This is a genomic window from Tepidiforma sp., assembly GCF_026419595.1.
GTDB lineage: Bacteria > Chloroflexota > Dehalococcoidia > Tepidiformales > Tepidiformaceae > Tepidiforma.
In genome coordinates, this window is record NZ_JANZZD010000020.1 from 1 (window position 1) to 49,712 (window position 49,712).

Below are 49,712 nucleotides of genomic sequence, written 5' to 3' on the forward strand. Positions count from 1 at the left end.
CCCGCCTCCGCCGCCGCCGCGGAGCGGCGGCATCCCGCGGCGAGGCCGCCGAAGGCGGCCAGCCATCCCCCGCCGCGGCACCCCGCTTCCACTACACTCCCCGCGTGACCCGCGAATCCCCCGCCCGCCGCACGCCGGTCCTCGAAGGCGAAGGCCTCGTCCTCCGGCCGTGGGACGCGGAGCTCGTGGCCGCGATGGCCCGCTGGGGCGAGTACGGCTTCCCCTACCACGCCTTCGACCTCGGCTACCTCCGCGACCCCGCGCGCGCGGCCGCCGAGCTCCGCGAGCGGACCGCCCCCGGGCGCCACCGCCACTACGTCGCGGTCGAAGCCGGCCAGCCGGTCGGCCGCTGCTCCGTCAACCTCGAAGACGACGCGGGCCTCTACCTCTGGGCCGTCCACGTCCCGCCCGAACACCAGGGCCGCGGCGTCGCCCGCCGCATGCTCGCCGTCCTGATGCGCGCCCTCGAGGCCGAGTTCCCCGGCCGCGACTTCGTCCTCACCTCGAACACCTTCGCCGTGCGCGCCCACCGCGCCTACCTGGCGCTCGGCTTCCGCATCACCGAAACCCGCTGGCAGGTCGACCGCGAAATCGCCGAGCGCCTCTGGCGCGTCACCGATGCCGAACGCGCGCCGCTCGCCCGCCACATCCGCTTCCACGACGGCCGCTGGCAGGTCCGCGCCTACGTCTTCCGCCGGGTCCCCGGTGCGCCGATGGACCTCGCCGTCGCTCAGCCCGGCGGCGAAAGCGGGCAGCGGCCGCAGGCGCCCTTCGCGCAGTAGTCCGCCTGGAGCAGGAGCCCGCCCTGCAGCAGCCCCGCCGAGGCGAACAGCGCCGCGTCCTTCCCGCCGAGCCATCGTTCGAGCGGCCGCAGCTTCCCGTACGTCCCCGGCGATGGCAGGGCCGCCCACGCGGCCTCCGCCTCCGCTTCGCTCCACGCGCCGGTCGCCAGCGCCGCGGGGATGACGGCGTTCACGAACACCTCGATCGCCGCGCCTCGCCCGATCCCTGCTCCAGCCGCCGCCCGCCACCCGGCCCCTGCCGCGAGCGCGGCCGGCCAGCCCGGGCTGGAGCCCGGCGGCCACCAGCGGTCGATGAGCTGCGCGAGGCCCTCCAGCCGCTTCGCCGGGGCAGCCGCCGGCCGCCACCGCCCCGCAGCAGCGCTGGCCGCCCCGGTCGGCAGGAGGCGCCGCAGCTTGCCCGCCAGCGCCAGCCGCCGCGCCTCACCGGTCAGTCCATCGGCCTCCTCCAGCAGCGCGGCGAGCCGGAGCTTCGCCGCCGCAGCGTCCGCTGCCGCCCGGTGCGCCGGCCCGAGCAGCGCCGCGGCCGCCAGCGCCAGCAGGACGTCGCCCGGCGCGCGCCCGGCCGCGAAGAGCGCCGCCCGGTTCGCCTTCATCCGCAGCCGCCGCTGGCCCATCCCGCGGAGCCGCCCCGCGACATCGACCCCCGCAGCGCGCGCGAAGGCGCAGGGCGGCACGAACCCCGCGCCCGGCTCCGGCGGCGGCCCGAGCACGAGGAGGGGCACCCGCCGCCCGCTGGCGTGCGGCGTCGCAGCGAGCGGCAGGTCGTTCGCCGCGACGACGTGGAGCGCGACGCCCGCGTAGGCCGGGTCCCGGTCGTGCCCGTGCGCGAACCAGCCCGAATGCCGCAGGTGGACCTCCACGTCGCCCCGCACGAGGTCGCCCTCGAGGTCGAGCATCGCGTCCCGGAAATCCGGGCCGGTCCCATCGCCCGGCACCCCCGGGAAGATGACGCGCAGCGCGCGCCCGTCCGCCAGCCGCAGGGTGCCCGCCGGCGCTGCCGCCCACGCCGCCGCCAGCGCTGCCTCATCTGTGAACCCGGGTGCCGCCCTGCCGCCGCGGCGCGCCCGGGCACCTGCCGCCGGCCCGTCGCTCACGGCCCATCCCCGGCGTCGTACGGCGCCCGCTCCTCGGCCAGCAGCCGCAGCAGCCGGGCGCTCGCCCCCCGCGGCCGGTGGAGCCCCGTTTCCCACTCCGAAATCGTCTGCTGCCGGACGCCGAGCCGCCGCGCCATCGCCGCCTGCGACAGCCCGAGCCGCCGCCGGAGCGCCAGCACCTCCTCGGCTGTCCAGCCCTCGCGCGAACCGTACCCCGCGCGCTCGTCCACGTGCGGGATGGTACACGGTTCCGTGTAACCCCGGAAGGGGGGCGCGGGATGCCGCGGGCTGTTCGCCCGCGGCGCGGGATGGCTCGCCGCCTGCCGGCGGCATTGCCGCGGGATGCCGGCGCTGCGCGCCGGCGTTGGAGGTTGGAGGTTGGAGGTTGGAGGTTGGAGGTTGGAGGTTGGAGGTTGATACTCCCTCCCCGTTCCCCGCTCGCGACTCCCAACTCCCAACTCCCAACTCCGTAGTCGCGGGCCTCCGTGCCCGCGGAGGGCCGGCGAGGCCCACCCGGCCGTTCGCATCCACCCTCCCCCCGCCTCCCGCCTCCCGGTTCCCGGGACATCCGTTGGGCGCATGGCGCCCCGCGGGGACGGAGCCCCGCGACTACGGTCGGAGGTCATCCGCTCCCCGCCTCCCGCTTCCCGCCTCCCGCCTCCCGGCTCCCGGCCTCCACCGCCGCCGCGGAGCGGCGGCATCCCGCGGCGCCGCCGGCGAAGCCGGCCAGCCATCCCCCGCGGCGCCAGCCGCGCCACCTCCCCGCTTCCCGCTGCCCGCCTGCCTCCCTACACTCCACCCGATGGCCGGCCCCGCACCCGTCCCCAGCCTCAGGTTCGAGCGCGAAGCCTGGGAGGCCGGCGCCGAGTGGGTCGCCGGCGTCGATGAGGTCGGCGTCGGGCCGCTCGCCGGCCCCGTCGCGGCCGCCGTCGTCGCCCTCCCCCGCGGCCGCCGCTTCCGCTGGTACGCCGAGGTTCGCGATTCCAAGGTCCTCACCGAAGCCGCCCGCGACCGTCTCGCCGCTGCCATCCGCGAATCGGTCCCGTGGGCCATCGGCTGGGCGACCGTCGAGGAGATCGACCGCATCGGCATCCTCCCCGCCCGCCGCCTCTGCATGCTCCGCGCCTTCGAACAGCTCGCCGTCCGCCCCGGCGCCGTCATCAGCGACGCGCTCGACCTCCCCCTGCCGAACGTCCGCCCGGTCATCGATGGCGATGCCCTCTCCGTGGCCGTCGCGGCGGCCTCGATCGTCGCCAAGGTCGCCCGCGATGCCGTGATGGTCGACCTCTGCGCGCGCTACCCCGGCTACGGCTTCTGCCGCAACAAGGGCTACCCGACGGCCGAGCACCGCCAGCGGCTCGCCGAGCGCGGCCCGAGCCCCGTCCATCGGAAGAGCTACGCCCCCGTCGCGCAGGCCGTCCTGCCGTGGTGACCGAGCGCCGCCGCCTCGGCGACTTCGGCGAGCGGGTCGCTGCCCATCGTCTCGAAGCCGCCGGCATGGCCATCCTCGGCCGCAACCTCCGCATCGGCGGCGGCGAAATCGACCTCCTCGCCCGCGACGGCGGCACCCTCGTTTTCGTCGAAGTCCGCACCCGCCGCGGCGCGCCCGGCCTCGCCGCCGAATCCGTCGATGCCGCCAAGGTGGCGAAGCTCCTCGCCGCAGCCCGCGCCTACTGCGAGCGGGAAGGGCTCGACCCCGAGGCCACCCGGCTCGACGTCGTCGCCGTCGACCTCGATGCCGCCGGCCGCGCCCGCGCTGTCCGCCACTTCCGCGGCATCGAAGCGCCGGGCCTTTGACCCGTTCACGAACCGGCGCGTATGTTCCCACCCGCGACATCCCCCGCGGAGCCCCTCCCGATGGCCATCACGCCCGCCGACGACTTCCTCATCCACCAGACGCCCTACACCTTCGACCGCGTCGCCACCAGCGACCGCAACTTCTACGACCGCTACTTCTTCAACGGCTACAGCCCGGACGGCGCCCTCTACTTCGGCGTCGCGATGGGCCAGTACCCGAACCTCGGCATCACCGACGCCGCCTTCAGCATCGTCGTCGACGGCCGCCAGCGCGTCGTCCGCGCCTCGAAGCGGCTCGGCCCGGACCGCATGGCCAGCGCCGTCGGCCCCATCGCCGTCGAGGTCGTCCGGCCCCTCCACGAACTCCGCGTCCGCGTCGAACCCAACGCCTACGGCATCGAAGCCGACCTCCGCTTCATCGCCCGCTCGCTCCCGGTCGAAGAGCCGCACTTCTTCCGCATGGCCGGCAACGTACCCGTCATGGACTACACGCGGATGACCCAGCACGGCGGCTGGTCCGGCACCATCCGCGTCGACGGCCGCGAATTCACCCTCGACGCCGCCAGCTGGTGGGGCTCGCGCGACCACTCGTGGGGCATCCGCACCGTCGGCGGCCGCGACCCCCGCGGCGCGCCGCCCCAGCAGGCGCCGCAATTCTTCTGGAACTGGGCCCCGCTCAACTTCCCCGACCTCTGCACCCTCTACACCGTCTCCGAGAACGCCGACGGCACCCGCTGGCACCAGTCCGGCGTCATCCTCACCCCCTACCCCGATGCCACGATGACCGAGGCCGCCGTCGACTACCGGCTGACGTTCAAGTCCGGCACCCGCTGGCTCGAATCCGCCGTCATCACCCTCACGCCCGGGCACGGCGAACCCCTCGAAATCACCTTCGAACCGCTCTACGCCTTCCTCATGAAAGGCCTCGGCTACGGCGAACCGAAGTGGGGCCACGGCATGTGGGTCGGCGAAGACGTCGTCGACGGCACCGAATACGTCCTCAGCGAGGAGCAGCCCCTTCAGAACCTCCACGTCCAGCAGGTCTCCCGCGTCCGCGCCGGCAGCCGCGAAGGGCTCGGCGTCTTCGAAATCATCGTCTTCGGTCCGCACGCGCCGACCGGCTTCAAGGAGATGCTCGACCCGGCGCCCTGAGCCCCCGGGCCGTGGACACCGCACCCGCCGCTTTCGACAATAGAGCCATGCCGATCTACGAATTCCGCTGCGCCGACTGCAAGAAGGTGACCAACTACTTCACCCGGAAGATCGACACCGAGGTGCGGCCCCCCTGCGAACACTGCGGCAGCGCCAACACCTCCCGCATGATGTCGAAGTTCGGCCGCACCTACACCCGGCAGGACATCCTCGAGAAGTACGGCGACCCCTCGAGCGGCCGCGGCGGCCCGGAGGACTACCGCGACCCGCGCCAGATCGGCACGTGGGTCGAAAAGAAATTCGAAGAGTACGGCATGGACCTCCCCGAAGAGGCCCGCACCATGATCGACGCCGCCCGCGAGGGCGAATTCCCCGAGCCCGTCAAAGACCTGTGAGCGACACCGGCCCGCTCGAGCGCATCGTCCCCGAAATCCTCGAGCGGTTCGCCGCGAAGAACGCCGCCCGCGAACAGGCCCTCGCCGCCAGCCGCGTCATCATCCGCACGAGCGCCAACGCCATCCGCGCCGTCCACCGCGGCGAATTCGAGGCCGCCCGCCGGCTCATCGCCGAGGCGCGCGCCACCCACGAGGCCGCCGTCCGCGCCCTCGAGGGCCACGCCGACATCTACCACGCCGGCTTCCTCCACGATGCCCAGAAGGAGTACGCCGAGGCCGTCACGACCTTCGAACTCTGCTCCGGCGGCGCCATCCCCGGCCCGGCCGAGCTCGGCGTCGAAGACGCCGCCTACCTCAACGGCATCGGCGAAGCCGTCGGCGAACTCCGCCGCGTCATCCTCGACCGCCTGCGCGCCGGCTCCTTCGAGGGCTGCGAAGCCCTCCTCGCCGCCATGGACGACATCTACGGCGTCCTCGTCACCATCGACTACCCGGACGCCATGACCGGCGGCCTCCGCCGCACCACCGACCAGGTCCGCGGCATCCTCGAAAAGACCCGCGGCGACCTCACCCTCGCCATCCTCACCCGCCGCGCCGCGGGGTGAGCCCCGGCCTCACGCCGGCACGACCCGCCGGATGACCGCCTCCGTGAACGCCATCGTTCCCAGCGTCCCGCCGAGGTCACGCGTCTTCTCGCCCTCCGCGATCGTGTCGTGCACCGCATCCACCAGCTGCCGGCCGAGCGCGCCGTACCCGCAGAACTGCAGCAGGTAGCCGAACGCCTCGATCGCGCCGGAAGGGTTCGCGATGCCCTGCCCGGCGATGTCGGGCGCTGTCCCGCCGGCCGGGTCGAACACCCCGATGACCGGCTGGTGGCTCTTCGAAAACGCGTACGAGGCGCTCGCCCCGAGCCCGATGGAGCCGATCAGCCCGTACACCATGTCGCTCAGGAAGTCGCCGTACTCGTTCGGGCAGACGATGACGTCGTACCGCTCCGGGTTGATGATGAGCTTCGCGAGGAGCGCATCGAACAGCTCCCGCGTGTGGCGCACGTTCCGGTACTCGGTCGCCACCTCGGCCACCACCTCCTCGAACAGCCCGTCCGTCGCCCGCTGAATCGTGTACTTGCTCGTCGAGGTGACCGCCTGCCGGTGCTGGTCGGCCAGGCGGAAGGCGAAGTGGGCCGCGTGCTCCACCGGCGTCCGCTCCATCACGCGCACGCTCACCGCCGAGTAGTAGCCGATCCGCATGCCCGCGTCTTCGTACGTGCCGCCGGTGGCGATGCGCACCACGTGGAGGTCCACCTTGCCGGTGTAGTTGCGGCTCACGCCGGGGTAGCTGCGGCACGGCCGGTGGATGACGGCCAGCCCCAGCCGGTCGCGCAGCACCTGGTTCGGGCTCACCGTCTCGGTCACCGTGGGGTACTTCATCGCAGCGCCGAGCGCGCGGGTCGCCTCGATGCCCTCCTCCAGCGCAGCCGGCGAGGCCTCCCGCCGCTCGAGCGACCAGTCGACCGGCCGGAAGACGACCGGCGAGCCGAGCGCCTCGTTCACCGCGTGGATCGCCTGGCGCAGCTCCGCTGCGATGCCGTCGCCGTTCAGTTCAGCCACTTCGCGCATGTCTGAGAACCCTCCCCGGGCCAGTCTCCCCAGAGTGTGCACCCGAAACGGTCTACGGTGGACGAACGAAATTCCCCGTAACGTTCCCCGTTGGTAGGATTCGGCCGGCTTCCGTGCACCGGCGCGCACGTGTCGCGCCGCACAGCCGGACCACACTCTACCGGGGGACGACATGAACAACTTGCTCGTGGCGCTCGGGGCAGGCGTCATCGCCCTGCTCTTCGCAGCGTGGATGGCCCGCCGCGTCCTCGCCGAAGACGAAGGCACCGAGACGATGAAGCAAATCGCCCGGGCCATCCAGGAAGGCGCCGCCGCCTTCCTCCGGCGCGAATACACCTTCCTCGCCGTCTTCGTCGTCATCGTCGCCGTCGCGCTCGCCGTCTTCGTCGACTACGACGTGCTCGACCGCTTCGGCCCGCAGCACGGCGAACTGACCGACTTCCCGCGGACGGCCGCCGCCTACGTGCTCGGCGCGATCAGCTCGGCGCTCACCGGCTACATCGGCATGTACATCGCCGTGCGCGCCAACGTCCGCACCGCCGCGAAGGCGCGCGTGGGCCTCAACCCCGGCCTCCGGGTCGCCTTCAGCTCCGGCGCCGTCATGGGCATCACCGTCACGGGCATCAGCGTCATCGGCCTCGCCCTCGTCTACCTCATCACGCAGGACGTCCAGCCGCTGACCGGCTACGCCTTCGGCGCCTCCTCCATCGCCCTCTTCGCCCGCGTCGGCGGCGGCATCTACACCAAGGCCGCCGACGTCGGCGCCGACCTCGTCGGCAAGGTCGAAGCCGGCATCCCCGAGGACGACCCGCGCAACCCGGCCACCATCGCCGACAACGTGGGCGATAACGTCGGCGACGTCGCCGGCATGGGCGCCGACCTGTTCGAGTCCTACACCGGCTCCATCGTCGCCGCCATGGCGCTCACCACCGCCGCCGTCGTCGGCGCCGACAAGGGCGTCTTCGATTCTGCCGACGTGAACGCCTGGGACGCCAAGGCGTTCGCCCTCCCGCTGCTCATCATGGGCATCGGCATCATCTCCGCCATCATCGGCACCTTCCTCGTCCGCACGAGCGAGAACGCAACCATGGGCCGCCTGCTCTGGGCGCTCCGCACCGGCATCTTCTCGGCCAGCGGCCTCGTGCTCGCCGGCACGGCCGTCCTCCTCGTCGCGATGGACCTGCCGTTCGAACTCTTCTGGGCCGTCCTCATCGGCCTGGTCGCCGGCCAGGTCATCGGCACCGCGACCGAGTACTACACGGCCTACGAATTCCGGCCCACGCAGAACCTCGCGAAGACCGCCGAGACCGGCCCCGCGACCGTCATCATCGGCGGTCTCGGCCTCGGCATGCTCTCCACGGCCGTCCCCCTCATCGCCATCGTCATCGCCATCTGGAGCACCTACCAGATCGCCGGCCTCTACGGCATCGCCCTCGCCGCCGTCGGCATGCTCTCGCCGCTCGGCATCACCCTCGCGACCGACGCCTACGGCCCCGTCGCCGACAACGCCGGCGGCATCGCCGAGCAGGCCCACCTCGACCCCTCCGTCCGCGAGCGCACCGACGCCCTCGACAGCCTCGGCAACACCACCGCGGCGACCGGCAAGGGCTTCGCCATCGGCTCCGCCGTCCTCACCTCGCTCGCCCTCATGGTCACCTACTCGCAGGTCGTCGGCATCAACGACATCGACATCCTCGACGTCGATACGATGCTCGGCCTGCTCATCGGCGGCCTGATGCCGTTCGTCTTCGCCGCCCTCGCGATGGGCGCCGTCGGCCGGGCCGCCATGGCGATGGTGAACGAAGTGCGCCGCCAGTTCCGCGAAATCCCGGGCATCATGGAAGGCACCGGCAAGCCCGATTACGCCCGCGCCGTCGCCATCTCCACCGACGGCGCCATCAAGGAGATGATCCTCCCCGGCCTGCTCGCCGTCGTCGTGCCGATCCTCATCGGCGCGATCATCGGCGCCGAGGCGCTCGGCGGCCTCCTCATCGGCTCGATCGCCTCCGGCGCCGTCCTCGCCCTCATGATGGCGAACGCCGGCGGCGCCTGGGACAACGCGAAGAAGTACATCGAAGCCGGCCACCTCGGCGGCAAGGGCTCCGAACCCCACAAGGCGGCTGTCGTCGGCGACACCGTCGGCGACCCCTTCAAGGACACCGCCGGCCCGGCCCTCAACATCCTCCTCAAGCTCATGTCGATCGTCGCGGTCGTCTTCGGCCCGCTGTTCGTCGGCTGAGCGTTTCCGCGGTCCGGCCGCAGGGCATGAACGGCCGCCGGTTGAGCACCGGCGGCCGTTTTCTCTATCCTGCGGCCTCCGGGCAACCCGCCCGGGGAGTCCACCGCGCATGCTGCTGGCCCAGGCCCTCGTCCCCATCGCCGTCGTCGTCGCCCTCGCCGCTGCCTTCGTGAGCCGCGCCGCCGCGCGCGATGCCGCCGCTCCCGCTCCGCCGCCGCGGGGCGGCAGCCTCGTCGAGCTCGCCCTCCTGCTGCTGCCCGCCGGCCTGCTCGGGACGGCCGCGCTCGCCGTCTTCACCGGCGGCTACGCGGGCTCGCTCGAGCGCGCCGCGTGGGCCGGGGGCAGCTTCCTCGCCGGCTTTACCGCCGCGGCTGTCGCCGCGCTGCTCGCGCTCGCGCTCGACGCCGATGAGGGCCGCCCTGCCGCGGCCGGACCCCTCACCGGCGCCGCGCTGGCCTTCGGCGCCGCTGCCGGGGTGTTCGCCCTCGCTGCCGGCCCCGCCGGCGAAGGCCCGTGGGCCGCAGCGTCGCTCGCCGTCCCGGCGGCCGCCGGCGCCGGGCTCGCGGCGCTCGTCGCCGTCCTCGCCGGCCCCCGGGAGCCGGGCCGGCCGGCCGGGGCCGCCTGGGCGGCTGCCGCTCTGCCCGCCGCCGCCCTCGCCGGGCTCCTCGCCGGCGGCGAAGCCGCTGCCCTCGCCCGCGATGCCGCCTGGGCCGCGTTCCCGCTCGCCGTGCTCGCCTGCGCGCTCGCCGGCGCGGCGGTCGGCGTCATCCCCGGCACCGTCATGGCGGCTGCCGGCCGCCGGGCTGCCGGCCTTGCCGCTGCGTGGGTCGCGGCCGCCGTCACCGCGCTCGCGGCCGCCGGCGCGGCCGTCGTCCTCCTCCCCGGCGGCGAAGGGTGGGCTGCCGGCGCGGCCGCTGCCGGCGCGCTCGCGGGGCTCGCGCTCGCCCACCCGGGCGTCCTCCCGCGCACGGCGTCCGCCGGCGTGCTGCTCGCGTGGGCCTTCGCCGCCGCGGTGGCGCTCGCCGCGTGGCTCCTCGGCCGCGAACTGACCGCCGAAGGCTTCGGACCGGCTGCCGCCGGCGGCTACGGCCTCGCCCTCGCCGCGGCTGCGGCCCTCGGACCCGCCATCGCCCGCGCCTCGCTCGTCCCGCTCGTCCCCGCCGCTGCGGCCGCGCCCGGGCCGGGGGAGGTCAGCATCACCCTCTGGGCCCGCCCCGGGGAGGGCGCCGGCCTCGCCCTCGAAGCCCGTCCCGCCGCACCGCCTGCCGCCCCTCCCGCTGCCGCTGCCGCGTTCGGCGCGGCGATCCTCGCCGGGCTCGCGCTCGCGCTCGCCTTCGGCGCGCACGGCCGCCACGAACTCCTCCGCACCGCCGCATCCGATCCGGTCGCCTACGCCGAAGCCGTCCAGGCGCTCGGGCTCATCCCGCCCGGCGCGCCGGACCGCTACGCCCTCGCCAACGAGGTGCGCGCCCACCGCGAGACGCTCGACGACCTCCGCGCGGCCATCGGCGACGACGCCGACTTCGGCCCCGCCGACATCCGCCTCCTCCTCGGCGCCGATGCCGCGTCCCGCGACGCGTTCGTCGCCTCGCGGCTCGCCGCCGGCGACCTCATCGAAGGCGAGGCTGCCGCCATCCGGGCCGCGCGCTGGCCGCTCCCGTCGCTGCGCCCGCTTCCCGCGGCCAGCGCCGGCGGTGCGCTCGGCCTCCTGCTCGGCTTCGCCGCCCTCGCGGTCTCCGGCACCGTCCTCGAGCGCCGCCCCCGGCCGTGGCTCGCCTTCGCGGCCGCCCTCGCCGCGCCGGCCGTCCTCCTCGCCGCCGCGCCGGCGCTCCGCTTCTTCGGCCCCGGCCCGGCCGATGCCTACGCGCTGCTCGCAGCCTTCGCCCTCGCCGCCGGGCCCGGCGCGGGGCTGCTGGCCGGCCGTGCGAACGACCCCCGCGCGGCCGCGCTCGGCCCGGCCTTCGCCGCGCTCGCGCTCGCCCTCGCCGCCGGCGCCCTCGCCTCGACGTAGCCCGCTGCCGGGTGCATCCTGCCGTCATGGACGAGCCCGCTCCCCCGAGTCCCTTCGAAGGCCGCCTCATCCGGCTCCGCGCCCGCGAGCCGCGCGACGCTGACCAGCTCCACCGCTGGTTCAACGACCCGGAGGTCACCCGCTACCTCAGCCTCCGCTACCCCGTCTCCCACCGGACGGAGGAGGAGTTCCTCGCCGCCCACTCCCGGCCGGCCTACGCGAACGCCAGCTTCGCCATCGAAGCCCTGCTCGACAGCCAGCTCATCGGCGGCGCCGATCTCCGCACGTCCAGCCCCGAGGACCGCTGCGCCGAACTCGGCATCGCCATCGGCGACCGCACCCGCTGGCACGGCGGCTACGGCACCGACGCCGTCGCGACCCTCTGCCGCTTCGGCTTCGAGATGATGAACCTCCACCGCATCGAACTCTGGGTCTTCGCGGAGAACGAGCGCGCCATCCGCCTCTACGAGCGGCTCGGCTTCCAGCGCGAAGGCACCCGGCGGCAGGCGGTGTGGAAATACGGCCGCTGGCACGACCTCCACCTCATGGCGCTCCTCGAAGGCGAGCTGCGCGAACCTCCCGCCGGGGCGTAGGGCGCTTCCCGGACCACCCGGTAAATTTGTGACGAAAAGCGCAAAGACCTATTGACAGCCCCCGGCGCATTGGGTAGCTTGCGCCGAGTGAACGGCGTTCGTCGTCGTTCGCATGCGCGTTCGGTTCAGTGCACCACCTGCCTAGTGCGCCACAGCGGCGCAGCGGGGGACCCATCACCCCGGGGCGAACGCGGCCACCCGGCCGCCAGGGCGCCTTCCGCCCGAGCCCGTCAGCTAACCCCGTCGGCAGTCTGGAAGGCCTGGCGAGCAGGTAGCTCGTTTCGAGGTCTTTTTTTCTGTCCTCGAAGGTCACCATAACGGCTCTTTATCGAAAGGAAGAGGAGGGAATCGTCATGCCAGCTCTGCAGGAAGCACCGCCGAAGTCCTGCCCCAAGTGCCGCGGCTCCATCATCGTCGAGCGCGACTGGCACGGCACCTACGGCAGCTGCATCATGTGCGGCTACGTCCACGAAGTGCTCACCAGCCCGCCCGTCGACCTCGCCGCCGAGGAAGCGGCCCTGCCCCAGCGCCAGCGCCGCCGCCAGCCCTCGCACGGCAAGCTCCGGCTCTGATCCGCGGCCGAACCAGCGCCCTGGAACCGGGACCCCCGCAACCGCGGGGGTCCCGCCTTTTCGTCAGCACCGCCGCGCCCTAGAATTCGCGCTCCGGAGGTAGCAGAGCACACCCATGCCGTACATTCGCCTGTCCATCATGAAGCCCCGCCGCGGCGAAGAAGCCCGCTGCGAAGAACTCCTGCGCAAACTCGATGCCGCCGCTGCCGCCCACGCCGGCTGCCAGGTCCACTACCTGATGCGTCCCCACGACGACAGCGGCGAAATCGCCCGCCTCGCCATCTACGATTCCGAAGAATCCGCCGAGCGCACCGCCAACGACACCCACATCATGGCCCTCCGCTCCGAAATCCATCTGCTCGTCGAGCCCGGCCACACCGAGCGCGCCTTCTTCACCATCTGATGCGGGCCGCGGCCCCCGCAGCGGGGCCGCGGGATTCCCCCGATCTCGCCGCGCGGCGCCCCTCACCACCGGGAGTTCGCCGCCGAGGATCAGGGTTTTCGCCAATACGCCCCCGCGAGGCAGCCCCTAGACTCCTCCCTGTCGCCGGGTTCCCCACACGGGCAACCCCAACGGCACGGCACCTCCCCGCCGCCGCCGGAGACTACCTGAGGAGTTCGACCTGTGAACCAACTGCGCCCCCAGCCACGGACCTTCCCGGCCCGCCCGACGAACGGCCCGGCCCGCGCCGCAGCTCCCATCCGCATCCTCCTCGTCGATGACCACGCCGTCATCCGCCAGGCCCTCCGGATGCTCCTCGAGGCGCAGCCCGAACTCGAAGTCGTCGCCGACGTCGAAAACGGCCGCGAAGCCGTCCAGGCGGTCGAGCGCCTCCAGCCCGACGTCGTCCTCATGGACGTCGTCATGCCCGGCCTCAACGGCCTCGAAGCCACCCGCCAAATCCGCCGCATCGCCCCCGCCACCCGCGTCGTCATGCTCAGCGGCTTCGTCGATGAAGACCAGCTGCTCGATGCCATCCGCTCCGGCGCCTCCGGCTACATCATCAAGAAGTCCGACGTTTCCGAACTCGTCCTCGCCATCCAGACGGTCCACCGCGGCAACAGCTACTTCTCCAGCGCCCTCTCCGAAGGCTTCGACCTCGCCGAAGTCCTCTACCAGGCGAAGCGCTCCGACCAGCGCAACGGCATGGATACCCTCACCAGCCGCGAGCGCGAAGTCCTCCAGCTCATCGCCGAGGGGTACACCAACCAGGGCATCGCCAACGAGCTCTACATTTCCGTCAAGACCGTCGAGGCCCACAAGGCCCACATCATGGCCAAGCTCCACGCCCGCAACCGCACCGACCTCATCCGCTACGCCATCCGCAAGGGCATCGTCCGCCTCGAAAGCGTCGAAGAGGCCCAGTCGATGCTCGACGACGCGGAGGCCGCCGCCGGCTGAGGCCCCGGCCGACTTCCGCGCACCACCTCCCCGCGAACGCACGAACGAAGGGGTCCGAAACGGGACCCCTTCGCTGTCTCACCGTACGCCGCGGCGGCTCAGCCCATCCCGGCCAGCCGCTTCCGCTTCTGCGCCACGTAGTCCACCAGGATGTACTCGCCCAGCTTGTCCGGCGTCGTGTAGAACACGCGCCCCTTGTTGATCCGGGCCACCTGGTTCACGAACTCCTTCAGGTAGTAGTTCCGGTCGAGCATGAACGTGTTGATGGTGATGCGCTTTTGCGTGCAGCGCTTCACCTCCTTCAGCGTCTCCCGGATGGTGATCGGGCTCGGCGGGTAGGCGAAGTACGAGCGCCCCCGCTCCAGGTGCGCCGTCGGCTCCCCGTCCGAGATCATGATGATCTGGCGCGTCCCTTGCGTATGCTTCGCCAGCAGCCGCTGGGCGATCATCAGCGCGTGGTGCATGTTCGTGCCCAGCACCGATTCGTCCCACCGGACGTACGGCAGCTCCTCCGTCTTCAGCTCCCGCGCGTAGGCGCTGAACCCGATGATGTAGAGGCTGTCGCGCTGGTACTGCGACGAAATCAGGTTGTTCAGCGCCATCGCCACCTTCTTCGCCGCCTGGAACGAACCGCGCAGCGCCATCGACCAGCTCAGGTCGAGCATGATCACCGTCGCCGTCTGCGTCAGCAGCTCCGTCCGCGCCACCTCGAAGTCGTCCGGCTTCAGCCGGATCGGCGTGCCCGGCCCCTCCCGGTACATCGAGTTCATCATCGTCTTCTGGATGTCGAGGTAGAACGGGTCGCCGAACTCGTACGGCTTCGTCGTATCCGTCCGTTCGCCGCCGGTGCCCGTTTCGCGCACCTCGTGCTTCCCGAAGGTGTCGGCCTTCAGCTGCTGGTAGATCTCCACCAGCGCCCGCTGGCCGATCTTCCGGGTGCCGCGCGGGGTCAGCTCCCACTGGTTCCCCTTCTTCCGGATGTAGCCGGCCTCTTCGAGGATTTCGAGGAACTGCTTCAGCTGCTCGAGCGCTTCGCGCGCCTCCGGGCCGAGCAGCTCCTCCAGCTTGTCCGCATCGATGTCCTCGATGTCCCCGCCGTACTGCGTCCGCTCGATCTGCCGCTCCAGCTCGTCGATCGACTGCATCTGGTCCATCAGCTGCATCGCCGACTGGAGGTCGAGCTCTTCGTCGCCGCGGAAGGGGTACTGGTTGCGCAGGTCCCGCATCGGGTAGAGGTATTCGAGGTTCTGCGCGAGCTCGTTCAGCGCCTGCTGCAGCTCCGGGTCGCCCACCTTGTCGGAGAGCAGGTCCTGCAGCTGCTGCCGCAGGTCGCCCGGGAGCGAATCGAGGAGCGACTGCATCTGCCCCATCTGGTGCTGCATCTGCCGGATGAGGTCGTCGAGCGACTGCGGCGGGTTGTCGCCGAAAAGGTCGCCGTACTTCTCCATGAACTGCTCGAAGTTCGGCTCCCGCCCGGCCATCCGGTCCTGCAGCATCTGGTTCAGGTCGCGGACCATGTCCTTCATCCGCTGCAGGTCCTCGGGCGACATGTTCGCGATCTGGTCGTAGAGGTCCTTGAAGAAGGTATCGAGCATCGCCTTCTTCAGGGATTCGAGCAGCTCGTTGAACTTCTGCTGCGCCTCCGGGTCCATGAACTCGTAGTTCTGGAGCTGGCGCACCTGCCCGGCCACGTCCTGCGGCAGGTTCTCGAGGAACTCCTTCTTCCGGTTCGCGATGTTCCGGAGCATCTCGGCGAACTCGCGCGGCGGCGTCGGCTGGCCGCCCTGCTGCCCTTCGGCGCCCTGCTGGCCGGCGTCGCTCTGCTCCCCGGCCTGCTGCTGGCCCGGCTGGCCCGGCTGCTGGTTCGCCTGCGCGCCCTGCTGCTGGCCGCCCTGCCGGCCCTGCGGCTGCTGCTGGCCCTGCTGGCCCGCTTCGCCCTGCTGCCGCTCGCCGGAGGCGCGCTCCGCCTCGTCCAGCCGCCGGTCCAGCGTGTTCCGCTCGAGGTCGAGGATCTCGTCCAGCTGCCGCTTCAGGTCATCGAAAATCGAGGAGAGGTTGAAGCGGTCGAGCTGCTGCCGCCGCTGCTGCCGGAGCTGCTGGAGCAGGTCGCGCAGCCCCTGCATCCGCTGGCCCATCGGGTTCCGCATGCCGCGCTGCATCAGGTTCCGCAGCGCGTGCTGCAGGTCGCCGAAATTCATCAGGTCGTCGGTGATGTTGTCCAGGATCTGGTCCGGGTCGAGCGCCGGCACCTCCTGCGTCCCATCCCACATCGAGTAGCGGTAGCGCATCGCCATCGGCCAAACCTCCCCGGGCGCGGGGGCCCGCGCCATGTGCGACGAGCGTAACGGAATCGCAGGAGGTTGTCAGTCGGGCCTCACCCGGCCCGGCGCGGCACCCCGAGCCGCTCCATCACCGCATCGAACACCGCCGCATCCTGCGCGCCGGACATCGCGAACCGGTCGCCGAAGACGAACGTCGGCACGCCCGAAACACCCGCCTCCCGCGTCCAGCCGATCGCCTCGAGCACCCGCTGCCGGTACGTGTGCGCCTCCAGCGCCTCGCGGAGCGCCGCCGGGTCCAGCCCGGCCCGCTCGCCGACCTGCAGCACGACCTCCGGCCGGCCGATGTCCTCCAGTTCGGTGAAATAGGCGCGGAACATCTCCCGCGCGTACTCCCGCGCCCGGCCCGCCTCGTGCGCGAACTCCGCGCCTTCGTGCGCCAGCACGGAATTCGAGGTCCACTCGCGCCCGCGCGTGAACCGGATGCCCGCCGCCTCGGCCCGCAGCTCCATGGCCGTCGGCGGGTCGCCCGGCCGCGTCATCGGGCGCCGCGGCTTCCCCTCCGGCGGCGTCGTCGGATCGAGCAGGTACGGCACGTGCCGGACTTCCACGTCGTACTCCCGCTCGACGCGCTCGATCTCGACGAGCCCGAGGTAGCACCACGGGCAGACGAAGTCGGAAATCATGAGGATCTGCATCGGCCCGGCGGGCGGCTCGGCGTCCATCGCGGGCACGATACGCCGCTCGACAAGCCCCGCGCAATCCGCTTCACTCCCCGCACCATCCTGCGCCCCGGAGGGCCGCCCGTGCCGTTCACCTGCCTTCGCCTCGATATCGCCGATGAGGTCGCCACCGTCACCCTCGACCGGCCCGAAAAGCTGAACGCCCTCAACCGGGCGCTCCAGCAGGAGATCCTCGACGTTTGCCACCAGCTGAAGCACGACGACGGCGTCCGCGCCGTCATCATCACCGGCGCCGGCCGCGGCTTCTGCTCCGGCGCCGACCTCTCGGGGCCGCTCCCGGAGCAGCCCGACCGCCTGCCCTGGCAGCAGCTCACCGACGAGGACAGCTGGGTCGGCCGCCAGGCGCGCGCCGTCGCGGCCATCGATAAGCCGACCATCGCCGCGGTCAACGGCATCGCCGCCGGCGCCGGCTTCTCGCTCGCGCTCGCCTGCGATATCCGCATCGGCAGTGAGCACGCGCGCTTCAAGTCCGTCTTCATCGAGCGGAACCTCTCGCCCGATTCGGGGATGAGCTACTTCCTGCCGCGCATCGTCGGCCAGGGGAACGCGCTCGACATCATCCTCACGAGCCGCGCCGTCGAGGCCGAGGAGGCGCTCCGCATCGGGCTCCTCCAGCGGCTCGTTCCGCACGAGCGGCTGCTCGAGGAGGCGCAGGCCATCGCCCGGCAGATCGCCGCCCACCCGCCGATCGCTGCCATCATGTCCCGCCGCGTCGTCCAGCGCTCCTGGGAGAACGGCCTCGATGCCCAGCTGCGCGAGGAGATCCACGCCATCGCCATCTGCCGGCGGGCAGTGAACGACGCCCGCGAGCAGCGGCAGGCGTTCCTCGAAAAGCGCCCGCCCCGCTTCACCGGCAGCTGAGCGCCGGGAAAAGACGCGGGGGCCGCGATGGCGCGGCCCCCGTCGTGCGCCTCGAGTTCGGCGCGGCGGGCTCAGTTCACCCGCCGCTCCTTGCCCGCCCAGTACCGCTCGCGGATGAGGAACTTCTGCAGCTTGCCCGTCGCCGTCCGCGGCAGGCTCTCCACGAAGTCCACGCCCGTCGGGCATTTGAAGTGGGCGAGGTGCTCCCGGCAGAAGGCGATGATCTCCTCCTCCGTGGCCGTCATGCCCGGCCGCAGCACGACGAGCGCGCGCGGCGTTTCGCCCCACTTCTCGCTCGGCACGCCGACCACCGCGCACTCCAGCACCGCCGGGTGCTTGTAGAGCGCATCCTCCACCTCGGCCGACGAGATGTTTTCGCCGCCGGAAATGATGACGTCCTTCTTCCGGTCGACGATGTTGATGTTGCCGAACTCGTCCCACGTGGCGAGGTCGCCCGTGTGGAAGTAGCCGTCGTAGATCGCCTTGTTCGTCTCCTCCGGCTGCTCCCAGTAGCCCTTGAGCACCACGTTCGCCCGCGCGCACACCTCGCCGATCGTCCGGTCGTCCTTCGGCACCGGGTTGCCGTTGTCGTCGAGCACCTGGATGTCGACGCCGATCGCCTCGACGCCGGCGCGGGCGCGGCGCTGGTAGTTCTGCCCGTCCGGGTTGTGGTAGTCCGGCGCGCTCACCGTCAGGATGGGTGAGGTCTCGGTCAGGCCGTAAATCTGGATGAACTCCCAGCCGAGCTCCTTCTCCAGCCGCTCGATGAACGCTGCCGGCGGCGGCGCGCCCGCGACCACGAACCGCGGCCGCGTCGTGATCGTGTACTTGTCCCGGTCCGGGAAGGTCAGGATCGTGTTCAGCACGGCCGGCGCCATGCAGGCGAACGTGATCTTCTCGTCCTGGATGAGCCGGAAGATGTCGGCCCCCACCACCGCCCGCAGCACGACGTGCGTCGCACCCATCGCGGTGATGGCGAAGGGGCCGCCCCAGCCGTTCGCGTGGAACATCGGCAGCGTCCACAGCTCCCGGTCTTCGTGCCGCACGCGCAGGTGGGCGATGAAGTTGTAGGCGTTGATGTAGACGTTCCGGTGCGTCAGCATGACGCCCTTCGGCCGCGCCGTCGTCCCCGAGGTGTAGTTGATCGAGGTGACGTCGTTCTCGTCCTGCTCCACCGGCGGCGTCGGCGTTTTCGGCTGCTGGCCGACCAGCCCGTCCCAGTCGACCCAGCCGGCCGGCGTCTGCTTCGGCGTCCGCGGGTCGGCGACGATGAAGTGCTCGACCGTCTTCAGGTTCGGCCGGATGTCATCGATCACGTGCGTGTAGTCGTAATCGACGAGCACCGCCTTCACGCCGGCGTGGTTGATGATGTACTCGTGGTCGGCCGCCACCAGCCGGTAGTTGAGCGGCACGAGGATGGCGCCGATCTGCGTCACCCCGTAGTAGCTCTCGAGGAAGTAGTGGCTGTTCGGGCTGAGGATGCAGACCCGGTCGCCCTTTCGGACCCCGAGCGAGAGGAGCGCGTGCCCGAGCTGGTTGCACCGCTCCTGGTAGTCGCGGTACGTCATCCGCAGGTCGCCGTCGACGATCGCTTCCTTGTTCGGGTAGAGCTTCGCCGCGCGGCGAAGGAAATCGTTGAGCAGCAGCGGTACTTCCACCGGCCTGGTCCCCCGCGTTCGAGTTGTGCGCGGGGATTCTAGCCGATTTCGCAGCCCGGGCGAGCCGGCGGCGGCTCCACGCTCTCCGAGCCGAGCACCGTCACGTGGCCGAGCTTCCGGCCCGGCCGGGGCGCCTTCCCGTACCGGTGCACGAAGACGCGCCCCGGGTGCGCCGCCGCCAGCGCCGCCAGCGCCTCTTCATCGATGTCGCCGATGAGGTTGAGCATCGTGGCCGGCTCCCGCAGGCCGGTCGGCCCCGGCGGCAGCCCCGCCGCGATGCGGATGAGCTGGGCGAACTGGCTCGTCGCGCACGCCTCGATCGTCAGGTGGCCCGAGTTGTGCGGCCGCGCCGCCACTTCGTTCACCAGCACGTCGCCGCCCGGCAGCAGGTAGCACTCGAGGCAGGCGATGCCGACCAGCCCGGCCCCCTCCGCGAACCGCCGGGCGAACTCCTGCGCCCGCGCAGCCGATGCCGCGGGGATGCCCGCCGGCGCGCGCGACACGCGCAGGATCCCCCCGCGGTGCACGTTCCGGATCGGGTCGAAATAGGCCAGCTCCCCGCCGGCGCCGCGGCAGACGATGACGGAGAACTCGGCCGCGAAGTCCACCCGCTCCTCGATGACGCACGTCCCGCCGCCGAGCGCCTCCCATGCAGCCGCGAGGCCTGCCGGCGTCTCCGCCCACGCCTGCCCGCGGCCGTCGTAGCCGCCCGTCGCCCGCTTCACCACGGCGGGCAGCGCGAGCTCCCGCCCCGCCGCCTCCGCTTCCGCGGCGCTCGTCACGATCCGATGCGGCGGCACGGCGATGCCGAGCCCGGCCGTGAACGCCCGCTGCTTCGCCCGGTCCTGCGTCGTCAGCACGATGCGGGCCGCCGGCCGCAGCTCGATGCGCGCCGCGACCCGCTCCAGCAGCGCCGACGGCAGCGTCTCCGTCTCGAACGTCGCGACGGCGACTTTCGCGGCGAACCGGTCGGCCGCTCCCGGGTCCTCGAAGCTCCCGGCGACCACCTCATCGGCCGCGGCCGCGGCAGGGCAATCGGCCGCGTCGTTCAGGATGACGGTGCGGTAGCCGAGGTCGCGCGCCGCTTCGGCCAGCATCAACCCGAGCTGGCCGCCGCCGATGATGCCGATGGCCGAACCCGGCGGGAGCGGCGTCATTCCAGCCGTTCGCCCAGCACCCGGTCGCGCTCCTCGGCCATGAAGGCCGCCACCTTCGCCCGGAGCGCCGGGTCGTCCGCCGCGAGGATGCGCACGGCGAGGTGGGCCGCGTTCACCGCGCCCGCTTCGCCGATCGCCATGGTCGCCACCGGCGTGCCGCGCGGCATCTGCACGATCGAGAGCAGCGAATCGAGCCCCTGCAGCGCCTTCGTCTGGATGGGCACGCCGATGACGGGGAGGGGCGTCTGCGCGGCCGTCATGCCGGGGAGGTGGGCCGCGCCGCCGGCCCCCGCGATGATCACTTTCAGGCCCCGCGCCGCCGCCGCGCTCGCGTACTCCGTCACGAGCCCCGGCGTCCGGTGGGCCGAGACGACGCGCGCCTCGCACGGCACGCCGAACCGCTCCAGCACCTCGACCGCCAGCCGCATCGTCGGCCAGTCGCTCGAACTGCCCATGATGATGCCCACGAGCGGCGCGTCCCCGGCCATGCGGGCATTGTACGGCCCGGCCGCGCTACGGGCGGCGGCTCCGCGCGTGCTGTTCGAGCGCCCGGAACAGCTGCCCCACGCCTGTCGTCGGCACGGTGATGAACGGCGGGTCGCCCGCCTCGCGCCGCCGGTAGAGGTCGCTCACCTTGTGGGGCAGCGGCGTGCCCGCCCACGCCAGCACGACGTCCGCGCGCGCCTTGTCCGCCCGCGCGTCCCCTTCCGTCACCCGGCTGTCGCCGTCCACGAAGACCAGCTCCGGGCCGCCCGCAGCCTGCGCGAGCCGGAGCGCCTCCTGCCGCGCCGCCGGGCTCCCGCCGAGCACCACCGCCCGGCGGAGGTTCGCCCGCCGGCAGGCCGCCGCGGCCGCGCGCGCCGCCTGCAGCGCGTTCGAGCCCCCGCAGCCGGCGCACCGCTCCCGCACCGTCAGCACCACGATCTTCCCCGTCGCATCGGCCGCGGCCCGGCACTCTGCCGCGCCGCACCAGCCGGCGAGCGCCGCCCACGCCGCCTCGCGCGCCCGCTCCCGCTTCGCAACGGCCATCCGCTGCTTCTTCCCGGTCGTGAGGCCGGCGGCCACGAGCGCCGCGCGCGCCAGCGCCAGCCCTTGCGCGTCCAGCAGGCCCTCCTCCCGCAGCCAGTCGTCGATCGCGAAGTCGGCGCTCACCCGCGCATTGTCGCAGGGAGCGCCGACATCGCCTGTCGCCGTGCTGCCGCCGGCCGCGCTACTGCGCCGTGAAGCTCACCGACTCGCCGTTCACCACCACCGTATACGTCGTGCCGCTCACGAAATCGGAGCCGAGGTCGACCACCGACTCGTGCGTGCCGTAGATCATCGTGCACGCGACGTCGTCGCTATCCGGCATCCGGTTCGTGACCCGGATCGTGATTTCGGTGCCGCTCCGGCCGGTGATCTCCCAGGCCTCGAACTTCGCGCAGCCGCTCGGCAGCCCGCTCACGATCCGCACCGCGTACGTCGGCGGCGCCGTCTCGCGAATCAGCACCTCGAGCCCGTCGATCGGGGCGTCCACCACTTTCGTCGGGTAGCTGTCGCCGGGCCGCGAGCCGGTCGAACCGGAGTCATCGATGCAGGCCGCGGTGACGGCCGCCGCCAGCACGAGGACGAAGAACAGGGGAAGAAGACGTCGCATGTTGCTCATGCCCATCAAGACGCCGGCCGGCCGGAAAATGTTCCCGGCCGGCGCCCCCTCCGGTGGCTTACCGTGCGGTAAACCGCTATGCTTCGCCCTCGGGCGGCCCCGGCCGCCGGATACCCCACAGCCCTGGAGAACCACCCGTGAAAGTTCGCGTCAAAGCTGAAATGTGCGAAGGGCACGGCAAGTGCGAGAAGGCCGCGCCGGAGATCTTCAAGCTCGGCGACGACGATATCTCCATCGTCCTCATCGAAGGCGACCTGCCCAAGGAGCTCGAGGAGAAGGCCGAGCGCGCCTACCGCCTCTGCCCCCGCCAGGCGATCGAACTCATCCCCTGAACGGTTTCGTAAACGATCGTTCACTTTTTCCGACCGGTAGGCTACCATCACAGGGCCTATTCCCCAGATAGACCGGGCCATGCCCCCGGAGGAGTGCCGTGACCGCACCTGCCATCGAACCCTCGGACATCAACCTCAACAACCCTGAGCACTTCCAGCGCGAAGAGTTCCACGAGCTCCTCCGCATCCTCCGCCACCGCGACCCTGTGCACTGGAACCCGCCCGGCGAGGTCTCCAACGGCTTCTGGTCGATCACGAAGTACGAAGACATCCTCTTCATCTCCCGCCGGCCGGAAATTTTCATCTCCAGCAAGGGCATCGCCGGCCCCGGCATCAAGCCGGAGCGGCTCGCCGAGCTCGACTTCGCCGCCCAGCAGCAGAACGCCGGCGGCAACGCCTCCATCATCACGATGGACCCGCCCCGCCACGTGAAGATGCGCCGCCTCGTCAACAAGGGCTTCACCCCGCGCGCCGTCAACGCGATGGAGCCCGAAATCCGGCGCGTCACCAACGAAATCCTCGACCGCATCGCCCACAAGGGTGAATGCGACTTCGTCCTCGAGGTCGCCAGCCAGCTCCCGCTCGCCGTCATCTGCGGCATGATGGGCGTCGAGCAGAAGGACTGGCCCCTCATGTTCGAGCTCACGAACAAAGTCCTCGGCTCCGGCGACCCCGAATACCAGACCGACATCCCCGAGGAAGAGCGCGGCACCGGCCAGGCCGCCCGCCTGACCGCCATGAAGGGCCTCCAGACCATGCTGGAGTACTTCCGCGGCGTCCTCGAGGACCGGCGCCAGAATCCCCGCGAAAACGACCTCCCCACCATCCTCCTCGAGGCCGAGGTCGACGGCGAAAAGCTCACCGAGGGCGACATCCTTCAGTTCTGCTTCCTCCTCATCGTCGCCGGCAACGAGACCACCCGGAACGCGATCTCCGGCGGCCTCCAGGTCCTCTGCCAGCACCCGGACCAGAAGCGCGCCCTCATCGAGGACTACTCCCTCATGGATACCGCCATCGAGGAGATCCTCCGCTGGACCTCGCCGCTCCACCACATGGCCCGGACCGCCACCGAAGACGTCGAGCTCCGCGGCAAGCAGATCCGCGCCGGCGACCGCGTCCTCATGTGGTATCCCTCCGCCAACCGCGACGAAGACATCTTCCCCGACCCGTACCGCTTCGATATCCGCCGCACGCCGAACGACCACCTCGCCTTCGGCATCGGCGAACACTTCTGCCTCGGCGCCGGGTTCGCCCGCAAAGAGCTCAAAGTCATGTTCGAAGAGCTCTTCCGCCGCTTCCCCGATATCGAAGTCGTCGGCCCGCCGGAGCGCCTCCGCTCCACCTTTATCAACGGCATCAAGCACATGCCGGTCCAGTTCACCCCCGAACGGTGAGCCCCGGCCGAATCACCGCGCCGGCCGGTCTTCCCGCCGGCGCGGCGATTCGCGTACGCTATCGACCGGACGGTAAATCAGCCGGGAACGGGACCCCGGCGCCATGACAGCACCCGCGGAGCAGCACGTGACCACCGAAGCACAGAGCCTCACCCTCGCCGATATCGACCTCAACGACCCCGTCCTCTTCGAAAGCGGCCTCTCCCACCAGGCGTTCAAGATCCTCCGCAAAGAGGACCCGATCTCCTGGACGCCGCCGACCGATGAGGTGAAGGGCCACTGGAACCTCGTCAAGTACGAGGACGTCCTCTTCGTCTCCCGCCACCCGGAGATCTTCAGCTCGGAAAAAGGCATCACCGAGTACGAGCCGATCAGCGAAGAGGACGCGCTCCTCGCCTCCCAGGGCAACGGCAAGATGATCATCACGATGGACCCGCCGCGCCACGTGAAGATGCGGCGCCTCGTGAACAAGGGCTTCACCCCCCGCGCCGTCGCCCAGTGGGAGCCGAAGATCCGCGAGACCACCAACATCCTCCTCGACCGCATCGCGAAGAAGGGCGAATCCGACTTCGTCCTCGATGTCGCCTGCAACATCCCCCTCGCCGTCATCTGCCAGATGCTCGGCGTCCCGGAGAAGGACTGGGAGCTCATGTTCGCCCTGACGAACAAGGTGCTCGGCTCCGGCGACCCCGAATACCAGACCGACGTGCCCGAGGACCAGCGCGGCACCCCCGAGGCCGCCCGCATCACCGGCAACATGGGCACCATGCAGATGTTCGGCTACTACGCCCAGGCCCTGATGCAGCGGAAGACCGCCCGCACCGAGGACATCATCTCGCTCCTCGTCGATTCCGAGGTCGACGGCGAGAAGCTGACCGATGAGGACATCCTCTGGTTCTGCTTCCTCCTCATCCTCGCCGGCAATGAAACCACCCGGAACGCCATGTCCGGCGGCCTCCTCGCCCTCTGCGAGCACCCCGACCAGAAGAAGAAGCTCCTCGACGACATGTCGCTCATCGACTCCGCCGTCGAAGAGATCCTCCGCTGGGTCTCGCCCGTCACCCACATGGCCCGCGTCGCCAAGGAGGACACCGCCATCCGCCACCAGCCCATCAAAGCGGGCGAGCGCGTCGTCATGTGGTATCCCTCCGTCAACCGCGACGAAGACGTCTTCCCCAACGCCGACGTCTTCGACATCACCCGGACGCCGAACGACCACCTCGCCTTCGGCATCGGCGAGCACTTCTGCCTCGGCGCCGGCTTCGCCCGCCTCGAGCTGAAGGTGCTCTTCCAAGAGCTCTTCCGCCGCTTCCCGGATATCGAACTCGCCGGGCCCGCCCAGCGCCTCCGCTCCACCTTCATCGGCGGCATCAAGCACCTGCCCGTCAGGTTCACCCCCGAGAAGTAGCCGGTTCTCCGCTTTCTCGCGCCTTTCCCCTCGTTCGAAGGGGGCCGGCCCCGCGCCGGCCCCCTTCGGCCGTTCGGGGGGAACCGGAAACCGGGAACCGGGAACCGGGAGGCGGGAGGTTGGAGGTTGGAGGTTGGAGGTTGGAGGTTATCGTCCTCTCCCTGCTCCCAACTCCCAACTCCGTAGCCGCGGGCCTCCGTGCCCGCGGAGGGCCGGGAGGCCCACCCGGCCGTTCGCATCCACCCGCCTCCCGCTTCCCGCCTCCCGCTTCCCGCCTGCCGGGACGCCCCGTTGGGCGCATGGCGCCCCGCGGGGACGGAGCCCCGCGACTACGGCCCCTCCCCTTCGCCCCGCTCGCGATGGTTCGTGATGCGGTTGGGAGGTTGATGCCCCCGAAGCCAGCCTTACGCTCTCTCCCAACTCCGAACTCCCAACTCCCAACTCCGTAGCCGCGGGCCTCCGTCCCCGCGGAGGGCCGGTGAGGCCCACCCGGCGGTTCGAGCATCACGCTCCCGCCTAACGTCTCCCGCCTCCCGCTTCCCGCCTCCCAATGCATCCGTTGGGCGCATGGCGCCCCGCGGGGACGGAGCCCCGCGACTACGGCCCCTCCGCTCCGCCCCGCTCGCGATGGTTCGTGATGCGGTTGGGAGGTCGATGCCCCCGAAGCCAGCCTTACGCTCTCTCCCAACTCCCAACTCCCAACTCCGTAGCCGCGGGCCTCCGTGCCCGCGGAGGGCCGGTGAGGCCCACCCGGTCGTTCGAGCATCACGCTCCCGTCTCCCGGTTCCCGTCTCCGGCCTCCCGCTTCCCGTCTCCCGCCTCCCGGTTCCCGTCTCCCGCCTCCCGCTTCCCGCCTCCCGGTTCCCGCCTCCCGCCTCCCGCCTCCCGCCTCCCGGTTCCCGCCTCCCGCCTCCCCCTACCGTCCCTGGGCGCAGAGTGTCACCGGGTCGCCGTAGTACGCGAGGATGGCGTGCGCGGGGAAGCAGATCCGCACCGGGCCGCCTGCCTGGACCGCCGGCTTCGACGAGCCGCCGAGCCCCAGCTTGCCGAGCAGGCCGGACCAGACTGACCCCCCGCCCGACTCCCGCACCACCCGGAACTTGCCGGCTTCCAGCCCGGCCAGCGCCGCCGCCCGGTCGTACGCCTCGTACCGGTCGGCCGTCGCGTCGATGAGCCCCAGCTCCTGCGCCGTCTGGTTGTCGTAGACCATCGCGCCGATGCGATCCCGGATGGTCGTCTCGGGGATGTTCCGCGCCGCCGCCACGTGCCGGACGAACTCCGCGTACTCGTTGTCGACGCCCCGCTGCAGCTCCTGCTTCTCCTGCTCCGTGAGCGGCCGGTAGGGCGCGCCGACGTCCTTCGAACGCCCGGCCGTGATCGGCTGGAAGACGATGCCGTCGCGGGTCGTCACGCCGCCGCCGAAGAGCCCGCCCTCGGTCGCGAACAGCCCGTCCCAGTACTCGATCGCCCCCATCGTCACGCCGATGCTCCCGACGAGGCTTCCGTAGTCGGCGATGATGAGGCTGGCGGGCGCCATCGCGTACATCCCGCCCGAAGCGCTCAGCCCGGCGACGAAGGCGACGACCGGCTTGCCAGTCTTTTCCCGGTACTCCTGGATGCCCTGGGCGATGGCCCGCGCGCCGAAGATCGTGCCGCCCGGCGTTTCGAGCTCCAGCACCACGCCCGCGATGCTGTCGTCCTCCGCCGCCTTCCGCAGCTTCTCGCGAATCTCGTAGCCGTAGACCACCCCGGGCAGGCCGAAGATGCCCGCCGGCTCCAGCTCTTCGCCGAGGATGACCCCCGTGACCGGGATGGAGAGCAGCTTTCCGCTCGCGCTCGAATCGCCGTAGACGACGTCTTCGCCGCCGCCCGAATCCGAGGCCGCCGCGATGATCGCCGCGAGGATGATGAGCGGCAGGAAGAGCGCGAACGAGAGCGTTACGCCGAAGCAGCCCGCGGCGACGATCGACTTCACGCCGGTCCGCCAGATCATCGTCCAGGTGCCCTCGCGCGCGCCCGGCGGCGGGTAGGGCCCGCTGTACCATGCCTGCAGCCCCGGCCCGTAGCCCACGTACGGCGGATACGGCGGCGGCTGGGCCCCGGGCGGCGTCCCCGGCGGCGGCGTACCCGCGCCCGGCTGCTGCGGCGGCGCTCCCGTGCCTTCACCCGTCGGCGTCGAACCCGGCTGATCGCTCATCGCACCTCACCCTGCCCGCGCCGTCTCGCGGCCCCGCGGGCCGAAACAGGGTAGCAGGGAGGAGGGAGGAGGGAGGAGGGAGAAGGGAGAAGGGAGAAGGGAGAAGGGAGAAGGGAGAAGGGAGAGCCCCCGCTGAACCTCCCAACTCCCAACTCCAACCTCCACCTCCCAACTCCCGTAGTCGCGGGCCTCCGTGCCCGCGGAGGGCCGGGAGGCCCACCCGGACGTTCGCATCCACCCGCCTCCCCGTTCCCGCTTCCCGCCTCCCGCTTCGCGGTTCCCGAAACATCCGTTGGGCGCATGGCGCCCCGCGGGGACGGAGCCCCGCGACTACGGTTGGAGGTTGGAGGTTGGAGGTTGGAGGTTGGAGGTTGGAGGTTGGAGGTTGGAGGTTGGAGGTTATTCTCTCTCCCGCCTCCCGCCTCCCGCCTCCCGCTTCCCGCTTCCCGTTCCCCGCCTCCCGGCTCCCGGCTCCCGCCTCCCGCCTCCCGGCTCCCACCGCCGCCGCGGAACGGCGGCATCCCGCGGCGCCGCCGCCGAAGCCGGCCAGCCATCCCCCGCGGCGCCAGCCGCGCGACCGCCGCCCTTGCCCATCCCTTCGGCCATCTCCTCTACACTCCTCCCATGCACGTCATCGAAACCGCGGGCCTCACGCGCCGCTTCGGCGATGTCACCGCCCTCGATGACCTGACCATCTCCGTCCCGCCCGGCGTCACGGGGCTCGTCGGCGCGAACGGCGCCGGCAAGAGCACCCTCATCCGCATCCTGCTCGGCCTCCTCCCGCCCACCTCCGGCTCCGCCCGCGTCCTCGGCTACGATGTCGCCAGCGAAGGCCCCGTCCTCCGCCAGTTCGTCGGCTACATGCCCGAACACGATTGCCTCCCCGGCGACGTCTCCGCGACCGAGTTCATCGCCCACATGGCCCGCGTGAACGGCCTGCCCGGCGATGCCGCCCGCGAGCGCACCGCCGAGACGCTCCGCCACGTCGGCCTCTTCGAAGAGCGCTACCGCGACATCCGCGGCTACTCCACCGGGATGAAGCAGCGCGTCAAGCTCGCCCAGGCTCTCGTCCACGACCCGCGCCTCCTCTTCCTCGATGAGCCGACGAACGGCCTCGACCCCGCCGGCCGCGACGAAATGCTCGACCTCGTCCGCCGCACGGGGCACGAATTCGGCATCTCCATCGTCATGGCCTCCCACCTCCTCGGCGAAATCGAGCGCGTCTGCGACCAGGTCGTCGTCATCGACGGCGGCCGGCTCCTCCGCCAGGGCGCTATCGCGGATTTCACGGCCGCCACCGGCACCCTCGTCGTCGAAGTCGAAGGCGACCCCGCGGCCCTCGCCGCTGCCCTGCGCGGGGCCGGCCTCCGCGTCGAACGCGACGGCCGCCACCTGCTGCTCCCCTTCGAGGGCGACGCCGTCCTCGACCGCGTCCGCGACGCCTGCGCCGACCTCGGCCTCGGGCTCGTTCGCCTCGAACGGCGGCGTCAGGCGCTCGAAGACCTCTTCCGGCCGGCCCCGGAGGCTGTCCATGCCGGGCGCTGACGCCCCCGCGGGCGCGATCTACGACCTCGGCTACCGGACCTACGACGGCCCGCGGCTCGGCCGGCGCGCTGCCGTTCTCGCGCTCTACACCTTCACCCTGCGCGGCGCCTTCGGCATCGGCCGCCGCACCTCGGCGAAAATCGTCCCGCTGGTTGTCGCAGCCTTCGCCTTCATCCCTGCGCTCATCCAGCTCGGCGTCGCCGCGCTCCTCGGCAGCCGGATCGAAATCATCGCCCCGTGGAACTACCTCGGCTACAGCGAAGTCCCCGTCGCCCTCTTCTGCGCCGGCGTGGCCCCCGAAATCTTCGGCCGCGACCTGCGCTACCGCACGCTGTCGCTCTACTTCTCTCGGGCCCTCCTGCGCACCGACTATGCCGTCGCGAAGACGGCCGCCTTCGTCACCGCCCTCGCCGTGCTGACGCTCGGCCCGCTCCTGCTCCTCACCATCGGCAACGGCCTCGCCAGCGACGACCTGCCCGGCTACCTCGCCGACCACTGGCGCGAATTCCCGCAGTCCCTCGCGGCCGGTCTCGTCATCGCGGCCGTCGCCGGGTGCGGCTCGCTCGCCATCGCCGCCCACGCGCCCCGGCGCGCGTATGCGACCGTCGGCGTCGCCGCCTGGTTCCTCGTGACGCTGCCCCTGGCCGGCATCCTGGTCGAAATCGGGGGCGAGGTCGGCCGCTTCGCTGCCTGGTTCAGCCCGTTCGACCTGCTCTACGGCGCCGCGCTCGCCATCTTCGGGCACACCCCCGGCGCCGATTCCATCCAGGCGCGCGCCGACCTGCCGCCGTTCACCTACCTCCTGCTCGCCGCGGCCCACCTCGGGGCTGCCGCGCTTCTCATCCTTCGCCGCTTCCAGCGGGTGCAGGCATGAGCGAGCCGGCACCCCCGGCCATCGAGCTGCGCGGCGCCTCCCGCTGGTACGGCAACGTCGTCGCCGTCAACGACGTCTCGTTCGACGTCGGCCCCGGCGTCACGGGGCTGCTCGGCCCCAACGGCGCCGGCAAATCGACCATCCTCCACATGGCCGCCGGCTTCCTCCGGCCCTCCGCCGGCGAGGTGCGCATCCTCGGCGAACCGGCCTGGCGCAACCCTCGCATCTACCGCCGCCTCGGCCTCGTGCCGGAGCGCGAGGCTGTCTACGGCTTCCTCACCGGCCGCGAATTCGTCGAGCTCGCCGCTCGCCTTCACCGCCTCCCCGACCCCGCCGCCGCCGCGGAACGCGCCATCGCCCTCGTCGGCATGGAAGCCGCCGCTTCCCGCCCCTGCGGGACCTACTCCAAGGGCATGAAGCAGCGCATCAAGATCGCCGCCGCCCTCGTCCACGACCCGCAGGTGCTCATCCTCGATGAACCGTTCAACGGCGCCGACCCGCGCCAGCGCCTCCACCTGATGGATCTCTTCCGCCAGATGGCCGCCGAGGGCCGCGCCATCCTCTACTCCTCCCACATCCTCGAAGAAGTCGAGCGGCTCGCCGATACCGTCCTCGTCATCGTCGCCGGCCGCCTCGCCGCCTCCGGCGATTACCGCCAGATCCGCGCCCTCATGACCGACCGGCCGCACGCCTTCACCGTCCGCTCCAGCGACGACCGCGCGCTCGCCGCCCGCCTGCTGGCCGAGCCCGCCATCAGCGGCATCGCCTTCGAAGACGGCCGCCTCGAAGTCCGCGCCTCGGGCCTCCTCGCCGCCGCCCGCGCGCTCCCCGCGGCCGCCCGCGAGGCCGGCGTCACGCTCTACGAAGTCCGCCCGACGGACGAATCCCTCGAAAGCGTCTTCTCCTACCTGGTCCGCCGATGAACCCCGACGTCGCCCGTCTCACCGCCCGCACTCTCCTCGGCCAGCGCCGCACCATCCTCGTCGTCCTCCTCGCCCTCCTGCCGGTCGGCATCGCCCTGCTCTACCGGTTCGCCGCGCCCGCCGATGCCGACCCGGAGCGGTTCGCCGCCCGCGCCCTCCTCGGCGGCATCGTCACCTCCACCATCCTCCCCCTCGTCACGCTCATCTTCGCGACGGGCGCCTTCGGGCAGGACATCGAAGACGGCACCGCCGTCTACCTGCTCGCGACGCCGGTTCCCCGCCGCGACATCGTCCTGGCGCGGTTCGCGGTGGCCTGGGCCGCCTCGCTCGCCGTCCTCGTGCCGTCGGCCGTCCTGGCGGGCGTGATCGTGCTCGGCGGCGGCGGGCCCGGCATCGTGGCCGGCTTCGCCGCCGGCCTCGCCGCCGGCTCCCTCGTCTACGCCGCGGCCTTCACCTGGCTCAGCATCGCGACGAGCCGCGCCCTCGTCGCCGGCCTCCTCTACGTCTTCCTCTGGGAGGGCACCCTCTCCGGCCTCTTCAGCGGCATCCGCTTCCTCTCCATCCGCCAGTACGCCACCGGCATCGCCGGCGCCTTCTTCGACCTGCCCGCCAGCGTCTTCCAGCCGCGGCTCGAACCGGCGCCGGCCGCCGTCCTCGCCGCGCTCGTCGCCGGGCTCATGCTGCTCCTCGCCGTCCGCCGCCTCCAGCGCTGGGAGGTCGGCGAGGCCGGCTGAGCGGACCTTCTAACCTCCCGATCAACGAACGTTCGCCGGTCGTTTACCTCGCTCCCGAACGATGGCCCATGGCCCGCCGGCCAGCCATCCCAACGCAGCGAGGTTCCCTCCATGTCCCTGGACCACGACCCGTCCGACCTCCTTCCCGTCGTCGACGACTACCGGTCCAACCAGTGCTTCGTCCACCCGCAGACCTGCCGCTGGAGCTGCGGCAACCAGTGCGCCCACCCCGCGCCGAACGAAAGCGAGAACGAATACTTCGGCGCCGTCGCCCAGCGCTACGTCTCCCGCCGCCGGCTCCTCGGCTTCGGCGCCCTCGCCGCCGGCATGCTCGTCGTCGGCAAGACCACCGTCGTCGGCGCTGAGACGGCCCGCGCCCAGTCGGCCGGCAGCGGCTCCGGCCTGAACTTCACGCCCGTGAAGCTCGACGGCTCCGACCGGATCATCGTCCCGCCCGGCTACAAGTCCGAAATCCTCATCCGCTGGGGCGACCCGCTCTTCCTCGACCCCGGCACCGGCTTCGAATTCGGCAAGCAGACCGCGGCCCAGCAGGAGCGCCAGTTCGGCTACAACTGCGACTTCCTCGGCTTCATCCCGCTGGCGAAGGACCGCGCCCTCCTCATCGCCAACCACGAGTACACCAACCCCGAGCTCATGTTCCCCGGCTACGACCCGGAGAACCCGACGAAGGAGCAGGTCGACTACGAGCTCGCCGCCCACGGCGTGAGCGTCGTCCACATCGAGCGGCACAAGACGCGCGGCTGGCGCTACACCCTCGGCGCCTGGCACAACCGCCGCCTCACCGGCACCACACCCATGCGGCTGACCGGCCCCGCGGCCGGCCATCCCTGGATGCGCACCAGCGCCGACCCGGCCGGCTACACCGTCCTCGGCACCCTCAACAACTGCTCCGCCGGCATCACCCCGTGGGGCACCGTTCTCACCTGCGAAGAGAACTTCAACCAGTACTTCGCCAACAACGACCAGGTCGCCGATGCCGCCAAGAAGGCCGCCCACAAGCGGTATGGCCTCCCCGGCGGCGCCAGCGAGCGGAAGTGGGAGCGCTTCCACAAGCGGTTCGACCTCGCCCAGGAGCCGAACGAAGCGTTCCGCTTCGGCTGGGTCGTCGAATTCGACCCGCACGACCCCGGCTCCCTCCCCCGCAAGCACACCGCCCTCGGCCGCTTCAAGCACGAAGCCACTTCCACCGTCATCGCGAAGGACGGCCGCGCCGTCGTCTACATGGGCGATGACGAGCGATTCGACTACGTCTACAAGTTCGTCAGCGACGGCAAGTACAACCCGAACGACCGGCAGGCGAACTTCCGCCTCCTCGAATCCGGCACCCTCTACGTCGCGAAGTTCAAGGACGACGGCACCGGCGAATGGATCCCGCTCATCGCCGGCCAGGGCAAGCTGACGGCCGCCAACGGCTTCGCCACCCAGGGCGACGTCTGCATCAAGACCCGCCTCGCCGCCGACCTCGTCGGCGCCACCAAGATGGACCGCCCCGAGGACATCGAAGTCAACCCCGCCAACGGCTACGTCTACGCCGTCATGACGAACAACTCCCAGCGCGGCACCAGCGGCCGGCCGGGCACCGATGCCGCCAACCCCCGGGCCGAGAACCGCCACGGCCACATCATCGAGATGATGCCCGCCGGCGGCGACCATGCCGCCCTCAAGTTCCAGTGGCGCTTCCTCATGCTCTGCGGCGACCCGGCCAAGGATAAGGGCACCTACTTCGGCGGCTTCGATCAGTCGCTCGTCAGCCCCATCTCCTCGCCCGACAACATCACCTTCGACCGCCGCGGCAACCTCTGGATCGCCACCGACGGCCAGACCAGCACCTTCAAGAAGAACGACGGCGTCTTCGCGGTGCCCGTCGCCGGCCCCGAGCGTGGCTACAACCGCCAGTTCCTCTCCGGCGTCCCCGGCGGCGAATGCGCCAGCCTCGTCTTCAGCGACACCGACGACACGCTCTTCGTCTCCATCCAGCACCCCGGCGAAGGCTCCACGCTCGAGAAGCTCTCCAGCAACTTCCCCGACGGCAAGGAGCCGCGCCCGACCGTCATCTTCGTCATGAAGGAGGACGGCGGCGTCATCGGCTCCTGACGCCGGCCGCTGAGGTCACCCCGCGGGGGCGCGCCGCCTTGGCGCGCCCCCGTCGCATTTTCACCCGATTCGAAGGATTTATCGGGGCCGCGTTTGGCCCCTGCTTGCCCCTTGCGCGGCATTCTGGGCCGAAATCGGCCCGCCACACATAAACGCCGCGCCGCGTGAATCCTTGCCGGGAGCCGCCCCGGCTTCGACATAAGAGCGTTGAACGGGCCGCCCGCCCGGGCGTACCCTTCGGCCCTGCCCCACCGGGGATCCCGGGGGATCGGCCCCGGACCTCCTGCTCCCAGGCTCGAAGACCTTGCCGCTGAATCGCCCGCCCCCGCGCGGGAGGAAGGAGTGTGTGTGCCGTTGGAACCCGCCGCCAGCGCGAGCAGCGAACCCCGCCACCTCGCCCGCTCGTGGCGCGCCGTCCTCGGCTGCCTCGAGGTCCAGCTCAACCCGCACACCTTCGCCATCTGGCTCAAGGGCGCCGCGCCCGGCGCCTACGACGGCCGCACCCTCGTCATCGATACCCCGAACGACATCGCCCGCGACTGGCTCGATAGCCGCCTCCGGCCCGTCATCGAACGCGCCGTCGCCCAGGTCTTCGGCGAGGTCGAGGTCGTCTTCCGCGGGCCGGGCGCGCCCCCTGCCGCCGTCGCCCCCGGTCCCGTGCTCGGCACCGTCGATGCCTCCCTGACCTTCGACGCGTATCAGCCGTCCGAGGGCAACCTCCTCGCCTTCCACGCCATGCGCGACCTCGCCGAAGCCGTCCCCGGCGCGCCCTCGCCGGTCGTCATCTACGGCCCGCCCGGCCTCGGCAAGACCCATCTCCTCCACGCCGCCGCCGGCGCCGCCAGCCGGGCCGGCCGCGCCGTCGCCTGCCTCGATGCCGGCACCTTCACCTCCCGCTTCGTCGGCGACATCCGCAGCGGCAGGAGCGGCGAATTCCACGATGCCCTCTGCGGCCTCGACCTCCTCATCCTCGATGACCTCCAGCAGCTCGCCGGCCGCCGCGCCACGCAGGAAGCCTTCGCCGCCGCCCTCGATGCCGTCATGCACCGCGGCGGCCACGTCGCCGTCGCCTCCGAACAGCACCCGTTCGATCTCGACCTCCTCGACCGGCTGACCTCCCGCCTCGTGCAGGGCATCGTCACCCGCGTCGAGCCGTTCGACGATGCCGCCCGGCGCGCCTTCATCGAGCGCGTCGCCCGCCGCCACCGGATCGCCCTTCCCGCGTGGGCCATCGACCGGCTGGCCGCCTGCCGCGCCCCCTCCGTCCGCCTCCTCCTCGGCGCCGTCAACCAGGCCATCGCCCTCCAGCGGATGGGCCGCCTCGACCTCGCCCGGCTCGATGCCGCCGTCGCCCGCATCGCCATCGCCGAGGCCGCCGGCGCGGAGCCCACGCCCGGCCTCCTCGAGCGTATCGCCCGCTACTTCAGCGTCGAGGCTGCGGAGATCGCCGGCCGCTCCCGCCAGCCGCGCGTCGGCGAAGCCCGCGCCGTCGCGGCCGCCCTCCTGCAGGAGCAGGGCATGAGCCTCGCGCAGGTTGGCGCCCTCCTCGGCGGCCGCGACAAGAGCACCGTCAGCGCGCTCGCCCGCAAGGGCGCAGTCCTGCTCGAAGCGCACCCGCAGCTCCGCGAACGAAAGTCGGCCTGAGCAGGCGCGCCGGTGATCACCCCCGGCATCCACGGCGTAGGATCCCGGCGTGAAGGCCCCGGTCGACGATGCCGACGCCGTCCGCGCCATCGCCCGCGGCGATGATGCCGCGCTCGGCGCCCTCTACGATCGCTACGGCCGCCCCTGTTACGCCTTCGCGCTGCGCATGCTCGGCTCCGAACGCGACGCCGAAGAGGTCGTCCAGGAAACGTTCCTCCGCGCCTGGCGGAGCGCCGCTGCCTACGACCCTGGCCGCGCCACCGTCGCCGGCTGGCTGCTGGCCATCACCCGAAACCTCTGCGTCGATGAACTCCGCCGGCGCCGTCGCCGCCTCCCGGCCGCCACCATCGAGGATGCCGCGCCGCTGGCGGCGGACGACCGCACCGATAGCGCTGCCGAACGCGCCATCGATGCCGAGCGCGTCCGCGCCGCCCTCGCCAGCCTGCCCGGAGAGCAGCGCTCCGCCATCGAGCTCGTCTACTACCATGGCCTCACCAGCAGCGAAGTCGGCCGGCTGCTCGGCGTCCCGGCGCCCACCGTGCGCAGCCGGCTCCGCCTCGGCCTCCTCAAGCTGGCCGGCATCCTCAGCCCGGGAGACGACCGCCCATGACCGAGCCGCCCGGCCACCCCATCGAATTCCTGCCCGAGCTCGCCCTCGGCGTCCTCCCCCCCGCTGAAGCGGAGCCGGTCCGCCGCCACCTCGCGGGCTGCGGCGCCTGCGCCGAGGAGTTCGCAGAGCTCGAGCGCGTGGCTGCGCTCCTGCCGCTCGCCGCCGATGCCCCGGCCCCCGGCCCGGCCGCCCGGGAAGCGCTCCTCCAGCGCGCCCGCGCGGAGCGGCTCCCCCGGCCCCGCGCCCGGGTCGCTCCCGCCCGCCTGCTGCAGGCCGCCGCTGCGCTGCTCCTCTTCGCTGCCGGCGGCCTCGCCGGCTGGGCCGCAGCCCGCGGCGGCGCGGGCGGCACCGATGCCGCCAGCCGCTCCCGGGAGACGCTGCTCGCCGCCGCCGCCCGCGGCGAAACCCTCCGCGCCGATGCTTCCAGCAGCGCCGGCATCCGCGCCAGCCTCCTGCTCGACCCGGCCAGCGGGCTCGCCGTCGCCGTGCTCGATGGCCTCGCTCCCGCCCCCGCGGGCCGAACCTACCAGGCCTGGCTCATCGAAGACGAAACCCCCCGCTCCGCCGGGCTCCTCGCTGGCGACGGCAGCCTCCTCCTCGCGCCGGGGGGAGACCTCCGCCGCTTTTCCGCCTTCGCCCTCACCCTCGAACCTGCCGGCGGCGTCCCTGCCCCCACCGGCGACCCGCTCGTCGTCGTCCCGTTCGCCCTCGCGGCTCGTCGCTGAGCTGCCCTCAGAACTCCAGCACCACCCGCCGAAACCGCTCCACGTACCGCCCGTCCGGCGTCCGCCACCGCTCCTGCGCGAACCGCGCCAGCTCCTCGCCACTGCCGAACTGCGACGCGTGCGCCGAGAGCGCCCACACCTTCCGCTCCAGCTGCGCGCCGATCTCGACGTCGAAATTCGGCGCGTTCGTATTCCAGAGCAGCAGCTCGCGCACCCGCCACGGCTCCAGCCCTTCCGCCACCTGCTCCGGGAAGTTCAGGTGGTCCCGCGCCGCCGGGTAGACGGCATCCAGCGCCGCCGCCCCCGTCGCCCGGTGGTCCGCATGGTTGATGAACCGGTCCCGGATGATGAAATCCGTCGGGTCGTGCGTCAGCACCGTCTCCGGCCGCACCTCGCGGATGACGCGGACCAGCGCGCCGACGAGCTCCCGCGAATACGCCAGCTCCCCGTCTTCGAAGCCCAGCATCCGCGGCGGCGCCGTCCCCAGCCGGCGGCAGGCCTCCGCCTGCTCCTCCCGCCGCAGCGCGATCAGCCGCTCGCGCGGCATCGAGCGGTCGGCCGTCCCCTTCGCCCCGTTCGTCGTCACCACCCAGTGGACGGCCCAGCCGGCCTCGATGAGCTGCAGCACGTAGCCGCCGCAGCCCAGCTCCCCATCGTCCGGGTGTGCCGCGATCACCAGCGCCACCGGCATGCCGTGCCCCCTTCCGCCGAGTCCCTTCGATCGTGGCAGCCCCCGGCCCCTCGCGCGAGCCGGCCGCGTGTTCCGAACACGTTTGACGATAAAGCCGCGAATTTGTTACCGTTCCCGCGAACATCCGTTCGGACGGCGCCGATGACCACCCTCTCCCCCCGCCAGCAGCAGATCCTCGAGTTCCTCCGGGCCTTCATCGAAGAGCACGACTACCCGCCCTCCATCCGCGACATCCAGGAGGGCTGCGGCATCTCCAGCACCTCCGTCGTCGACTACAACCTCCGCAAGCTCGAAGAGAAGGGATACATCCGGCGCGACCGGGAGATCTCCCGCGGCATCGAACTCCTCGGCGCCCGCGGCCGCCGCACCCGCATCGTCGAGGTTCCGCTCCTCGGCACCATCGCCGCCGGCCAGCCCATCCCCGTCCCCTCCTCCGACCGCTGGGCCGCCGACGCCGAGGACTACGTCCCCGTCACCGAAGAGATGGTCCGCGGCCGCACCAACGTCTTCGCCCTCAAAGTCCGCGGCAAATCCATGATCGAAGACCTCATCGACGACGGGGACATCGTCTTCCTCGAACCCGTCCGCCACGCCGACGACGGCGACCGCGTCGCGGTCTGGCTGAAGGACCGCGGCGAAGTCACCCTCAAGCGGATCTACCGCGAAAACGGCCGCATCCGTCTCCAGCCGGCCAACAGCGCCATGGAGCCGATCTACACCACCCCCGACAACGTCGAAATCCAGGGCCGCTTCATCTCGTCGATCCGCCCCAGCGAGTAGACTGTCCTCCATCACCCCGTGCCGGGGAACCCTCGGCCGCCGGCAGGACCCGATGCCCCAGGCGCTCCTCGAGGTGCGCGACCTCTCCATCGAATACCGCGCCCGCGATGCCACCGTCTACGCCGTCGCCGGCGTCTCCTTCCGCCTCGAGCCCGGCGAAGTCCTCGCCATCGTCGGCGAATCCGGCTCCGGCAAGACGACCGTCGGCATGGCCATCCCGCGCCTCCTCCCCGGCGAGGCGGCCGTCACCGCCGGCGCCATCCGCCTCGCCGGCACCGACCTCCTCACGCTCCACGATGCGGACCTCCGCAGCTACCGCGGCCGCCGCATCGCCATGATCTTCCAGGATCCCGTGGCCGGCCTGAACCCCGTCATCGACATCGGCAGCCAGGTCGCCGAGATCCTCACCAGCCACCTCCAGCTCGACCGCAAAGAGGCGCGCCGCCGCGCCGTCGACCTCCTCTACCGCGTCGGCCTCGCCGAACCGGAGCGCGTCGCCCGCGCCTACCCGTTCCAGCTCTCCGGCGGCATGTGCCAGCGCGTCATGATCGGCATCGCCACCGCGCTCGACCCCGAACTCATCATCGCCGACGAACCCACCAGCGCCCTCGACGTCACCATCCAGGCCCAGATCCTCTACCAGCTCCAGCGGCTCCGGGAGGACCGCGGCACGGCCATCCTCCTCATCACCCACGACTTCGGCGTCGTCGCGCAGGTCGCCGACCGTGTCGCCGTCATGTACGCCGGCCGCATCGTCGAAGAAGGCCCCGTGCGCGAGATGCTGAAGCAGCCGCTGCACCCGTACAGCCACGCCCTGTTGGCGACGCTGCCCAGGGTCGACGGCGCGCGGACGCACCTCCACCAGATCCCGGGCCAGCCGCCGGAGCTGACCCGCCCGGCCGAGCGGTGCCCCTTCCTCCCCCGCTGCCCGAAAGCCCTCAGCCGCTGCCGGCAGGAGCCGCCGCCCGTCCTCGATCAGCCGGCGGGCGCCACGCACCGCGTCGCCTGCTACAACCCCGTCTGGCAGGACGCCGCCGGCTAGCGCCGGCCGCCGCGGCCGGTCGCCAGCGGCCCCCGCACCGGCGCCAGCGCCGCCAGCCGGGCGAACGCGGCTTCGAGCGCCGTGTCCTCGTCCATCTCGTTCATCTTGTGCGCCCGGTCCGCCTCGACGAGGATGGCGAACGCTTCCCGGACCGCGCCCGTGCCGTGCCGCCGCGCCCGCTGGATGGCGGCCTGCTTCAGGTTCGCGAACCGCGCCACGTTGCCCAGCTGCCTGTCGATGTCGGCCTCCGGTGCGCCCTCTTCGATCAGCGCGGCCAGCGCGCCGAGCGAGCGATACCGCTCGAAGACCGCGCCGAGGATGCCCTGCCCCGATTCGCCCAGCGCCAGCCGCCGCCGCAGCATCTCCAGCGCCGTGCCGAGGTCCCCATCCATGAGCGCGTCGACCATCCGGAAGTGGTCCGGCTCCCGTTCGCCGGCGCACACCCGCATGGCGTCGAGCACGGTCACCTCGCGACCCATCGCCCAGAGCGCCAGCTTGTCCAGCTCGTTCGCGATGAGGAGCGTGTTCCCGCCGAGGATGCCCGCGAGGTAGGCGGCCGGGTCTGTCTCCGGCGGGGGCTCCTCGCCCGGCAGCAGCTCCTCCCGCCGGGGCGCGCCCGCCCGGAAGCGGATGCCGCGCACCGCCGCCTCTTCGCGGATGTACCGCTGCCGGTCCTGCAGTTTGGTGAGCGCGGGGTAGTGCTCCACCTGCGCGCCCGGCACCTTCTTGAGCAGCTGGACGAGCGGGTTCGCGTCCGTCACCTGCCGCATCTGCTGCTCGGCGAGGAACGGCCGGCCGAGGAAGACGATGAGCGACGTCGGCGGCACCCGTTCGAGCAGGCCCGGCAGCTCGGCCCACGCCCCCGGCGCGCGGCTCCCCCGCGCCCCGCCCCGCGGCTCGTACCGCGCCAGCAGGTGCTCCACGATGACCAGCCGCAGCGGCGCGAGGAACGGGGGCGCCATCGCCGGCGCCACCACGTCCGCCGGCTTCAGGTCGCGCCCTTCCAGCTCCGCGAGGTTGTGGAGCAGCATCCCGGTTCCGCCGTCGGCCTGCTCTTTGAGCTCGCGCAGCCGCCGCCGGATCGCCGCTTCGTCGCCGCCGTAGAGCAGCAGGATCACGCCCGGAAGCCTACCGCAGCCGGCCTTCGCCCGCTCACCCTTCGGTCGTCAGCGCGTACTCGAGCGCGTCCGCCAGCGCCAGCCAGCTCGCCTCGATGATGTCCGTCGAGGAGCCGACCGTCGTCCAGTGCCGCGTCCCGTCGGTGCTCTCGATGAGCACCCGCACCCGCGCGCCCGTCGCCGACTGGCTGTCGAGGATGCGCACCTTGTAGTCGACGAGCTTCACCTGCTCGAGCTGCGGGAAGAGCGGGTTGAGCGCCTTCCGCACCGCACCGTCGAGCGCGTTCACCGGCCCGTTCCCTTCGTGCGCCGTGTGGATCGTTTCGCCGTTGATGTTCAGCTTCACCATCGCCTCGGCGAGCATCTCGTTCGCGCCGTCGCCCTTCCGCACGCGCCGCCGCTCGACGATGACGAAGTCCTCCAGCTCGAACGGCGCCCGGTAGCCCGGCAGGCTCCGCCGCACGAGCATCTCGAAGCTCGCCTCGGCGCCTTCGTACTGGTAGCCCTGCGCTTCCCGCTCCTTCACCAGCTCGAGCAGCCGCTTGATCTCGTCCTGCGAGAGGAAATCGAGCCCGGCCTCCTTCAGCTTCATCACGAGGTTCCGCTGCCCCGAAAGCTCGGACACGAGCACCCGTGACCGGTTGCCCACCAGCGCCGGGTCCACGTGCTGGTACGCCTTCTCGTCCTTGATGATGCCCGCGACGTGGTAGCCCGCCTTATGCGCGAACGCCGACGCGCCGACGTACGGCGTCTGCGGGTTGAGCGCCATGTTCGCCAGCTCGGCGACGTAGTTCGCCACCTCCGTTAGCCGCGCCAGCTGGTCGTCCTCCAGCACATCGATGCCGTATTTCAGCTTCAGGTTCGCCGCGATCGTCAGGATGTCGGCGTTCCCGCACCGCTCGCCGTAGCCGTTCACACAGCCCTGCACCTGCCAGACGCCCGCCTCGACCGCATGGAGCGAGTTCGCCACTGCGAGTCCCGCGTCGTTGTGCAGGTGGATGCCCAGCCGCACGTCCTTCACCCGCTGCTGCACGGCCTCCACCGCCCGCAGCATCGACCGCGTCGTCATCCCGCCGTTCGTATCGCAGAGGACGAGCGCATCGGCCCCGGCCCGCGCGGCCGTCACGAGGCACTGGAGCGAGTAATCCGGGTCGCCGTAGAAGCCGTCGAAAAAGTGCTCGGCATCGAAGAACACCGTCTTCCCGAGCTGCTTGAAGTAGCGGACCGTGTCCGCGATCATCGCGAGGTTTTCCTCGGGCGTCGTCTCGAGGATGTCGGTGACCTGGTAGAGGCTCGCCTTGCCGACGAGCGTGACGCCGGGCGTATCGGCCGCCACCATGCTCTGGATGTTCGCGTCGGCCTCGCAGGTGGTGTTCGGCTTGCGCGTGCCGCCGAAGGCGCTCACCTTCGCGTGGCGGAGCTTCACCTCCCGCAGCCGGCGGAAGTACTCGGCGTCCTTCGGGTTCGAACCGGGGAAGCCGCCCTCGATCCACTCGAAGCCGAGCTCATCGAGCTTCTTCGTGATCCGGATCTTGTCTTCCACCGAAAGCGAAATCCCCTCCATCTGCGAACCGTCGCGGAGGGTCGTGTCGTACAGCTGCACCTGGTCAGTAGGCATAGGAATCCCTTTCTCCAACGCGTGGGCGAACGCCGGGCGAAACGAACCGGGTTGGGAAGGGCGCTAAATCGCACCCCCGCGCGATGGACGCGGGGTTGTTCTCACCTGGGGCCGGTCGGCCGGACTCACGCGTTCCATGCTATCACGCCGCCCGCCGCCGACGGCAAACGTTTGCAGCTACGCGACGAACGAATTGACCGCCCGCTCCAGCTCGTCGAGGTCGAACGGCTTCGGCAGGATGGTCGCCACCCGGCGGGTCCGCGGGTCGTCGGCTTCGAGCACGCCTTCGCCCGTCATCAAGACCACGGGCGGGCCGGGTTCGCTGGCCGCTTCGATCGCTGCTACCACCCGCATCCCGTCGCCGTCCGCCAGGTGCAGGTCGAGCAGCACGAGGTCGAACCGCTCCCGCTCCAGCAGCTCCACGGCTTCCGCTGCCGAGGCGCACCACGCCACGTCGTGCCCGTTGTTCACCAGCACCTGCCGGATGAGGCGCGAAATGGTGCGCTCGTCTTCGGCGAGCAGGATTCTCATCGCGCGTTGCCACCTCCGCCGCCACCAGTCTCGCCCAGCGGCAGCACGACGGCCACGCGGGCGAAACGTTCGCGACGCTCGCAGTGTACGGAGCCGCCCATCGCGACGACAAGCTGCCGCGCGCGAAAGTAGGAGAATCCCGCATCCGCCGCGATCGGCCGGGGCTCGCCGCCGCCGGCGCCGCTCGCGAGTTCGATCACGGCGGCGCCTGGCTCCAGCCGCCCTGCCAGCCGCACCACGCCGCTCCCGTCGCCGACCCGGTTCACCGACCGCGCCAGCCCGGCGATCGCCCGCACCAGCCGCGCCGCGTCCCACGGTCCCTCCACGCCCGGCACGGGGCCGCCCTCCAGCTGCGGCGCGCCGCCGAGCAGCTCCGCCGCGGCCGCGACGGCGGCAGCCAGGTCGCAGGGCCCCGGCGCCAGCGCCAGCTTGCCGCGTTCGAGCCGCGACATCTCCTGCAGGTCGTCGGCCAGCGCCTGGAGGTCATCGACCGAGGCGAGGAGCATCTCCGCGAGCTCGCGGTCCAGCTGGAGCCCTGCGTCCCCATCGGCGCCCCGTTTTGCCAGTTCGATCACCATCCGGATGGAGGTCAGCGGCGTCCGGATTTCGTGGGCGAAGGCGCCCATCGCCTCGCGCCGCAGCGTCTCTGCATCCGGCTCCGCAGGCCACGCGTCGCTCATCGATCCCCCGGCGCGCCCTTGCCGGGCGCGGTCATCCGTCCGCCGGGGCCGCCCCGCGGACGGTGAGCGGAATCATACCGGCTTCCATCCGATCGCTGCGCGCCGCCACCGCCTGCTCCTCGGCGTGGTACGAACTCCGCACCAGCGGCCCCGCCTCCACGTGCCGGAACCCCATCGCCAGCGCGGCGTCGCGGAGGTCGTCGAACTCCGCGGGCTCCCAGTAGCGCGCGACCGGCAGGTGGGCCGGCGTCGGACGCAGGTACTGCCCCACTGTCAGGATGTCCACCCCCGCGGCAGCGAGGTCGCGGAAGACCGCCAGCAGCTCCTCGCGCGTCTCCCCCAGCCCCACCATCAGCCCGCTCTTCGTGAGCGCGCCGGGGTCGAGCTCCTTCGCCCGCCGGAGCAGCCGCAGCGACCGCTCGTAGACCGCCTGCGGCCGCACCTGCCGGTAGAGGCGGGGCACCGTCTCCGTGTTGTGGTTGAGGATCTCCGGCCGCGCCGCCATCACCGCCGCCAGCGCGTCATCGTCGCCCTTGAAGTCCGGGATGAGCACTTCGAACGTCGTCCCCGGCGAAAGCCGCCGGCCCCAGCGGATCGTCTCCGCGAACATCCGCGCGCCGCCGTCCGGCAGCTCGTCCCGGTTCACGCTCGTGATGACGGCGTGCCGCAGGCCCATCCGCTGGATGGCGAGCGCCACCCGCCGGGGCTCATCGGTGTCGAGCGTCCCCGGCCGGCCCGTCTTCACCGCGCAGAAGCCGCAGGAGCGGGTGCAGGTATCGCCGAGGATCATGAACGTTGCCGTGCCGCGGCCCCAGCACTCGCCGATGTTCGGGCAGCGCGCCTCCTCGCAGACGGTATGGAGCTCGCTGTCGCGCATCAGTGTCAGCAGCTCGCCGAAGCGCGGCGAGGCCGGGAAGCGGACCTTCAGCCACGGCGGCCGGGGGCCTGCACCGTCCATCCCTTCGAGCGTAGCACGCGGCGCAAGCGCCCCTCCGCGCTCGCGCTCACGGGGCCGCGTTCGCCGCCGCCTCCACCGCGTCGATCTTCGCATCGACCCCCGCGTACCACTCCCGGTACTCCGAGACGTTCCGCGTCCGCACCGCCTCGCGGCCGGCTGACGTGTGTGCGATGAGCGCATCGAGCGCCGCATCGACCCCGGCTTTCCACGCGGCCAGCCGCTCCGTCGGCGCCGGCAGCCCCCGCAGCTCCCGCGCGAGGCAGAGCGTCCGGTCGGCGTAGGCCGCGAAATCCGGCCGGAACGTTTCCCGCCGGTAGAACGTGTCGTTCGGGTAGCTCTCCCGCAGCCGCTCGCGTGCCTGCTCCAGCTCGCGGGCGCCGGCCCGGATGCGTCCCACGAACGCCTGCGGCGCCGCCGTGCCCGGCGCCGCCCGGCTCGTCGGCAGCGCCTGCGGCGAGGGGCAGACCGTCTCCGCCGGGAAGTTGCTGTCCGGCGTCCCGCAGCCGCCCAGCACGACCGCCGCCAGCACGGCCGCGACCGCCGCCCGCAGCCTCACCCGCCCGCCTCCCGCGCCAGCCACGCGAGCGCTGCCCGCACCGCGACCCCCCGGTGGCTGATCGCGTCCTTCTCCTCGTCGGTCAGCTCGGCCTGCGTCCGCCCGTCCTCCAGTTCGAACACCGGGTCGTAGCCGAACCCCCGCTCCCCGCGCGGCGCGAACCCGATGCGGCCCTCTTCGACGCCTTCGAACGTCACCGGCGGCCGGCCCGCCGCGCGCGGCCACGCGAGCGCCACCACCGCCCGGTAGCGCGCCGTGCGCCGCTCGGCCGGCACCCCGGCCAGCCGCTCCAGCAGGAGGGCCGTCCGCCCCGCATCGTCGACCCCCGGCCCCCCGAAGCGCGCCGAGTACATCCCCGGCGCGCCGCCGAGTGCGTCGACCTCGATGCCGGAGTCGTCCGCGAGCGCGAGCCCGCCGGCCGCGTCGGCGCACGCCTGCGCCTTCTTGATGGCGTTCTCGGCGTAGCTCGCGCCGTCCTCCTCCACCTCGAAGGCGATGCCCAGCTCCCGGGGCGTCACCACCTCCCAGCCCGCCGGCGCGATCAGCCGCCGGAACTCCCGCACCTTGCCCGGGTTGTTCGTCGCCAGCACGATGCGCCGCGGCGCGCGCTCGAAGTCCACCCGAAGAGTGTCGGCCACGTCCCGCCCGGCGGGCAATCGCGCCGCTTCCTGTGGTACATTCCCGCGCGCGAAACTTCGCACGAGGCAAAACGTTCATGCGCGCCATGGTGCTCCGCGGCAAGACCCTCGCCGTCGAAACCGTCGATGTCCCCGCTCCCGGCCCCGGCCAGGTTCTCGCCCGCGTCCTCGCCTGCGGCATTTGCGGCTCCGACCTCCACGCCGCGAAGTACCTCGACGACATGATCGCGGCCGCCCGCCGCTCCGGCTCGACCCAGTGGGATGAATCGGTGGAGACCGCCGGCATGGTCATGGGCCACGAATTCATCGCCGAAGTCGTCCAGGCCGGCCCCGGCGCCGAGGCCTGGCAGCCCGGCACCCGCGTCACCTCCATCCCCGTCATGATCGACCCCGCCTCGCCCACCGGCATGGCTGCCATCGGCTACAGCACGAAGTTTCCCGGCGCCTACGGCGAATACGTCCTCATGAGCGCGCCCCTCCTCCTCCGCGTGCCCGACGGCCTGCCCGATGAGGTGGCGGCCACCACCGAGCCGTGCGCCGTCGGCCTCCACGCCGTCCGCGAAGCCCGCATGCAGCCCGGCGAGACCGCCCTCGTCATGGGCGCCGGCCCCATCGGCCTCATGACGCTCCTCTGGCTCAAGCACGACGGCGTCCAGCACGTGACCGTCTCCGAACTCTCCGCCGAGCGCCGCGAACTCGCCCGCAAGCTCGGCGCCGACCTCGTCATCGACCCCCGCGAAACGCCCGTCCTCGAGGCCATCCAGCAGGCTACCGGCCGCCCGGCGCCGCCCGTCGTCTTCGAGTGCATCGGCGTCGAAGGCACCCTCCAGCAGGCGATGGACCTCGTCGACCGCATGGGCCGCGTCATCGTCGTGGGTGTCTGCATGCAGGAAGACCGCATCATGCCGATGGTCGGCATCAACAAGCAGCTCACGCTCAAGTTCGTCCTCGGCTACACCCCGGCCGAGTACGCGGAGGCGCTCGACGCGCTCGGCAAGAAGGCCGTCGACACGTCGCCGATGATCACCCGGGTCATCGGCCTCGATGAGCTGCCGGCCGCCTTCACCGCCCTCGCCGACCCGCGCGACTGCAAGGTCATCGTCGTTCCCTCCCGCTGACGGCGCGCCGGGCTGGCCGCGCGGCCAGCCGGGCTGCTAGGCTACACCTCCCCACGTGGAGGACTTCTCGCTCATCACGGCGATCGCGATAGCCCTCGGCCTCGCCGCGGCCGGGGGCTTTCTCGCGCGCTCGCTCCGCCTCTCCCCCATCGTCGGCTACCTCGCCGCCGGGCTCATCATCTCCCCCGTCACACCGGGCTACCGCACCGACCCCGCCGCCATCGCCCAGCTCGCGAACATCGGCGTCATCTTCCTCATGTTCGGTGTCGGCCTCCATTTCAACCTGCGCGACCTGATGGCCGTGCGGACCATCGCCATCCCCGGCGCCGTCATCCAGGTCATCGCGGCCAGCGCCTTCGGCACCGGCATCGGCCTCGCGTTCGGCCTCCCCTGGCGCGAAGCGCTCGTCCTCGGCCTCGCCATCAGCATCGCGTCGACCATCATCCTCATCCGCACCCTCGAAGACCGCGGCCTCCTCGGCACCATCCACGCCCGCGTCGTCATCGGCTGGCTCATCGCGCAGGACATCATCACCGTCGTCGCGCTCGCCATCCTCCCGACACTCGGCCACCACGACAACGGCCCGGCCTGGCAGAACGTCGCCTTCGCCGTTGGGCGGGCAGCCGTCTTCGTCGCCGTCATGCTCGTCTTCGGCGCCCGGCTCCTTCCCTACCTCCTCTCGCTCGTCGCCCGCACCGGCTCGCGCGAGCTGTTCGTCCTCGCCTTCGTCGCCGCCGCCCTCGGCATCGCCACGAGCGCCGCTGCCTTCGGCCTCTCCATCGCCCTCGGCGCCTTCATCGCCGGCGTCGCCGTCTCCGAAACCGAGACCTCCCACCAGGTCGCGGCCGACGTCGTCCCCCTGCGCGATGCCTTCGCCGTTCTCTTCTTCGTCTCGGTCGGCATGCTCCTCGACCCGGACATCGTCCGCGCGAACAAAGCGCTCTTCCTCGCCGTCCTCGGCGCGGTCCTGTTCGTCAATGCCGCCATCGCCTTCGTGGTCGCCGCCGTCTTCCCCTTCCCCGGCCGCACCGCCCTCGTCGTCGGCGCGGGCCTCGCCCAGCTGGGCGAATTCACCTTCATCGTCGGGTCCGAAGGCCTCCGCGAAGGCCTCATGACCGATGAGACCTACGCCATCATCCTCGCCGTCGCCGCCATCTCCATCGTCATCAACCCCTTCGCCTTCTCTACGCTCGACGCCATCGAGCGCGTGCTCCGCCGGCTCGGGCCGGTCTGGCGGTTCGTCGACCGCCAGGGCGAGATCCCCGAGCCCGAGGTGCCCCGCTCGGGCCACGTCGTCATCATCGGCTACGGCCGCGTCGGCGAACTGACCGGCCACGCCCTCGCCCAGCTCGGCATCCCCTTCGCCGTCATCGAAGTCAACCTCGAGCGCGCCCGCGCCCTCAACGCCGCCGGCATCCCGACCATCTGGGGCGATGCCGGCACCCGCGAAGTGCTCGAGCGCTGCGCCATCGAGCACGCCCGCGCCGTCTGCATCACCGTCCCCGATGAGAGCACCGCCTTCGTCGCCACGGCCACCGCCCGCGCCCTCAACCCGGCCGTGCCTATCCTCGTCCGCGCCCGCACCGGCGGCGAAATCCGCCCCCTGCGCGAGCTCGGCGCCAACGAAGTCATCGTCCCCGAGTACGAAGGCGGGCTCGAAATCATGCGCCAGGCCCTCTGCGTCCTCGGCTTCGACCCGCAGGAGGCGCTCCACCTCAGCAACGCCGTCCGCGATATCCACTACCAGGCCGAAGCCCACGACCACCCCATCTGACGCCGCCCCCGGCGGGCGAGGACGGGGAACACGGAAACGGGCCCGGTCGCGCGACCGGGCCCGCTGGCGTGCGTCCTGCCTCGCGGCGGGGCGTTATTCGATTTCGACGACGGCGCCGGCTTCGGTCAGCTTCGCCTTGATCTGCTCCGCCTCTTCCTTGCCGATGCCTTCCTTCACCTTCGTCGGCGCGGCCTCGACGAGGTCCTTCGCCTCCTTCAGGCCGAGGCCGCTGATGACCTCGCGGATCGCCTTGATGACGTTGATCTTGTTGTCGCCGAAGCTCTTCAGGATGACGTTGAACTCGGTCTTCTCCTCCTCGGCAGCCGCCGCCGGGGCCGCGCCGCCGGCCGCCGGGGCCGCGCCGGCCGCGACGACCATCGGCGCCGCCGCCGTGATCCCGAACTCCTCCTCGATCGCCTTGTTCAGGTCGCGCAGCTCGAGGATCGTCATCCCCTTGATGATTTCCAGCACTTCTTCGACTTTCGAAGCCATCGTTCTCTCCTCGTGATTCCTTTCGTGCGGTGGTCGCTGGCGGCCTCAGGCCGATTCCAGCTGGTTGGCCCGGGCATCGATGAGCCCGGCGAAGTTCCGGATGGTCGACTGCAGCAGCCCGGAGAACTGGTACAGCGGCGACTGCAGCTTGCTCACCACGTCGGCGATGAGCTGCTCCTTCGGCGGCATGGTCGCGAGGCTCTCGACTTCGGCCCGGCTGAGCACCCGGCCCTCGAGCCAGCCCCCATGCACCTCGATGTTCAGGCGCTTGCTGCGCAGGTGCTCCGTGAGCGCCTTCACCGGCCCGATCGGGTCGTCGAAGCCGAAGACCAGCGCCGTCGGCCCCTTCACGATCTCCGCCATCTCGGCCCGGCCGGCTTCCTTCGCCGCCATCGCCGCAAGCGTGTTCTTCACGACTTTCACTTCCGCGCCCGTCGGCCGGAGCGCCCGGCGCAGTTCGGTGATTTGCGCGACCGTCAGCCCACGATAGTCGGCGCTCACCGCGATGGAGGCCCGCGCCATGCGGTCCTTCACCTCGGCGAGCATCTCGACCTTCCGTGGAGTCGGCATACCCTCCTCCTTCGTTCAGCTGGCGGCGGGCGCGGCGCCCGCCATGGGCTCAGCCCGCAGACGCGCAGGAACCAAAAAACCCTGCCGCCGCGGCAGGGTCCACACCCCGGCCCGCCAGGCACGCGCGGCCCGGCGCCGGGTTCACCACTGCCTCGGCAGGCGCCTTTCGGCATTCTCCCCACGCCCCCGGCCCGGGGACGCGTCGCATCGGGACCTGCGGTCTCAGGCTCTTCGACTGTCCCCCATACCCTATCGGCATCCCGCCCAACGGACAAACCCGGGAACAGGGAACCGGGAAGCGGGAGAAGGGAGAAGGGAGAAGGGAGAAGGGAGAAGGGAGAAGGCTCTCCCGGCCGCGTCTCCCCACGCCCGGCTCCGCACCCCGTAGCCGCGGGGCTCCGTCCCCGCGGAGGGCCGGGAGGCCCACCCCGACGTTCGCATCCGCTCCCTCCCCCGGTTCCCGTCCCCCGGGTCCCGCTTCCCGGGACATCCGTTGGGCGCATGGCGCCCCGCGGGGACGGAGCCCCGCGACTACGGTCGGAGGTCATCCTCTCCCTGGTTCCCGCCTCCCGCCTCCCGCCTCCCGGTTCCCGCCTCCCTCCTCCCTCCTCCCGCCTCCCAACTC

49 protein-coding genes and 1 riboswitch are annotated in these 49,712 nt (G+C 71.7%); of the genes, 28 read left to right on the forward strand and 21 right to left on the reverse strand.

The features are described 5' to 3' along the window. Positions 1-782 (forward strand): GNAT family N-acetyltransferase (locus N2041_RS10595; RefSeq protein WP_297678557.1); only part of this gene is annotated, 782 nt, incomplete at its 5' end. On the opposite strand, the gene N2041_RS10600 is transcribed toward N2041_RS10595, so the two are convergent. Together N2041_RS10600 and N2041_RS10605 are read right to left on the reverse strand one after the other, a co-directional pair. Further along, positions 731-1,897: a DUF2851 family protein gene (locus N2041_RS10600; protein WP_297678558.1), complete on the reverse strand. Its 1,167-nt coding sequence runs from the start codon at positions 1,895-1,897 to the stop codon at positions 731-733. The two genes, N2041_RS10595 and N2041_RS10600, sit on opposite strands and share 52 nt — an antisense overlap. Beyond that, the gene (locus tag N2041_RS10605; protein WP_297678559.1) at positions 1,894-2,127 is read right to left on the reverse strand and encodes a helix-turn-helix domain-containing protein; all 234 of its coding nucleotides are present in this window, start codon (positions 2,125-2,127) and stop codon (positions 1,894-1,896) included. Before N2041_RS10605 ends, N2041_RS10600 begins: the two co-directional genes overlap by 4 nt. Positions 2,128-2,699: 572 nt before the next feature. On the opposite strand from N2041_RS10605, the gene N2041_RS10610 reads away from it, so the two are divergent. Genes N2041_RS10610 through N2041_RS10630 form a run of 5 tightly spaced genes read left to right on the forward strand, consistent with a single transcriptional unit; the run spans position 2,700 to position 5,846 of the window. Further along, positions 2,700-3,329: a ribonuclease HII gene (locus N2041_RS10610; RefSeq protein ID WP_297678560.1), complete on the forward strand. Its 630-nt coding sequence runs from the start codon at positions 2,700-2,702 to the stop codon at positions 3,327-3,329. Then, positions 3,326-3,694 (forward strand): YraN family protein, encoded by a 369-nt coding sequence (locus N2041_RS10615; protein ID WP_297678561.1) that lies wholly within the window; start codon positions 3,326-3,328, stop codon positions 3,692-3,694. Before N2041_RS10610 ends, N2041_RS10615 begins: the two co-directional genes overlap by 4 nt. A gap of 60 nt (positions 3,695-3,754) precedes the next feature. Further along, positions 3,755-4,846: a hypothetical protein gene (locus N2041_RS10620; protein ID WP_297678562.1), complete on the forward strand. Its 1,092-nt coding sequence runs from the start codon at positions 3,755-3,757 to the stop codon at positions 4,844-4,846. A 47-nt stretch (positions 4,847-4,893) separates the two neighbouring features. Next, entirely contained in the window at positions 4,894-5,241 is a 348-nt protein-coding gene (locus N2041_RS10625) for a zinc ribbon domain-containing protein (RefSeq protein ID WP_270057408.1), read from the forward strand. Further along, the gene (locus tag N2041_RS10630; RefSeq protein WP_297678563.1) at positions 5,238-5,846 is read left to right on the forward strand and encodes a hypothetical protein; all 609 of its coding nucleotides are present in this window, start codon (positions 5,238-5,240) and stop codon (positions 5,844-5,846) included. Before N2041_RS10625 ends, N2041_RS10630 begins: the two co-directional genes overlap by 4 nt. Before the next feature lie 9 nt (positions 5,847-5,855). On the opposite strand, the gene N2041_RS10635 is transcribed toward N2041_RS10630, so the two are convergent. Next, entirely contained in the window at positions 5,856-6,860 is a 1,005-nt protein-coding gene (locus N2041_RS10635; RefSeq protein WP_297678564.1) for an isocitrate/isopropylmalate family dehydrogenase, read from the reverse strand. A gap of 172 nt (positions 6,861-7,032) precedes the next feature. Between N2041_RS10635 and N2041_RS10640 the strand changes: the two genes are divergently transcribed. The 6 genes from N2041_RS10640 to N2041_RS10665 all read left to right on the forward strand — a co-directional run bounded on the left by N2041_RS10640 (position 7,033) and on the right by N2041_RS10665 (position 13,677). Beyond that, on the forward strand, positions 7,033-9,099 hold the full coding sequence (locus tag N2041_RS10640) for a sodium-translocating pyrophosphatase (protein ID WP_297678565.1): 2,067 nt from the start codon (positions 7,033-7,035) through the stop codon (positions 9,097-9,099). Between the two features lie 109 nt (positions 9,100-9,208). Further along, the gene (locus N2041_RS10645) at positions 9,209-11,110 is read left to right on the forward strand and encodes a hypothetical protein (RefSeq protein ID WP_297678566.1); all 1,902 of its coding nucleotides are present in this window, start codon (positions 9,209-9,211) and stop codon (positions 11,108-11,110) included. A gap of 26 nt (positions 11,111-11,136) precedes the next feature. Further along, complete coding sequence (locus N2041_RS10650) at positions 11,137-11,703, forward strand: GNAT family protein (protein WP_297678567.1); 567 nt, start codon at positions 11,137-11,139, stop codon at positions 11,701-11,703. A gap of 128 nt (positions 11,704-11,831) precedes the next feature. Continuing rightward, a riboswitch (cyclic di-AMP (ydaO/yuaA leader) is annotated at positions 11,832-11,966 on the forward strand. Positions 11,967-12,056: 90 nt separating this feature from the next. Next, the gene (locus N2041_RS10655; protein ID WP_158066575.1) at positions 12,057-12,275 is read left to right on the forward strand and encodes a hypothetical protein; all 219 of its coding nucleotides are present in this window, start codon (positions 12,057-12,059) and stop codon (positions 12,273-12,275) included. Between the two features lie 139 nt (positions 12,276-12,414). After that, complete coding sequence (locus N2041_RS10660; protein WP_297678568.1) at positions 12,415-12,678, forward strand: antibiotic biosynthesis monooxygenase; 264 nt, start codon at positions 12,415-12,417, stop codon at positions 12,676-12,678. Between the two features lie 222 nt (positions 12,679-12,900). Beyond that, the gene (locus tag N2041_RS10665; RefSeq protein ID WP_297678569.1) at positions 12,901-13,677 is read left to right on the forward strand and encodes a response regulator transcription factor; all 777 of its coding nucleotides are present in this window, start codon (positions 12,901-12,903) and stop codon (positions 13,675-13,677) included. 98 nt (positions 13,678-13,775) lie between these two features. On the opposite strand, the gene N2041_RS10670 is transcribed toward N2041_RS10665, so the two are convergent. Then, positions 13,776-16,007, reverse strand: coding sequence for a hypothetical protein (locus tag N2041_RS10670; protein WP_297678570.1), 2,232 nt, complete (start codon positions 16,005-16,007; stop codon positions 13,776-13,778). Between the two features lie 44 nt (positions 16,008-16,051). Beyond that, entirely contained in the window at positions 16,052-16,681 is a 630-nt protein-coding gene (locus tag N2041_RS10675) for a DsbA family oxidoreductase (RefSeq protein WP_297678571.1), read from the reverse strand. 81 nt (positions 16,682-16,762) lie between these two features. On the opposite strand from N2041_RS10675, the gene N2041_RS10680 reads away from it, so the two are divergent. Continuing rightward, positions 16,763-17,560 (forward strand): enoyl-CoA hydratase-related protein, encoded by a 798-nt coding sequence (locus N2041_RS10680; protein ID WP_297678572.1) that lies wholly within the window; start codon positions 16,763-16,765, stop codon positions 17,558-17,560. Positions 17,561-17,631: 71 nt separating this feature from the next. Here the strand turns inward: N2041_RS10680 and N2041_RS10685 are convergent, their stop codons facing one another. Genes N2041_RS10685 through N2041_RS10705 form a run of 5 tightly spaced genes read right to left on the reverse strand, consistent with a single transcriptional unit; the run spans position 17,632 to position 22,011 of the window. Next, on the reverse strand, positions 17,632-19,218 hold the full coding sequence (locus N2041_RS10685; protein WP_297678573.1) for a long-chain-fatty-acid--CoA ligase: 1,587 nt from the start codon (positions 19,216-19,218) through the stop codon (positions 17,632-17,634). A gap of 38 nt (positions 19,219-19,256) precedes the next feature. Beyond that, positions 19,257-20,375 (reverse strand): 5-(carboxyamino)imidazole ribonucleotide synthase, encoded by a 1,119-nt coding sequence (gene purK, locus N2041_RS10690; protein WP_297678574.1) that lies wholly within the window; start codon positions 20,373-20,375, stop codon positions 19,257-19,259. Then, a complete protein-coding gene (purE, locus tag N2041_RS10695; protein ID WP_308445341.1) occupies positions 20,372-20,863 on the reverse strand; it encodes a 5-(carboxyamino)imidazole ribonucleotide mutase in 492 nt (163 codons plus the stop codon). The genes purK and purE overlap by 4 nt, the downstream gene beginning before the upstream one ends. 25 nt (positions 20,864-20,888) lie before the next feature. After that, positions 20,889-21,527: a hypothetical protein gene (locus N2041_RS10700; RefSeq protein WP_297678575.1), complete on the reverse strand. Its 639-nt coding sequence runs from the start codon at positions 21,525-21,527 to the stop codon at positions 20,889-20,891. A 58-nt stretch (positions 21,528-21,585) separates the two neighbouring features. Next, positions 21,586-22,011: a hypothetical protein gene (locus tag N2041_RS10705; protein WP_297678576.1), complete on the reverse strand. Its 426-nt coding sequence runs from the start codon at positions 22,009-22,011 to the stop codon at positions 21,586-21,588. Between the two features lie 146 nt (positions 22,012-22,157). Here N2041_RS10705 and N2041_RS10710 point away from each other — a divergent pair, with 146 nt between their 5' ends. The 3 genes from N2041_RS10710 to N2041_RS10720 all read left to right on the forward strand — a co-directional run bounded on the left by N2041_RS10710 (position 22,158) and on the right by N2041_RS10720 (position 25,154). Further along, entirely contained in the window at positions 22,158-22,352 is a 195-nt protein-coding gene (locus N2041_RS10710) for a ferredoxin (RefSeq protein ID WP_270057393.1), read from the forward strand. Between the two features lie 98 nt (positions 22,353-22,450). Beyond that, positions 22,451-23,746 (forward strand): cytochrome P450, encoded by a 1,296-nt coding sequence (locus N2041_RS10715; protein ID WP_297678577.1) that lies wholly within the window; start codon positions 22,451-22,453, stop codon positions 23,744-23,746. 127 nt (positions 23,747-23,873) lie between these two features. Then, a complete protein-coding gene (locus N2041_RS10720; protein ID WP_297678578.1) occupies positions 23,874-25,154 on the forward strand; it encodes a cytochrome P450 in 1,281 nt (426 codons plus the stop codon). Between the two features lie 916 nt (positions 25,155-26,070). On the opposite strand, the gene N2041_RS10725 is transcribed toward N2041_RS10720, so the two are convergent. After that, the gene (locus tag N2041_RS10725; RefSeq protein ID WP_297678579.1) at positions 26,071-27,351 is read right to left on the reverse strand and encodes a S49 family peptidase; all 1,281 of its coding nucleotides are present in this window, start codon (positions 27,349-27,351) and stop codon (positions 26,071-26,073) included. Positions 27,352-27,975: 624 nt separating this feature from the next. Between N2041_RS10725 and N2041_RS10730 the strand changes: the two genes are divergently transcribed. The 8 genes from N2041_RS10730 to N2041_RS10765 all read left to right on the forward strand — a co-directional run bounded on the left by N2041_RS10730 (position 27,976) and on the right by N2041_RS10765 (position 36,521). Next, positions 27,976-28,896, forward strand: a complete 921-nt coding sequence (locus N2041_RS10730; RefSeq protein WP_297678580.1) for an ABC transporter ATP-binding protein — start codon at positions 27,976-27,978, stop codon at positions 28,894-28,896. Beyond that, positions 28,883-29,770 (forward strand): hypothetical protein, encoded by an 888-nt coding sequence (locus tag N2041_RS10735; RefSeq protein ID WP_297678581.1) that lies wholly within the window; start codon positions 28,883-28,885, stop codon positions 29,768-29,770. The genes N2041_RS10730 and N2041_RS10735 overlap by 14 nt, the downstream gene beginning before the upstream one ends. Further along, positions 29,767-30,693, forward strand: a complete 927-nt coding sequence (locus N2041_RS10740) for an ABC transporter ATP-binding protein (protein ID WP_297678582.1) — start codon at positions 29,767-29,769, stop codon at positions 30,691-30,693. Before N2041_RS10735 ends, N2041_RS10740 begins: the two co-directional genes overlap by 4 nt. Continuing rightward, positions 30,690-31,427 carry an ABC transporter permease gene (locus N2041_RS10745; protein WP_297678583.1) on the forward strand — a complete coding sequence of 246 codons (738 nt, stop codon included), beginning with the start codon at positions 30,690-30,692 and terminating at the stop codon, positions 31,425-31,427. The genes N2041_RS10740 and N2041_RS10745 overlap by 4 nt, the downstream gene beginning before the upstream one ends. Before the next feature lie 111 nt (positions 31,428-31,538). Continuing rightward, a complete protein-coding gene (locus N2041_RS10750; RefSeq protein WP_297678584.1) occupies positions 31,539-33,542 on the forward strand; it encodes a PhoX family phosphatase in 2,004 nt (667 codons plus the stop codon). Between the two features lie 348 nt (positions 33,543-33,890). Continuing rightward, positions 33,891-35,186 carry a DnaA/Hda family protein gene (locus tag N2041_RS10755; protein ID WP_297678585.1) on the forward strand — a complete coding sequence of 432 codons (1,296 nt, stop codon included), beginning with the start codon at positions 33,891-33,893 and terminating at the stop codon, positions 35,184-35,186. 49 nt (positions 35,187-35,235) lie between these two features. Beyond that, positions 35,236-35,796 (forward strand): sigma-70 family RNA polymerase sigma factor, encoded by a 561-nt coding sequence (locus N2041_RS10760; RefSeq protein ID WP_297678586.1) that lies wholly within the window; start codon positions 35,236-35,238, stop codon positions 35,794-35,796. Continuing rightward, complete coding sequence (locus N2041_RS10765) at positions 35,793-36,521, forward strand: anti-sigma factor (RefSeq protein WP_297678587.1); 729 nt, start codon at positions 35,793-35,795, stop codon at positions 36,519-36,521. Before N2041_RS10760 ends, N2041_RS10765 begins: the two co-directional genes overlap by 4 nt. A gap of 7 nt (positions 36,522-36,528) precedes the next feature. Here N2041_RS10765 and N2041_RS10770 read toward each other — a convergent pair whose 3' ends face one another. Then, positions 36,529-37,212 (reverse strand): PIG-L deacetylase family protein, encoded by a 684-nt coding sequence (locus N2041_RS10770; RefSeq protein WP_297678588.1) that lies wholly within the window; start codon positions 37,210-37,212, stop codon positions 36,529-36,531. Positions 37,213-37,353: 141 nt separating this feature from the next. Between N2041_RS10770 and lexA the strand changes: the two genes are divergently transcribed. Beyond that, the gene (gene lexA, locus N2041_RS10775) at positions 37,354-37,992 is read left to right on the forward strand and encodes a transcriptional repressor LexA (RefSeq protein ID WP_297678589.1); all 639 of its coding nucleotides are present in this window, start codon (positions 37,354-37,356) and stop codon (positions 37,990-37,992) included. 52 nt (positions 37,993-38,044) lie between these two features. Beyond that, positions 38,045-39,034, forward strand: coding sequence for an ABC transporter ATP-binding protein (locus N2041_RS10780; protein ID WP_297678590.1), 990 nt, complete (start codon positions 38,045-38,047; stop codon positions 39,032-39,034). Here the strand turns inward: N2041_RS10780 and holA are convergent. The 7 genes from holA to rdgB all read right to left on the reverse strand — a co-directional run bounded on the left by holA (position 39,031) and on the right by rdgB (position 45,115). Next, a complete protein-coding gene (gene holA, locus N2041_RS10785; RefSeq protein ID WP_297678591.1) occupies positions 39,031-40,152 on the reverse strand; it encodes a DNA polymerase III subunit delta in 1,122 nt (373 codons plus the stop codon). The genes N2041_RS10780 and holA overlap by 4 nt on opposite strands. Before the next feature lie 34 nt (positions 40,153-40,186). Beyond that, entirely contained in the window at positions 40,187-41,770 is a 1,584-nt protein-coding gene (cimA, locus tag N2041_RS10790) for a citramalate synthase (RefSeq protein WP_297678592.1), read from the reverse strand. Positions 41,771-41,947: 177 nt separating this feature from the next. Beyond that, positions 41,948-42,301: a response regulator gene (locus tag N2041_RS10795; protein WP_297678593.1), complete on the reverse strand. Its 354-nt coding sequence runs from the start codon at positions 42,299-42,301 to the stop codon at positions 41,948-41,950. Then, complete coding sequence (locus N2041_RS10800; RefSeq protein ID WP_297678594.1) at positions 42,298-42,981, reverse strand: histidine kinase dimerization/phospho-acceptor domain-containing protein; 684 nt, start codon at positions 42,979-42,981, stop codon at positions 42,298-42,300. Before N2041_RS10800 ends, N2041_RS10795 begins: the two co-directional genes overlap by 4 nt. 31 nt (positions 42,982-43,012) lie before the next feature. Continuing rightward, positions 43,013-43,939, reverse strand: a complete 927-nt coding sequence (lipA, locus tag N2041_RS10805) for a lipoyl synthase (protein WP_297678595.1) — start codon at positions 43,937-43,939, stop codon at positions 43,013-43,015. A 46-nt stretch (positions 43,940-43,985) separates the two neighbouring features. Beyond that, entirely contained in the window at positions 43,986-44,495 is a 510-nt protein-coding gene (locus N2041_RS10810; protein ID WP_297678596.1) for a hypothetical protein, read from the reverse strand. Continuing rightward, positions 44,492-45,115 (reverse strand): RdgB/HAM1 family non-canonical purine NTP pyrophosphatase, encoded by a 624-nt coding sequence (gene rdgB, locus N2041_RS10815; protein ID WP_297678597.1) that lies wholly within the window; start codon positions 45,113-45,115, stop codon positions 44,492-44,494. Before rdgB ends, N2041_RS10810 begins: the two co-directional genes overlap by 4 nt. A gap of 95 nt (positions 45,116-45,210) precedes the next feature. Here rdgB and N2041_RS10820 point away from each other — a divergent pair, with 95 nt between their 5' ends. Beyond that, entirely contained in the window at positions 45,211-46,251 is a 1,041-nt protein-coding gene (locus N2041_RS10820) for a zinc-binding dehydrogenase (protein WP_297678598.1), read from the forward strand. 55 nt (positions 46,252-46,306) lie between these two features. Further along, positions 46,307-48,025 carry a cation:proton antiporter gene (locus tag N2041_RS10825; RefSeq protein WP_297678599.1) on the forward strand — a complete coding sequence of 573 codons (1,719 nt, stop codon included), beginning with the start codon at positions 46,307-46,309 and terminating at the stop codon, positions 48,023-48,025. A 93-nt stretch (positions 48,026-48,118) separates the two neighbouring features. Here N2041_RS10825 and rplL read toward each other — a convergent pair whose 3' ends face one another. After that, entirely contained in the window at positions 48,119-48,517 is a 399-nt protein-coding gene (rplL, locus tag N2041_RS10830; RefSeq protein ID WP_270057368.1) for a 50S ribosomal protein L7/L12, read from the reverse strand. Positions 48,518-48,562: 45 nt separating this feature from the next. Continuing rightward, on the reverse strand, positions 48,563-49,087 hold the full coding sequence (rplJ, locus tag N2041_RS10835; protein WP_297678600.1) for a 50S ribosomal protein L10: 525 nt from the start codon (positions 49,085-49,087) through the stop codon (positions 48,563-48,565). Positions 49,088-49,712 lie beyond the last annotated feature (625 nt).

What these genes read in the sequence shown, in the direction of transcription:
- N2041_RS10610 (WP_297678560.1), top strand. Translation starts at nt 2,700, where the DNA reads ATGGCCGGCCCCGCACCCGTCCCCAGCCTCAGGTTCGAGCGCGAAGCC.
- N2041_RS10620 (WP_297678562.1), top strand. Translation starts at nt 3,755, where the DNA reads ATGGCCATCACGCCCGCCGACGACTTCCTCATCCACCAGACGCCCTAC.
- N2041_RS10625 (WP_270057408.1), top strand. Translation starts at nt 4,894, where the DNA reads ATGCCGATCTACGAATTCCGCTGCGCCGACTGCAAGAAGGTGACCAAC.
- N2041_RS10635 (WP_297678564.1), bottom strand. Translation starts at nt 6,860, where the DNA reads ATGCGCGAAGTGGCTGAACTGAACGGCGACGGCATCGCAGCGGAGCTG.
- N2041_RS10640 (WP_297678565.1), top strand. Translation starts at nt 7,033, where the DNA reads ATGAACAACTTGCTCGTGGCGCTCGGGGCAGGCGTCATCGCCCTGCTC.
- N2041_RS10645 (WP_297678566.1), top strand. Translation starts at nt 9,209, where the DNA reads ATGCTGCTGGCCCAGGCCCTCGTCCCCATCGCCGTCGTCGTCGCCCTC.
- N2041_RS10650 (WP_297678567.1), top strand. Translation starts at nt 11,137, where the DNA reads ATGGACGAGCCCGCTCCCCCGAGTCCCTTCGAAGGCCGCCTCATCCGG.
- N2041_RS10655 (WP_158066575.1), top strand. Translation starts at nt 12,057, where the DNA reads ATGCCAGCTCTGCAGGAAGCACCGCCGAAGTCCTGCCCCAAGTGCCGC.
- N2041_RS10660 (WP_297678568.1), top strand. Translation starts at nt 12,415, where the DNA reads ATGAAGCCCCGCCGCGGCGAAGAAGCCCGCTGCGAAGAACTCCTGCGC.
- N2041_RS10670 (WP_297678570.1), bottom strand. Translation starts at nt 16,007, where the DNA reads ATGGCGCGGGCCCCCGCGCCCGGGGAGGTTTGGCCGATGGCGATGCGC.
- N2041_RS10675 (WP_297678571.1), bottom strand. Translation starts at nt 16,681, where the DNA reads ATGGACGCCGAGCCGCCCGCCGGGCCGATGCAGATCCTCATGATTTCC.
- purK (WP_297678574.1), bottom strand. Translation starts at nt 20,375, where the DNA reads ATGACGCCGCTCCCGCCGGGTTCGGCCATCGGCATCATCGGCGGCGGC.
- purE (WP_308445341.1), bottom strand. Translation starts at nt 20,863, where the DNA reads ATGGCCGGGGACGCGCCGCTCGTGGGCATCATCATGGGCAGTTCGAGC.
- N2041_RS10705 (WP_297678576.1), bottom strand. Translation starts at nt 22,011, where the DNA reads ATGCGACGTCTTCTTCCCCTGTTCTTCGTCCTCGTGCTGGCGGCGGCC.
- N2041_RS10725 (WP_297678579.1), bottom strand. Translation starts at nt 27,351, where the DNA reads ATGAGCGATCAGCCGGGTTCGACGCCGACGGGTGAAGGCACGGGAGCG.
- N2041_RS10730 (WP_297678580.1), top strand. Translation starts at nt 27,976, where the DNA reads ATGCACGTCATCGAAACCGCGGGCCTCACGCGCCGCTTCGGCGATGTC.
- N2041_RS10735 (WP_297678581.1), top strand. Translation starts at nt 28,883, where the DNA reads ATGCCGGGCGCTGACGCCCCCGCGGGCGCGATCTACGACCTCGGCTAC.
- N2041_RS10740 (WP_297678582.1), top strand. Translation starts at nt 29,767, where the DNA reads ATGAGCGAGCCGGCACCCCCGGCCATCGAGCTGCGCGGCGCCTCCCGC.
- N2041_RS10745 (WP_297678583.1), top strand. Translation starts at nt 30,690, where the DNA reads ATGAACCCCGACGTCGCCCGTCTCACCGCCCGCACTCTCCTCGGCCAG.
- N2041_RS10750 (WP_297678584.1), top strand. Translation starts at nt 31,539, where the DNA reads ATGTCCCTGGACCACGACCCGTCCGACCTCCTTCCCGTCGTCGACGAC.
- N2041_RS10765 (WP_297678587.1), top strand. Translation starts at nt 35,793, where the DNA reads ATGACCGAGCCGCCCGGCCACCCCATCGAATTCCTGCCCGAGCTCGCC.
- N2041_RS10770 (WP_297678588.1), bottom strand. Translation starts at nt 37,212, where the DNA reads ATGCCGGTGGCGCTGGTGATCGCGGCACACCCGGACGATGGGGAGCTG.
- lexA (WP_297678589.1), top strand. Translation starts at nt 37,354, where the DNA reads ATGACCACCCTCTCCCCCCGCCAGCAGCAGATCCTCGAGTTCCTCCGG.
- N2041_RS10780 (WP_297678590.1), top strand. Translation starts at nt 38,045, where the DNA reads ATGCCCCAGGCGCTCCTCGAGGTGCGCGACCTCTCCATCGAATACCGC.
- cimA (WP_297678592.1), bottom strand. Translation starts at nt 41,770, where the DNA reads ATGCCTACTGACCAGGTGCAGCTGTACGACACGACCCTCCGCGACGGT.
- N2041_RS10795 (WP_297678593.1), bottom strand. Translation starts at nt 42,301, where the DNA reads ATGAGAATCCTGCTCGCCGAAGACGAGCGCACCATTTCGCGCCTCATC.
- N2041_RS10800 (WP_297678594.1), bottom strand. Translation starts at nt 42,981, where the DNA reads ATGAGCGACGCGTGGCCTGCGGAGCCGGATGCAGAGACGCTGCGGCGC.
- lipA (WP_297678595.1), bottom strand. Translation starts at nt 43,939, where the DNA reads ATGGACGGTGCAGGCCCCCGGCCGCCGTGGCTGAAGGTCCGCTTCCCG.
- N2041_RS10820 (WP_297678598.1), top strand. Translation starts at nt 45,211, where the DNA reads ATGCGCGCCATGGTGCTCCGCGGCAAGACCCTCGCCGTCGAAACCGTC.
- rplL (WP_270057368.1), bottom strand. Translation starts at nt 48,517, where the DNA reads ATGGCTTCGAAAGTCGAAGAAGTGCTGGAAATCATCAAGGGGATGACG.
- rplJ (WP_297678600.1), bottom strand. Translation starts at nt 49,087, where the DNA reads ATGCCGACTCCACGGAAGGTCGAGATGCTCGCCGAGGTGAAGGACCGC.